The organism is Janibacter hoylei PVAS-1, from assembly GCF_000297495.1.
Taxonomy (GTDB): Bacteria; Actinomycetota; Actinomycetes; order Actinomycetales; family Dermatophilaceae; genus Janibacter; species Janibacter hoylei.
Genome location: NZ_ALWX01000022.1, coordinates 167,866 through 212,312 on the forward strand (window position 1 = coordinate 167,866; position 44,447 = coordinate 212,312).

Sequence of the window (44,447 nt, forward strand, 5' to 3'; positions counted from 1 at the left end):
GGAGGCCGGCTTCGTCTCCGGCCAGGTCATCTACGTCGCCGGCGGCCCGCGCGACTGACCCGCTACTCGGCCGTGACGAAGTCGATGAGCTCCTCGACGCGGCCGAGCAGCGCCGGCTCGAGGTCGGCGTAGGTGCGCACGGTGGCGAGGATCTGCTTCCAGGCACGGGCGATGTCGGCCTGGGTGTCGTGGGCCCAGCCGAGGTGCTGGCAGATGCCCTTCTTCCACTCGATCGAGCGGGGGATCGTCGGCCAGGTGTCCATGCCGAGACGCTGGGGCCGGACCGACTGCCAGACGTCGACGTAGGGGTGGCCGAGGACGAGCACGTGCTCAGGGGCGACCCGGTTGGCCTTCTCGACGATGCGCGACTCCTTGCTGCCCGGCACGAGGTGGTCGACGAGCACGCCCATCCGGCGGCCGGGGCCGGGAGCGAAGTCGCGGATCGCGGCAGCCAGGTCGTCGACGCCGTCGAGCGGCTCGACGACGACACCCTCGACGCGCAGGTCGTGGCCCCAGACCTTTTCGACGAGCTCGGCGTCGTGGCGCCCCTCGACGAAGATCCGCGAGCCTCGGGCGACGCGGGCCTTGCCGTCGTGGACGGCGACGGAGCCGCTCGCGGTGCGCGAGGCCTGCTGCTGGGCGGCGGCGAGGGCCGCGCGCTGCGCAGCCTTCGGCGGGGTGAGAGTCACGGGGGCGCCGTCGACGTGGAAGCCCGGCCCGAGCGGGAAGGCCTTGACCTTGCCACGGCGGTCCTCGAGGTGGACGACGTGGACGCCGCCGGCCTTCTCCACCGCGACCACGGCGCCGACCCAGCCGGTCTCGACGTCCTCGACGACGGTGCCGGTCACCGCCTCGAGGGCGCGGGAGGTGGGCCGCGCCAGCCTCCCCTTCGACTGCCAGCCGGCCGAGAGGACGTCCTTGCCGTATCGATCGCTCACGCAGGGACGGTAGGCCGAAGGGCGGTCGCCGGCGCAGGCGGCACGCCGGATTCCGGGGAATGCCCGCCCCGGTCGTAGACTTGGCACTCAGGTGGACCGAGTGCCAGCGGTCCGAGCATCGTGTCGAAGGGAGGTCCGCATGAGCCAGGAGCAGCGGCGCATGGCCGTGCTGAGCGCCATCATCGAGGACTACGTGCAGACCTCCGAGCCGGTGGGTTCCAAGGCCCTCCTGGACCGGCACCAGCTCAACGTCTCGGCCGCGACGGTGCGCAACGACATGGCCGCGCTCGAGGACGAGGGCCTCATCGCGGCGCCGCACACCTCCGCCGGGCGGATCCCCACCGATGCCGGCTACCGGCTCTTCGTCGACCGCCTGGCAGCCGTCCGCCCGATGTCGAAGGGCGAGCGGGCCGCCATCACGAGCTACCTCGAGGGCGCCGACGACCTCGACACCGTCCTCGACCGGACGGTGCGTCTGCTGTCGACGCTCACCCGTCAGGTCGCCGTCGTGCAGTACCCCTCGCTGACCCGCAGCACCGTCCGGCACGTCGAGCTCGTCCCGATGAGCCGGACGCGGCTCATGGTCGTCGTCATCATGGGCAGCGGCCGCGTCGAGCAGCGGATCATCCCGATCAACGTCGACTACACGACCGCGGTGGGGGCCGAGGCCCTCGCCAGCGCGCGTGCGCGGATCAACGCCGCGACCCACGACCGGCGCCTCGCCGAGGCGCTCACCTCGCTCGCGACCCTCCACGAGGACGACCGTGAGACCGAGGACGCCCTGACGGCGGGCGTGCTCGCCGCGCTCGACGCGGCGCTCGCGGAGGAGCGGGCGACCAAGGTGACGCTCGCCGGCACCGCCAACCTCGCCCGCAGCTCCGGCGACTTCCCGATGACGCTCGAGCCGGTGCTCGACGCCCTCGAGCAGCACGTGGTGCTGCTGCGCCTGCTGAGCGCCGAGGCCCACGACGCGTCGACGGGCGTCTCGGTGCGCATCGGCGCCGAAAACCCGGTCTCGAGCCTGCAGTCGACCTCCTTCATCACCTCGGGCTACGGCGCGGGCGACGAGCACGTCGGTGCCGTCGGCGTGCTCGGCCCGACCCGCATGGACTACCCGGCGACCATGGCGCAGGTGCGCGCTGTGGCCGCCTACCTCTCGCGGATCGTGGACGCCTGACCGGCGCCACCCCGCACCCGACCGACATCGACCACGACCCACGAGGACCTCACGCGTGAACGACTACTACGAGGATCTGGGCGTCAGCCGCGAGGCCACGCCCGAGGAGATCAAGCGGGCGTACCGCAAGCTCGCCCGCACCCTGCACCCTGACGTCAACCCCGGCCCCGAGGCGGAGGAGCAGTTCAAGCGGGTCTCGCAGGCCTACGACGTCCTCTCCGACGAGACGAAGCGCCGCCAGTACGACATGGGCGGTGACCCCTACGGCGGTGCGCACGAGGGCTTCGGTGCCGGCTTCAGCTTCAGCGACATCATGGAGCAGTTCTTCGGCCAGGCCGCGGGCGGCGGTCGTGGGCCGCGCTCGCGCTCCTCACGTGGGCAGGACGGCCTCGTGGGTCTCGAGATCGACCTCGCGACGGCGGTCTTCGGCGGCGAGCAGGACCTGACGATCGACACCGCGGCGGTGTGCGGCTCGTGCTCCGGCGACGGGGCCCAGCCCGGCACCGGTCGCCGCACGTGCGACACCTGTGGTGGACGCGGTGAGGTCCAGCAGGTGCAGCGCTCCTTCCTCGGCCAGGTGATGACGAGCCGTCCGTGCCCGACCTGCCAGGGCTTCGGCGAGGTCATCCCGAGCCCCTGCCACGAGTGCTCCGGCCAGGGCCGCGTGCGCAGCCGCCGCACGATGAAGGTGCGCATCCCCGCCGGTGTCGACACCGGCACCCGCATCCACCTCGCCGGCGAAGGGGAAGTCGGTCCCGGTGGTGGGCCGGCCGGCGACCTCTACGTCGAGCTGCGGGTCGCCGAGCACGAGACCTTCACCCGGCGCGGCGACGACCTGCACGCATCGGTCGCGGTACCGATGACGGCAGCCGCCCTCGGCGTGACGATGAGCTTTGCCACCCTCGACGGCGAGCAGGAGATCACCATCAAGCGGGGCACCCAGCCCGGCGACACGATCGTCCTGCCCGGGCTCGGCGTGACCCATCTGCGGCACGAAGGGCGTGGCGACCTCGTCATCCACGTCGACGTGCGCACCCCGACCAAGCTCGATGCCGAGCAGGAGCAGCTGCTGCGCGACCTCGCGCGGCTGCGTGACGAGGAGCAGCCCGACGGCGAGCTCCACGACGTCGACTCCGGCTTCGTCGGACGCCTGCGGCACGCCTTCAAGCGCTGACGGCCCGGACGCCGCGCGATGTTGCGCCGCTTCGTCGGCCTCGACGGCACACCGCAGGCGTCGGCGGCGCTCGAGACGTCGCTGCGCACCACCCCTGAGCAGCTCGGGCCGGTGCGCGCCCGGCACACCGTGCCCGCCGCCTCGCGTCCCGTGGCGGCCCTGCTCGCGGTCGTCGGGGTCGTGGTGGTCCTGGCCGTCGCGACCGCGACCGTGCTCGTGGTGCTCGGCGCGCTGCCGGCGGCCGCCGTCCTGTGCCCTCTGGCCATCGGGGTGGCCGTGGCCGTGCTCGTCGGGGTGGGTCTCGCGGCCACCCACGACAGCCGGGGCATCGAGGTGCGCGCCCACGGCCTGATCGTCGGCTCGCGCCCGGTCCCCTTCGCGACGATGGACCCCGGCCGCATGGTGTGGGCGACGTCCGCCCGGGCTGCCCGCTCCGTCGTCACGCTCGCCCGGCGCCGCCGGGTGGCCGGCGGGGAGTGCCTGCTGCTCAACGGCACCGACGGGCCCGACGCCGTCGACGACTGGCGAGGCCTCGGGGGCAGGTACGACCCGTTGCCGCGGGCCCCGCGGCTGGACACCCCCTTCGTCTGGTGGGCGCTCGGCCCGCGCGACGTCGGCGCCTTCGTCCGTGACCTCGAGGCGGCGATGGTCGCCGACGGCTACCCCGTGCACGGGCTCGCCGACCACCTGGCGCGGCACCGGACCGACGTGCCGGCCGGTCGCGAGGCCCTCCCGCGCCGGGCGCCGCACGACCCGCCGCTGTGGCGGGCCCGACCAGGGGCAGGATTGGGGCCATGACCGCACCACTCTTCGTCGTCGACCCCGGTGCCCTCGACCGTCTCGGGGTCGCCGACGTCGTCGACCTCACCGGGCCGGAGGCCCACCACGCCGCGGCCGTCGTGCGGCTCGCGGTGGGGGAGCACGTGCTCGTCGCCGACCGGCAGGGCGCCCGCGTGCTCACCGAGGTCACCGAGGTCGCCCGAGAGCTGGTGCGGCTGCGGGTGCTCCAGCGCGCCGACGAGCCGGAGCCTTCCCTCCGCCTGACGCTCGTGCAGGCCCTGGCCAAGGACGGGCGGGACGAGGACGCCGTCGAGGCCGCCACCGAGCTCGGCGTCGACACCGTCGTCCCGTGGCAGGCCGACCGGTCGATCGTGCGGTGGAAGGGCCCCAAGGTCGACAAGGGCCTGCGCAAGTGGGCCAATGTCGTCGAGCGGGCCGCGAAGCAGTCGCGGCGCGGCCGGTGGCCCCAGGTCGACGGGCTCGTCACGAGCTCCGCCCTCGCCCAGCGCTGCGCGGGCGCGACGACCTTCGTGCTGCACGAGGACGCGACGACCCCGCTGGCCACCGCGCCGCTCCCGGACTCCGGCGAGGTCTTGCTCGTCGTCGGGCCCGAAGGGGGGATCTCGCCCCAGGAGCTCGAGGCCTTCGTCGCCGCTGGCGCCACGCCCGTGCGGCTGGGGGCGCAGGTCCTGCGCGCCTCGACCGCCGGGCCGGCCGCCATCGCGGTCATCAGCGCACGAGGCCGCTGGACGTGACGCGCCAGTACTACGCCTGGGCCGGCGGGACCCCGGACGACCACGCCGCGCTGGCCCGCATGTCAGCTGCCGGCCCGGCCGACATGGGGCCGCTGCTCGCGTCCTTCCGGGGCGGGGTCGGCGCCCGGGCCCTGGGGCGCTCGCTCGCCCTCCTCGCGCTCGTCTGCGTCGGGCTCGGCGCGATGGTGGCCGGGCTCGCCCCCGGCGGGCCCTCGCTCGCGCTCGTCGTCGGGGCGTGGTGCGTCGCGGCCGCGGTGTACCTCCCGGCCATGCTCGTCGTCCACCTGGCCGCCCGCCGCACCCGGCAGGACGTCCACCGCCACGGGCTCGTCGTCCGCGGCCCGGGGAGTCGGGCCGAGGCGCTGCCCTGGGAGTCGATGGACCCCGGCCGCATCTTCATCGCGACGAGCGTCCGCGCGATGACGCGGATGCCGCTCGCCCTGCCCCGCCAGCAGGCGGTCCTGCCCCCGGGCGTCGTCGTCAACGCCTGGACCGACCGCCCACTCGGGTCGCTGCCGGTCGCCGAGGCGCTCTCCCAGGGGTACCGGTACCAACCGGCTCCCACCGACAGCCCCTTCGGCTGGTGGCAGCTCGGGCCGAGCGACCCGCGAGCCTTCCTCCAGGCGGTCGAGGCGGCGATGGTCGCCGACGGCTACCCCGCGGCGGGACTGACCCCCTTCGTCCTCGCCCGCAGGGTGCGTGCCGGTGACCTGCGCCGCGCCCCTGAGCTGCAGCGGGAGCGGGCCCTCGTCGACCCGGTCGTGGGGCTGCCGCAGGGCTGAGGCCGATCCGGTCGTCCCGGCGCGGCGCCGCCCGTAGAATCGGCGGCACGATGCCTCCATCAGACCAGCCCGACCTGCGCGCCCTCGACGCGATCTCCGACGACCCGCGCGCCACCGCGCACGAGCGCGGCACCCGCTCCCGGCAGACGATCGTCCTGCCGGACAACGTGCCGATGGTCAACATCCTCGGTCCGACGGACGAGCTCCTGCGGACCATGGAGCGCGCCTTCCCCAAGACCGAGATCCTCGTGCGCGGCAACGAGTTCCGCCTCGAGGGGCCGACCGAGGACCTCGCGATCATCGACCGTCTCCTCGACGAGGTCATGGAGATCGTCGAGGCCGGCCAGCCGCTCAACCGCGATGCCATCGAGCGCTCGATCACCATGCTGCGGGGGCAGACCCGGGAGCGGCCCGCTGACGTGCTGACGATGAACATCGTCTCCAACCGCGGCCGCACCATCCGGCCCAAGACCCTCGGGCAGAAGCACTACGTCGACGCCATCGGCGACAACACGGTGATCTTCGGCATCGGGCCGGCCGGCACCGGCAAGACCTACCTGGCGATGGCCAAGGCGGTCGCGGCACTGCAGGCCAAGGAGGTCAGCCGGATCATCCTCACCAGGCCCGCGGTCGAGGCCGGCGAAAAGCTCGGCTTCCTCCCGGGCACCCTCGGCGACAAGATCGACCCCTACCTGCGGCCGCTCTACGACGCCCTGCACGACATGATCGACCCCGACTCGATCCCGCGGCTCATGGCCGCCGGCACCATCGAGGTCGCCCCCCTGGCCTTCATGCGCGGCCGCACCCTCAACGACTCCTTCATCATCCTCGACGAGGCGCAGAACACCTCGCCCGAGCAGATGAAGATGTTCCTCACCCGCCTCGGCTTCGGCTCGAAGATGGTCGTCACCGGCGACACGAGCCAGGTCGACCTGCCCGGCGGGATGGAGTCCGGCCTCAAGGTCGTCCAGCGCATCCTCACCGACATCGAGGGCGTCCACTTCGCCCACCTCGACGCCTCCGACGTCGTCCGCCACCGGCTCGTCGGGGAGATCGTCGGGGCCTACGACCGATACGACGCGACGAAGGGGCAGCGCCGATGAGCATCGACGTGCTCAACGAGACCGACCACGACGTCGACGAGGTCGAGTTCGTCGACCTCAGCCGCTACGTGCTCGAGCAGATGCGCGTGCACCCGCAGGCCGAGCTGTGCATCCGCTTCGTCGACGAGGCGACGATGACCGTCCTGCACGAGCAGTGGATGGACCTCGCCGGCCCGACCGACGTCATGAGCTTCCCGATGGACGAGCTGCGGCCCGGTCGCGAGGGCGAGACCTCCGCCGAGGGGGTCCTCGGCGACATCGTCGTGTGCCCGTCGGTCGCGGAGCGGCAGGCCGCCGCAGCGGGCCACGCCGCCATCGAGGAGATGCTCCTGCTGACGACGCACGGGATCCTCCACCTGCTCGGCTACGACCACGCGGAGCCCGACGAGGAAAAGGAGATGTTCGAGCTGCAACGCCAGCTGCTGCTCACCTTCCTCGCCGGCCGCGGCCGGGAGGCCCAGGGGTGACCACCCTGATCATCGGCGCGGTCGTCGCGATCGTCGCCGCCTTCGTCCTCACCCTCGTCGACGCCGCCATCGGCTCGGCCTCCCGCGTCGCCGCGGAGGAGGCCGACAGCGCGGGACGAAGGGGGGCACCCGCCCTGCGCCAGATCCTCGCCGACAGCGCGGGACCGATCTCCGTCATCGCCTTCCTCCGGGCCATCGCCGAGGCGAGCGCGGCCGTGCTCATCACCCTCGTCGTCGTCGGGCAGGTCGAGCGGACCTGGGTCGCGCTGCTCGTCTCCGCCGGGATCATGGTCGTCGTCACCTTCGTCCTCGTCGGGGTCTCCCCACGGACCCTCGGGCAGCAGCACAGCACGCCGATCGCGCTCGCCGCGGCGCCCGCGGTCATCGGGCTGCGTCGCGTGCTGGGCCCCTTCGCCCGGCTGCTCGTCACCTTCGGCAACGCGGTGACGCCGGGGCGCGGCTACCGCGACGGGCCCTTCCGCTCCGAGGCCGAGCTGCGCGACCTGCTCGACCTCGCGGGGGAGTCCGCGCTCATCGAGGACGAGGAGCGCGACATGCTCCACTCGGTCTTCGAGCTCGGCGACACCATGGCCAGCGAGGTCATGGTCCCGCGCACCGACATGATCACTATCGAGTCGGACAAGCCGGCGCGCAAGGGGCTCAACCTCTTCATCCGCTCCGGCTTCTCCCGCGTCCCCGTCGTGGGGGAGTCGAGCGACGACATCGTCGGCCTGCTCTACCTCAAGGACGTCGTGCGCCGCCTGCTGGCCGACGAGACGAGCCGTGATCTGCCGGTCTCGCAGTTCATGCGGCCGGCTCCCTTCGTCCCCGAGAGCAAGCCCGTCGACCACCTGCTGCGCGAGATGCAGCGCGACCAGATCCACGCCGCGATCGTCGTCGACGAGTACGGCGGCACTGCCGGCCTGGTGACGATCGAGGACATCCTCGAGGAGATCGTCGGCGAGATCACCGATGAGTACGACCGCGAGGGGCCCGGTGTCGAGGAGCTCGACGACGGCCGATACCGGGTGCCGGCGGGGCTGCACGTCGACGACCTCGCCGAGCTGCTCGACGTCGACCTCGAGGACGAGGAGGTCGACACCGTCGGTGGCCTCATCGGCAAGATCACCGGCCGGGTGCCGATCGTCGGCACGACCTGCGAGGTCGCCGGCCTGCGGCTCACGGCTGAGAAGATGTCCGGACGACAGCACCGGATCGCGACCGTCATCGTCGAGAGGACGGCACCGGTGCGCGACGGGCACGAGCACGAGGAGGTCGACGCATGACCGACGAGACCCAGTGGCGGGCGGGCTTCGCCTGCCTGGTGGGCCGGCCCAATGCCGGCAAGTCGACGCTGACCAATGCGCTCGTCGGCGACAAGGTCGCCATCACCTCGAGCAAGCCTCAGACGACGCGGCACACGATCCGTGGCATCGTCACGCGCGAGCACCAGCAGCTCGTGCTCGTCGACACGCCGGGCCTGCACAAGCCCCGCACCCTGCTCGGCGAGCGGCTCAACGACCTCGTCCGCGAGACCTTGCTCGAGGTCGACGTCATCGGCTTCTGCATGCCCGCCGACCAGCGGATCGGCCCCGGCGACACCTACATCGCCAAGGACCTCGCCGAGCTGCAGCGGGCCAAGCGGGTGCCGGTCGTCGCCATCGCGACGAAGGCCGACGCGGTCGACCGCGAGCGCCTCGCCGAGCACCTCATCGCCATCGACCAGCTCGGCGACTGGGCCGCCATCGTCCCGTGCTCCGCGGTCCGTGGGGACCAGGTCGACGACGTGCTCGCCGTGCTGGGTGGCTACCTGCCGCCCTCGCCCGCGCCGCTCTACCCCGTCGACCAGGTGAGCGACGAGGACGACGAGAAGATGATCGCCGAGCTCGTGCGCGAGGCCGCCCTCGAAGGGGTCCGCGACGAGCTCCCGCACAGCCTGGCCGTCGTCGTCGAGGAGCTCGTCCCGCGCGAGGGTCGACCCGACGACGATCCGATGCTCGACGTGCGGGTCAACGTCTTCGTCGAGCGGGACAGCCAGAAGGCGATCATCATCGGTCGCGGTGGCTCACGACTGCGCGAGGTCGGGACGACCGCGCGGGTCGGGATCGAGGAGCTGCTCGGTCAGAAGGTCTTCCTCGACCTGCACGTCAAGGTGGCCAAGGACTGGCAGCGCGACCCCAAGCAGCTGCAGCGCCTCGGCTTCTGAGGTCACGACTCGGTCACAGGCATTTGGGCTCCGGGTGCGCTTTGGGTCAAAGTGAGTGGCTGGGCAGCATGCTGCCCGCTAACGCCACCGACTCTGACTTGGGAGGAGCGGCCCGGGCGGCTCCAGCGATGTCCGGGTCGGACGACACGTGACTGCACCTACGCAACCGCCACCCTCTGGCAAGAACGCCCCGCCGCGCGACACCCGTCGGGTGGACCACCCGGCCCTCGAGCCGCGCATCCTGCGCAAGCAGGACAAGCTGGGCATCGACTGGATCGTCTTCGGCATCACCGCCGTGCTGTCCGTCGCCTTCGTCCTGTGGGGTGTCATCAGCACCTCGTCGCTGTCCAGCGCCTCGGAGAGCGGACTCGACTGGGTCGTGACCAACACCGGCTGGCTCTTCGCTCTGGCCTCGACCGGCTTCGTCTTCTTCGTCATCTGGCTGGCCGCCAGCAAGTACGGCAACATCCCCCTGGGCGCCGACGGCGAGGAGCCGGAGTTCCGCACCATCTCGTGGATCGCGATGATGTTCTCGGCCGGCATGGGCATCGGCCTGATGTTCTGGGGTGCCGCCGAGCCGCTCGCGCACTACCTCACGCCGCCGCCCGGCACCGGTGAGGCGGGCAACGACAGCTCGACGCGTACCGCGATGGCGACGACCCTCTTCCACTGGACGCTCCACCCCTGGGCGATCTACACCGTCGCGGGTCTGGCCATCGGCTACGGCGTCTTCCGCAAGGGTCGCGGCCTGACGATCAGTGCGGTCTTCGAGCCGCTCATCGGCAAGCGCCAGGTCAACGGTCCGGTGGGCAAGGTCATCGACATCTTCGCCATCTTCGCCACGCTCTTCGGCTCCGCGACCTCGCTCGGCCTCGGTGCCCTGCAGATCGCCTCCGGCGCCAAGATCGTCGGCTGGGCCGACGACGTGACCAACACGGTCCTCGTCCTCATCATCGTCGTGCTGACGATCTGCTTCATCTTCTCGGCCGTCTCCGGTGTCGAAAAGGGCATCCAGTGGCTGTCCAACACCAACATGGTGCTGGCCTTCGTCTTGGCCGCCTTCGTCTTCGTCGTCGGCCCGACGATCTTCATCCTCAACCTCGTCCCGACCTCGCTCGGGACCTACATGCAGCACCTCATGGAGTACGCCGCGCGGACCAACGCGCAGGGCGAGTCCGGCATCAAGGGGTGGCTGTCCGGCTGGACGATCTTCTACTGGGCGTGGTGGGTCAGCTGGACCCCCTTCGTCGGCATGTTCATCGCCCGCATCTCGCGGGGGCGCACCATCCGTGAGTTCGTCACCGGCGTGCTCCTCGTCCCGAGCACCGTCAGCCTCGTGTGGTTCGCGATCTTCGGTGGTGCCGCGATCAAGGCGCAGGAGATGGGCGCGACGCTCGACAAGTTCGGCGACGGCGAGGAGAGCACGCTCTTCGCGCTGCTCGACTCGATGCCGTGGGCCGGGGTCACCTCGATCCTCGTCATGGTGCTCGTCGCGATCTTCTTCGTGTCCGGCGCCGATGCCGCCTCGATCGTCATGGGTTCGCTCAGCGAGCGCGGCACCCTCGAGCCCAACAGGTTCACCGTGATCTTCTGGGGTGTGGCCACCGGTGCCGTGGCCGCGATCATGCTGACGATCGGCGGCGAGGACTCGCTGACCGGTCTGCAGCAGATCACGATCATCGCGGCCCTGCCCTTCGTGCTCATCATGATCGGCATGGCGGTCGCGCTCGTGAAGGACCTGCAGTCCGACCCGATGGCGGTGCGGCGCGCCTACGCCGTCGAGGCCCTCAAGCAGGCCGTCGTCGCGGGTGTCAAGGAGCACGGGGACGACTTCGTCCTGTCGATCGACCACGCCGAGCCCGGCGAGGGCATCGACCGGGACAAGGTGCTGCACGCCAGCAACGGTGGCTCGGCGACGGCCACCGAGCAGGGAGAGGCAGCCACCGAGCAGGCAGAGACGGACCCGCGGCCGGGCGAGACGCCGACCGCCTGACCTGCTCCACCGCGTCCGGGGCCTGAACACGATGTGGGTGTTCAGGCCCCGACGCCTATCCTTGGGCCCATGCACATCGGAGTCTTTGGAGCCACCGGCCAGGTCGGACAGGTCATGCGCACGCTGCTCGAGGAGCGGGACTTCCCCGTCACCTCGATCCGCTACTTCGCCTCTGCCCGGTCCGCCGGCACGACCCTGCCGTGGAAGGGCGAGGAGGTGACGGTCGAGGACACCGCGACCGCCGACTTCTCCGGCCTGGACATCGCGCTGTTTTCCAACGGCGGGTCCACGAGCAAGGAGTGGGCGCCCAAGGTCGCCGCCGCCGGCGCGACCGTCGTCGACAACTCGAGCGCCTGGCGCAAGGACCCGGAGGTCCCGCTCGTGGTCTCCGAGGTCAACCCCACCGACCTCGACGACCTGCCCAAGGGCATCATCGCCAACCCCAACTGCACGACGATGGCCGCGATGCCGGTCCTCAAGCCGCTGCACGACGAGGCGGGGCTCGTCGCCCTTCGCGTCGCCACCTATCAGGCTGTCTCCGGCTCGGGCGGCGCCGGGCTGACCGAGCTCGACAGCCAGCTGCGCGGCGGTTACGCCTCCGGCGACCCCAAGGACCTCGCCCGCGACGGCAGCGCCCTGACGCTGCCGGCCCCGCAGGTCTACGAGGTGCCCGTCGGCTTCAACGTCGTCGCGATCGCCGGGTCCGTCCAGGACGACGGCACCCTCGAGACCGACGAGGAGCAAAAGCTGCGCAACGAGTCGCGCAAGATCCTGCACATCCCCGACCTGCGGGTCTCGGGCACGTGCGTGCGCGTCCCGGTCTTCTCCGGCCACGCGCTGGCGATCCACGCGGAGTTCGAGCGGGAGATCAGCCCCGAGCGGGCCACCGAGATCCTCGAGGCCGCCGACGGCGTCGTCGTCACGGCCGTGCCCAACCCGCTCGAGGCGACCGGCAAGGACGACGTCTACGTCGGGCGCATCCGCGCCGACCAGTCCGTCGCCGACGGCAAGGGCCTGACGCTCTTCGTCGTCGGGGACAACCTGCGCAAGGGCGCAGCGCTCAACGCCGTGCAGATCGCCGAGGCGATCGTCGCGCGCAAGGGCTGACGGCGCCTCGTCCCACCCGTCACCCGATTCTCGGGTCACCCGATGAACCCCGGCTTCGCAAGGGTTTGGTACTCCTGCGAAGCCGGGGTTTCTCTTGCTCAGCGCGAAGGGAGGACCGCTCGGGCCGTCGTCGCGTCGAGGTGGCGGACGTAGAAGTCCTCGTGCGCGGAGGCCGCCGCGGCCCAGGTGTAGCCGGCCGCCAGCTCCCGCCCGGGCTCGGCGTGGCACGGGGGGTCGGACAGCGCAGCGTCGAGCGCCGCCGCCAGACCGTCGACGTCGCTGCCGTAGCGCACGGTGTCCCCGAAGACCTCCCGCAGCACCGGGAGGTCACGGGCGACGACAGGTACCCCGGCGGCGAGTGCTTCCATCGCCGCGAGCCCGAACCCCTCCTTCGTCGAGGGGAAGCCGAGCACCTGTGCGCCGGCGACGAGTGCTGGCAGCTCGTCGTCGTCGACCGGCCCCAGCACGAGCGGGCTGACGCCGAGCTCGCGGGCGCGGGCTTCACATCGGGCGCGGTAGTCGCGGTAGTCGAAGAGCGTCTCCCCACCACCGATGACGAGCTGCAGATCGCGGCGGTCGAGCCGGGCGAAGGCCTCGAGCAGGTCGATCGTGCCCTTGCGCGGCTCGATGCCACCGAGCGCCAGGACGTAGCCGCCCAGCCGGGCGGTCCAGGCGTCGCGGGCGGGCGCACCCTCGGGGCCGGCAGCGCGGGCGAACCGGCCCGCGTCGACCCCGTTGGGAATCACCGCCGCGCGGTAGCCGTAGGCGGCCTCGACCTCGTCGGCAACCGCCCGCGAGACGCAGATGCGCGCGGCCGGGGCGTGGATGGCACGCTCGTGGCAGGAGACCAGACGAGGTGTCGTGAAGGCGTCCAGGTGGTGGATGGTGCGGATGGGCGCGACGCCGGCGTCGAGCACGGCATTGGCCGAGATGCAGTCCTGCGCGTGCACGACGTCCGCGCCGGTGTCGAAGGCCGCGGCCAGAGCCGCGATGGACCGCTCGATGCGGTCACCGACGCTCTCGTCCTCGCGAGAGACGAAGGGGACGACCCGCACCTGCACGCGCGGGTCGAGGTCCCGGAAGAAGGCGCGGTCACCGCCCCGTCCCAGGGTCCAGATCTCGACGTCGTGCCCGCGGGCCGCGAGTGCCTCCGACAGGGCGAGCGTGTGGACGACCCCGCCACGGGGCTTGGTGGAGTAGGTGAGCTGGGCGATACGCATGGGTCGTCCGATCGTGCGCCGCCGGTGACGGTCAGGCGCTGGTGGTGGTGAGTCGGTAGGCGTGCTCCACGCGCTGGTGGATGTGGTCGAGGGAGCGGCGGGCCCGCGCCACGGCAGTGCTGACGTCGGCCTCGGCGACGGCCAGTCCCCCCTTCGCCCAGGTCTTGGCGACGATCTCGCCGGCGGGGTCGACGACCTTGGCCTGACCGAGGAAGCGCAGGCCCCCGAGCACCCCGGTCTGGTTCGACGACACGAGGTACACCTGGTTCTCGGCGGCCCGGGCGCAGTCGTAGAGGTCGAAGAGGTGGGCCTGGCGGTCGTTGCGGATCCGGTCCGACCGGTCGGTGACGCTGGCGGGCCACGCGCTGAGGCAGGTCACCACCTCGGCGCCGTCGAGGGCCAGCGTGCGGGCGGCCTCGGGGAAGGTCTTGTCGAAGTCGATGAGCATGCCGATCCGTCCGACAGGGGTGTCGAAGGCCCGGAAGCTGTCGCCGGGGCGATAGGCCTCGGCCTCGCCGAGCGGTAGGTGCACCTTGCGGTGCACGCCGAGCAGGCCGTCGCCGCTCACGCAGGCCGCGGTGTTGAAGCGCACCTCCTCGCCGTCGACGACGGCGCGCTCCGTGAGGCCGAAGCAGACCGTCATCCCGCCCGCCAGCGACACGACGGTGGCGAGCTCGGGCCCGTCGAGCGCGATGGCCGGAGGGAGGTCGACCCCCGTGCTTCCCGGATGCCTCAGATCGCCGAGGTAACCGCCGATCGTGGCGTCCGGGAGGACGAGCAGGTCGACGCCGCGTTCGCGGGCCTGCTGGACGATGCTGGACAGCTTGGTGAGAGTGCGCTCGACGTCGCGTCCGAAGTGTGCGGCCACGGCCGCCATCGTCACGGTGCTCATCGGCCCAGACTAGGGACGCGTCAGGCCGCGCGGGCGGCCGCGCCCTCGGCGACGAGCGATGCCACGTGCTCCGCGTCGCGGGCGATCGCGTGGAACCGCCCGGAGCCCCATGTGTGGAGCCACGGCAGCCCGAGGAAGTGGAAGCCGGGCACGGACGTGGCACCGCGCTCGTGCCTCGGGTGGCCATCCTCGTCGAGGACGCCGAGCTCGCCGAGCCAGCCCCAGTCCGCCCGGAAGCCGACGGCCCAGACGATGCTGCCGCTGTCGCGGAGGTCCAGGCTGCTGCCCCCGGGCCGTGGTTGCCACACGGGGGTGTGGCGTGCCTCCACGGGGGCGTCGATGCCTTCGCGCTCGATGTACCGGTCGATGTCGTCCTTGATGGACTCGGCGACCGAGTCGGCGTGGTCGAGGTTGCTCGCCAGGGAGTCGTCGAAGTGGACTGCCCCGTCGACGACCGCGAGCGCCCGGCCGTGCAACGCCATGCCGCCGACGGCGAACTGCCGCAGATCGATGTCGCGGCCGCCGTCGCGCCCCGTGACGTAGTGGTTGGTGGACTCCCGCTTGGTGAGGCCGCGCGTCGTGACCGGCACGTCGTACAGGCCCATCTCGGCGAGCCAGGTCATACAGTCCCTGCCCCGGTAGAACCGGGCGACACGGGGTGCCCGGCCCACGGCGAGATGCACGTTGCGGCCCTCGATGTGCAGGTCCTCGGCGATCTGGGTGCCCGACTGCCCGGTGCCGACGACGAGCACCGGCCCCTCCGGCAACTGGCGCGCGTTGCGGTACTCGTGCGAGTGCACCTGCGTGACCGACACCGGGACGTCCTTCGCCCAGTCGGGCACCACGGGCTCGTGGTACCCACCGGTGGCGGAGGTGACGGTGTCGGCGGTGAGCACCCCGGCCGAGGTGACGACGGTGAAGCCGCCCTCCGGTCGCTGCTCGACCCGGACGACCTCGACGCCCTGCGCGACGGGGGCGTCGAAGGTGTCGGCATACGCCCGCACCCAGGCGTGGACCTCGTCGCGCGTCATGAACCCGTCGGGGTCCGGGCCGTCGTACGCGTATCCCGGGAGCCGGCAGTGCCAGTTCGGCGTGACGAGCGTGAAGGCGTCCCACCGTCCGTCGCGCCACTCGTGGCCGACCTCGTCACGCTCGATGACGATGTGCCGGATGCCCCTCTCGACGAGGTGGCGGCTGAGCGAGAGGCCGGCCTGCCCGCCTCCCACGATGACGGCGTCGTAGTGGTCACCTGCGATGACTGGGGTCGGGATCATGATCCGGTCCTCTCGAGCTGCGGTTCCATGGTGAGCACCTCGACCTCGGCCGTCGGGTGGACGTCGGCCGGGTAGTGGGCGGCCGTGGCCGCGATCGTCTGCTGCGACTGCATGGCCGAGGTGCAGGCCATGCCGTACTTCGCGCGCACGCGCTCGCTGGCCTCGCCCAGGGCCGCGCCCGTCCGGGCGACGAAGTCCGCAAGCGGGTACCGGGCACCCGCCTCGAGGTGGTCGTGCATCACCAGGCTGGGGGAGTAGTGCGAGGTCTCGGCGCCGTCCGGCCAGCGCACGGAGAAGGTCATCTCAGGCATGGGCGAGCTCCCGCCACCGGTCGACGTGCGGCGCCGAGACCTCGGCCACCGGGCCGTACACGTGCGGGCACCGGTCGCGCAGGTGGAACATCCCGGCACGCATGGTCCGGAAGGTCGCGTCGACGTCGATCTCCGCGATCGCCAGCCCGGTCCCGAGCAGGGTGGTGGCGAGGATGTTGCCGCCCGGGTCGACGACCTTGGCGTTGCCGACGTAGCGCAGCGAGCCGAAGGTGCCGGACTGGTTCGACGCCATCCAGAAGACCTGGTTGTCCAGGGCACGCGCGATGTCGAACTGGTTGAACCGGTAGGTCCAGCGGTCCTCCTGCAGGTTGTCCGCCGTCGCGGTCCGGGCGGCGGGCCATGCGGACATGCTCACGACGATCTCGGCACCGTCGAGGGCGAGCATGCGGGCGGCCTCGGGGAAGGCCTTGTCGTAGCAGATCTGCATGCCGACGCGGCCGACCGGGGTGTCGAAGGCGTGGTAGCTGTCACCCGCGGAGTACGACATGTTCTCGCCGAGCGGCTGGTGCACCTTGCGGTAGGAGCCGTAGATCGTGCTGCCGTCGAGACACACCGCGGCGTTGTAGCGGGTGCTCCCGTCGTCGGCGAGCTCGCAGAAGCCGATCGTCAGCACGATGTCACCCGCGAGCTCCTGCACGCGTCGGATCTCCGGTCCGTCCAGCCGGATCGCCGGCGGCAGGGACCTGCTGGTCGTCTGCAGGGTGTCCCCGTGGTTGCCGAGCGACGAGAGGTAGCCGCCGATCGCGGCCTCGGGGAAGGCGACGAAGGAGACCCCCTCGGCGCGGGCGTCGTCGAGCAGCTGGGCGATGAGGGCGTAGTTCTGCTCCAGGTCCCGGGTGAAGTTCGCGGACACGGACGCGATTTTGATGGTCATCGCAGGCCTCAGAGGTTGTAGGTGGAGTTGATGATGGCGCCCTTGCGGGCGTAGTGGATGAGGGCGTCCTGCACGTCCAGGGGGTGCGCGGGGATGACGCCCTCGATGAGGTCCTCCTCGCGGATGCCGTGGAGCGCGAGCCCGAAGCGACAGCAGTAGACCGTGCCGCCCTCCTTGATGAAGGTCTCGAGCGAGTCGTTCATGTTGAGCTCACCCGGGAAGCCCGAGTCACCCGAGGTCGGGAACCCGCGGTTCGCGGTGGCCGCCAGGGTGCCCGGTCCGTATAGGTAGATCGCGGACTCGAAGCCCTTGCGCAGGGCGCGGGTGGCCTGGAGGACGGCGACGAAGCTCACCGACGACTCGTGCGGGATCCCGTGGATGAGGGTGAAGTAGCTCTCCCCGTCCTCGGCCTGATAGTCGGGGAAGATCTTCGTCGAGCCGTACACGTTGCTGCCCTTGGGCAGGGCGGGGTGGGGGATCTCGCCGAGCGACTTGGCGATGTTGTCGGCGATCTGGGCGTCGATGTCGTTGGTCATGGTGGTGCCTTTCGTGGGGGGTGCGGTGGGTGATCAACCGGGCAGGAGCCCGGTGGCTGTGGGGCAGGCGGCGTCGGTCTCGACGCCGTCCGGCCAGAGGAGGCGCACGCCGGGCTCGGCGGTGGCGGTGCCGATGCGCGCGGTCCGCGCGATCGGGGAGGTCATCCGCTCCTGCCCGGGGCGGTCGGCGGTGAGCATGGCGAAGCCGGGGAAGCAGGTGAGCCAGTCGCCGAAGGGGACGCCGTCCGGTGCGGGGATCGAGTCCGGTTCGAGGGTTGCCCCGACGGCCGACGCCTCGGCGAGCATCGCGGCCGTGCCGACGATGCCGGCCATGCTGACGTCCTTGGCCGCTGCGGGACGAGCACCCGCGACGAGCGACCCCAGTGCGCGCAGGTCGGCGCCGGTGCGGGTGGAGGTGCTGTCCCACTGACGGCCCTCGAATCCGGGACGCCAGCGACCGTGCAGGTCGACGGTGAGCGAGATGTCGTCCCCACGGCGCGCGCCACCACCGGGGACCGGGGCGTCCGTCCGGCCGAGGGCGGTGACGGTGAGCGCGGAGGGCACACCGATCTGGGTGTGGCCGCCCAGGACGGGCACACCCCACGCCTGGGCGGCGCTGCGGATGCCACCGACGACCCGCCGGGCGATCTCGGGGGAGGGTGCGCCGATCGCGTCGAGGAGGCCGACCGGCAAGGCGCCCATCGCGGCGAGGTCGTTGACGTTGACGAGCACGGCGCACCAGCCAGCCCACTCGGGGTCCCGGTCGACGAGGGCCGGGAGGATCGCGTCGCAGGCGGCGACGACGTCGGTGCCGGGGACAGGGGCTCCGTCGTCGCCGAGGAACTCGGCCCCGCCGAGGGCGAACGGGCTGTCCTGCCGCAGGTCGCCGACGAGAGAGCCCAGCTCGCTCTTGGTGGCCGCCACGAGGTCGCGGATCCGGGTGATGGGCCAGCGCATCCGCACGTGCGGCGTGCCCTGGATGCGCGTCGCCCCCCAGGCCGTCCACCCGAGTCTGCGGAAGAGGACCTCGTTGGGCTCCTGGACGGTCGCCTCGAAGCGCAGTACGCCCATCCGCAGCGCGGTGGCGCAGGCCTCGCGGACGAGGGCGGGCCCGATGCCACCGGACTGGCGAGCGTCCCGACGGACCACGAGCCGGCTGCCCGTCCACCAGCCGATGTCGCGCCCCGGAGTGGCGGGGGCCAGCCTGACGCCGCCGAGCACTCGGCCGTCTGCGCTGCGGGCGACGAGGACGATCGTGCGCGGGTCGTCGTCGAGATCGTCGTGGTCGACGTCGAGGACGCGTTGCTCGGCGACGAAGACCTCGCGGCGCAGGGCCCGGTAGTCCGCCGTCTCACGGGGGTCGGCACGGCCGATGGTCCAGGCTCGCGTGTCGTGGGCCACCGTCGGGCCCATGAGCGAGGGGATCTCGAGCCGCATCAGGCACCTGCCGTCTGCAGTGCGCTGCAGGCGCCGCAGGCGGCGCACCCGGCTCGCTGGTCGGCGCCGCGCATCCCGGCGTCCCGCAGCAGTGTCGCCACGCGGGCCGTGACGTCGTTGACGACCTGTCGGTCGGGGGCCGGGACGTGGTCGACGTCGGTCGCGAGGGTCCCAGCGAGCGGGCGGAAGGGGACGACGAAGGGGTAGACGCCCATGTCGACGAGCTCCCGTGCTCCGTCGACGAGTTCGTCCGGGTCCTCCCCGAGCCCGACGAGCAGGTAGGTCGAGACCTGGTTCCGGCCGAAGACCCGGACCGCCTCCCGCCAGGCCGTGCGGTACTCGGCCATGGTCACGCGTGACTTGCCCGGCATCCAGCGGGACCGTACGGCGTCGTCCATCGACTCGACGTGGATGCCGATGGATCGGGCGCCGGCGTCGTAGAGGTCGGTGATCGCCTGCAGGTCCGCGGGTGGCTCGCACTGGACCTGGATCTCCAGCGAGGGCACCGCGTCCTTGACCGCCCGGACGCATCGGGCGAGGTGCTTGGCTCCGCGGTCCCACCCGTTCGACGTCCCGGTGGTCATCACCATGCTCGTCACGCCGTCGAGGCGGACCGCCGCCTCGGCGACCTCGGCGAGCATCGCCGGGGTCTTGACGGCGATCGTCGAGCCGGCGTCGAGGGAGGCCTCGATCGCGCAGAAGCGACAGCGCTCGCTCTCCGCGTACCGCACGCACGTCTGCACGACGGTGGTGGCGAGCACGTTGGTGCCGTGGAGCTTGCCGATCTTGTCGTAGGCGACGCCGTCCGCCGTCGACAGGTCGTAGAAGCGGGGGCGGGCGACGGGGGAGATGTCGAGGCCCAGGTCCGCGCCGTCAAGCGTCAGACGGCCGGCCGGATCGACGACGTAGGGGCTGCTGCTGTCGAGCCGGAGTGCGGCTCCGAGGCCATCGATGGCAAAATGGCCGTCATCGCTCGGGCCCGCACCGCCCGTACGGCGGACCGGTGCGTCGCTACGGACGCCGAGGATCGCGATGTCGACACGGGTGGAAACGCGGTCGGGGTTCGGTGTCGGGTTCGGGGCCATGCGGCAAGTACACGGTCGGCCCGTTTCGGACTGGTTTCACTCGGAATGCAGGACTGTTTCCGGGTGAAACGATCGTGTTTCGTCCGCATGGTGACCGGCGTCATGGTCTCGTGAGGTGAGGAGTATCGTGCTGGGCATGCGGGCGAACCTCCTCCTTCTCTGCCGCGGCGAGGCCTGACGCACGGCCACCTCGTCGCGGAGTTCGTGGTGCCGACCAGCACAGACCACACGTGACGAAGGACAGAGCATGATCCACCCCCAGCAGCCCACCTCGATGCCGGTGCGCAAGTACGTCCCCTTTCAGGACCAGATCTCCGTCGAGCTTCCCGACCGCACCTGGCCCGACCGGGTCATGACGCAGGCCCCGCGCTGGTGCGCGGTCGATCTGCGCGACGGCAACCAGGCTCTCATCGACCCGATGGACGCCGACCGCAAGCTGCAGATGTTCCAGCTGCTCGTCAAGATGGGCTACAAGGAGATCGAGGTCGGCTTCCCGAGCGCGAGCGAGACCGACTACAACTTCTGTCGTCAGCTCATCGACGGCGGGCACATCCCCGATGACGTGACGATCCAGGTGCTCACGCAGTGCCGCGACCACCTCATCGAAAAGACCTTCGACGCCATCGCCGGCAGCAAGACCGCGATCGTCCACTTCTACAACTCGACGTCCGTCCTGCAGCGGCGCGTGGTCTTCAACTCCGACCAGGACGGCATCGTCGACATCGCCCTGCAGGGTGCGCGGCTGTGCAAGAAGCTCGAGGAGACCATCCCCGACACCGACGTCTACTACCAGTACTCGCCGGAGTCCTACACGGGCACCGAGCTCGACTTCGCCGCGCGGATCTGCAACGAGGTCATCGACATCATCGACCCGACGCCGGACCACAAGATGATCATCAACCTGCCGGCGACGGTCGAGATGGCCACGCCCAACGTCTACGCCGACTCCATCGAGTGGATGAGCCGTCACCTCGAGCGTCGCGAGTCGGTCGTGCTGTCGCTCCACCCGCACAACGATCGCGGCGAAGGGGTGGCGGCCGCCGAGCTCGGCTATCTCGCCGGCGCCGACCGCATCGAGGGCTGCCTCTTCGGCAACGGCGAGCGCACCGGCAACGTCGACCTGGTGACGCTGGGCATGAACCTCTTCAGCCAGGGCATCGACCCGCAGGTCGACTTCTCGCAGATGGACGAGATCCGGCGCACCGTCGAGCACTGCACCCAGCTCCCGGTGCACCCGCGGCACCCGTGGGGTGGCGACCTCGTCTACACCGCCTTCTCCGGCTCGCACCAGGACGCGATCAAGAAGGGCTTCGAGGACATGGAGGTGCGGGCCAAGGAGGCCGGCACCGACGTCAACGGCATCGACTGGGGCGTGCCCTACCTGCCCATCGACCCGCACGACATCGGCAGGTCCTATGAGGCGGTCGTCCGCGTCAACTCCCAGTCGGGCAAGGGTGGCGTCGCCTACCTGCTGAAGTCCGAGCACGGCCTCGACCTGCCGCGTCGCCTGCAGATGGAGTTCTCGGCCGTCGTCCAGCGCAAGACCGACAGCGACGGCGGCGAGATGAGCGGTCTCGCGCTGTGGGAGGTCTTCAACGACGAGTACCTGCACAGCGAGGACAAGGACGGCTGGGGACGCTTCCAGCCCGTGCGCTCCACGCTCACCGGTGAGGACTCCGGTCTGGACCGCATCGAAGGGCACATCCTCGACGCCGGCCAGGAGGTCGAGATCTCCGGCAGCGGCAACGGCCCGATCGCCGCCTTCCTCGACGCCCTTTCTCCCCTCGGTGTGGACGTGCGGGTCCTCGACTACGCCGAGCATGCCCTCTCCGCCGGTGGCGACGCCCGCGCCGCCGCCTACGTGGAGTGCGCCGTCGGCGAACGGGTCCTGTGGGGCGTCGGCCTGCACGACTCGATCGTCAAGGCCTCGCTCCGCGCGATCCTGTCGGCGGTCAACCGCGCCGAGCGGGACGCGGCGAAGGTCTGACGCCCACCCGCCCCACGGTTTCCGGGTCACCCGAGGAACCCCGGCTTCGCAAGGGTCCCGAACCCTTGCGAAGCTGGGGTTTCTCTTGTCGAGAGTGACTCCTGAGGGCCCGGCGACGGTGACAGATCGTGTCCGCATGCCTGCCTGGCGTCGTGCGCACCAGCACCCCACGGGCGGACCCACCGATGGACCGCTTCACCCTCGAGATCGACGACGACGCCGTGCGCGACCTGCGTGAGCGGCTGGCCGCAGCAGCTGCCCGGCGACCACGGCCGGGCGAAGGGAGTGCCCGTCGCCGAGGAGAGGCGGTGGGCGACGACCTGGCGGCACTCGACCCGCACCGGGTCGCTGCGGACCTCAACCGCCTGCCGCAGTTGACGATCCGCATCGACGGCGCCCGCATCCACTTCGTCCACGTGCGCTCCGAGCGACGTGCTCGAGGACTCGCCGGCCGGGCAACTGGCCTGGATCGTCGACAAGGTCGTCGAGTGGACCCACGACGAGGCCCCGCTCGAGGAGCCGCACCTCCGCGCCCGGCACCTGGCCGGCGTGCTGCTCTTCTGGCTCACCCGCACGGCGGCGTCGGCGGCGGACGTCGTCTACGCGCAGTACGGGAGCCTCTTCGCCGACCCCACAGCCTTCGCCCCCTCGGGCGTGCCGACCGGGGTGCTCGTGGCGGCCGAGGACATCTCGATCCGGCGCTGCGCCGAGCAGAGCAACGCGATCGTGCGCTGGACCGACCTCGACCACGGGGGCCACGTCGCGGCGCTCGAGCAGCCCGACGACCTCGTCGCGGACCTGCGCGGACTCGTCGACTGGGTCCGGCTCAGCGCACCCCGGCGACGCGGAACTGGATCGACACCCTCGGCCCGACCCGAGCGCTCGTCTTGGGTACCGCGTGCTCCCAGGTGCGCTGGCAGGCGCCGCCCATGACGACGAGGTCGCCGTGGCCGAGCGCGACCCGCTGCGAGGGCCCGCCCTCGCGTGGGCGCAGGCAGAGGTGCCGCGCGGAGCCGAGGGAGACGATGGCGATCATCGTGTCCTGCTCGCGGCTGCGGCCGATGCGATCCCCGTGCCAGGCGACGGAGTCCTGCCCGTCGCGGTAGAGGCACAGCCCCGCTGTGACGAAGGGCTCACCCAGCTCGGTCGCGTAGTGCGCCGAGAGCTGCTCACGCATCTCGGTGAGCAGTGGGTGGGGGAGGCTCTCGCCTGCGGCGTAGAAGCAGGTCAGACGAGGGACGTCGACGACCGAGTCGTACATCCGACGGCGCTCGGCCCGCCACGGGACGTCGTGGAGCAGGGCGTCGAGGACCTCGTCGCTGCCGCACGCCCACCCGGGCAGCAGGTCGACCCACGCCGTGCCGTCGAGGTAGCGCCGATGGCGCCGCGCGAGGTCACCGAGCGTGGGGGAGTCGGCTGTGTCGAAGAGCGAGGACTGGAGCGCCTGCATGTTCAGACCATAGCAGTGGGTCGAACAAATGTTCGACTTGTTGTGCGGGCGCGGCGTGGGGTCGGCGCGCTGTCAGGGCGAAGGGAGACAATGGAGCCATGCCCCTCTACCGCGACTCCGGAGTCGTGCTGCGCACCCACAAGCTGGGTGAGGCCGACCGGATCATCACCGTGCTCACGCGGGGCCGTGGCAAGATCCGCACGGTGGCCAAGGGGGTGCGCCGGACGAAGTCGAAGTTCGGCGCCCGCCTCGAGCCGGGCATGCACGTCGACCTCCAGTGCTACGAGGGCCGCAACCTCGACACCGTGACCCAGACCGAGTCGCTCGACCCGTGGGGCGATGCCTTGGCCCGGGACTACTCGCGGTGGACGGCAGCGACCGCGATCCTCGAGACCGCCGACCGGCTCACCGAGGAGCGCGAGCCGTCCGTGCAGCAGTACCGCCTGCTCGCGGGAGCGCTGCGGACCCTCGCCCAGGGCGACCACGCGGCCGAGCTCGTCCTCGACGCCTACCTGCTGCGCGCTCTCGCGATCGCGGGCTGGGCGCCGAGCTTCCACGACTGCGCCCAGTGCGGCGACGAGGGCCCGCACCGCGCCTTCCACGTCGCGCACGGCGGCGTGCTCTGCCGCAGCTGTCGTGTGCCCGGGTCGTCCGCGCCCGCCCCCGAGACCCTCGAGCTCCTCGCCGCGCTGCTCGTCGGCGACTGGGTCGTCGCGGATGCCTCCGAGCAGCGGCACCGCCGCGAGGGCGCTGGCCTGACCGCCGCCTACCTCCAGTGGCACCTCGAGCGTGGGGTGCTCTCCCTTCGTCACGTCGACCGCACGCCCACCCACCCCACCCCAGCGCAGAGGACCGGATGAGCCGCTACGAGACCCCCTTCGCCCACCCGAGCGGAGCGACGCCCCCGCCCGTGCCTGCCGATCTCGTGCCCGGGCACGTCGCGATCGTCATGGACGGCAACGGCCGGTGGGCCAACCAGCGCGGCCTGCCGCGGACCAAGGGGCACGAGGCCGGTGAGGGGGCGCTGCTCGACGTCGTCGCCGGCGCGCTCGACATCGGGGTCAAGCACCTCTCGACCTACGCCTTCTCGACGGAAAACTGGCGTCGCTCGCCCGAGGAAGTGCGCTTCCTCATGGGCTTCAACCGGGACGTCATCCGCCGCCGGCGCGACCAGCTGCACGCCTGGGGGGTGCGCATGCGGTGGGTCGGCCGCCGCCCGCGGCTGTGGAGTTCGGTCATCAAGGAGCTCGAGATCGCCCAGGAGATGACCCGGGACAACGACGCGATGACGCTGTACTTCTGCGTCAACTACGGCGGTCGCGCCGAGATCGCCGACGGCGTGCGGCGGATCGCCGAGGACGTCAAGGCGGGCCGGCTCAAGGGCTCGGGCATCGACGAGCGCACCATCGCGCGCTACCTCACCGAGCCGACCATGCCCGACGTCGACCTCTTCCTGCGCAGCTCGGGGGAGCAGCGCACGAGCAACTTCCTGCTGTGGCAGTCGGCCTACGCCGAGATGGTCTTCCAGGACACCCTGTGGCCCGACTACGACCGGCGGCACCTGTGGGAGGCCATCGAGACGTATGCCCGGCGCGAACGCCGGTACGGCGGCGCGGTGGACGCGCCGACGGACGGCACCTGAGGGTCGCCTAGGGTGACGAGACCCGTGCACCGCTGCACGGTGATCCACCACCGAGAGGTCGCACATGTGCCGAGTCCTTGCCTACGTCGGGCCGGAGATCCCGCTCGAGAGCCTGCTGCTCACGCCGGACAACAGCCTGGTCAACCAGGCGCTCGACCCGGAGCGTCACCCCGAGCTCCAACTCGCGGGCTGGGGCTTCGGAGCGTGGGGAGACCACCTGCTCAAGCCGGACGAGCCCCTCATCTACCGCCGGCCGATGGCGGCCTTCTACGATGACAACGCGGCGAGCCTGATCCCGAGCCTCCTGGCCAACACCATGCTCGCGCACGTGCGGGCCGCGGCCTACGACTCCCAGGTCGTGCTGGCTGACGAAAACTGCCACCCTTTCTTCTTCGAGGGGGCGCCCTGGCTCGTCGCGCAGAACGGCTATCTGCCGGGCTGGCAGGTGCTGCAGCGCGAGCTGCTGGAGCACTGCCGCGACGAGTACCTCACGCAGATGCGCGGCACGACGGACACCGAGTTCCTCGCCGTGCTGCTGCTGTCCCTGCTCGAGGGCGAGAGCGACGAGCACGTCCAGCGGGCCGTCGAGCAGCTGGTCCGGCTCGTCGCCGACGCGATGTCGACGCTGCAGCTGCCGGGCCTGACCAAGCTCAAGATGGCCCTGGTCTCGCCGGGGCGCATCATCGGGATCAACTGGGGTCTCGGGCACCACGGCGAGGTGGACCCGGCGGGCGACTGGCGCGAGCTGCGCACGGCACCTGCGGGCACCGACGACTTCGACCTCGGCATGCTCTTGGAGCCGATGTACGTGCTGCTCGGCCGCAACTTCGAGCAGGCCGAGGGATCGTACGGCTTCGAGGAGTGCACGCAGGACGACGCCACCGCGGCGATCTTCGCCTCCGAGCCCCTCACCGAGGACGGCGAGGATTGGCTGCCGCTGGACTACGGCTCGATCATGTTCCTCACGAGGGAGGAGGGGCGCGTCACGCGCTCGGTGCGCGAGCTGAGCCTGCCGCCGGCGCCCTAGCCGCAGTCCCCGCAGCGGCCGAAGAGCTCGAGCGTGTGCGACACGTCGCTGAAGCCGTGCTCGGCGCTCACCTTGTCGGCCCAGCGCTCGACGGCCGGACCCTCGACCTCGACGGTCCGGGCGCAGTCGCGGCAGACGAGGTGGTGGTGGTGCCCGGTGCTGCACCGGCGGTAGACGATCTCGCCGTCGTCGGTGCGCAGGGAGTCCAGCGCCTCCTCGTCGACCATGGCCTGGAGGGTCCGGTAGACCGTCGCCAGACCGATCTTGTCGCCGCCGGCGACGAGGCTGGCATGGATCTCCTGGGCGGAGCGGAACTCGTCGGACCGGTCGACGTCGGCCTCGATCGCGGTGCGCTGCCGGGTGGGGCGGCGGGTGCGGGTGTCGGTCATCGGTGGCTCCCTTCGAGCTCGCTGTCGGTGTGGTCGGGGTCGTGCTCGTCCCAGTGGTCGCCGTGGCGGGCGTGCCGGTGGCCGTCGTGCAGGTAGTCGACGTGGTCTCCGTGGAGGACGACCTCGTGGCCGCACTCCTCCCAGTGCACGTGCTCGTGCGCCTCGGCGGTGTGGTGCCGGCGCCGGGCGAGCGCGCGAGCGGTCCCGCCGGCGGCGGCCGAGGTGACGAAGACGGCGATGGCGAGCAGCACGATCGTCGCGCCGGAGGGGGTGTCGGCGTAGAAGCTCGTGACGACGCCGCCGACGCTCGTGAGCATGCCGACGAGCACCGCCCACACCAGACCGCCGCGGAAGGATCGGCCGAGCTGCTGGCCGGTCGCATTGGGCAGGATCATCAGCGCGCTGATGAGCAGCAGGCCGATGACCCGCATCGAGATGACGACGGTGACACCGGTGAGCACGGCGAGCAGGATGTTGGTCGCGAGCACGGGCAGCCCGGAGGCGCGGGCGTACTCGTCGTCCTGGGCGACGGCGAAGAGCCGCTCGCGCAGCACGAGCACCGTGACGACGACGACGGCGGCGAGCACGGCGAACTGGACGAGGTCGCTCGGCGAGACGGTCGTCAGCGCGCCGAAGAGGTAGCCCTGCAGGTTGGACGCCGACCCTTCGGGTGCCTTGGCGATGATGACGACGCCGGCAGCCAGGCCGCCGTAGAACATCACCGCGAGCGCGAGGTCGCCCCCGGTGCGCCCGACGTGGCGCAGCACCTCGATGGCGACGGCGGCGACGACGACCACGACGAGGGCGGTGAGCACGGGGGAGGTACTCGTGAGCACCCCGATGCCGACGCCGGCGAGGGCGACGTGCCCCATGCCGTCACCGATGAGCGACATGCCGCGCTGGACGAGGAAGACCCCGACGAGCGGTGCCGATGCCCCGACGAGCAGGGCTGCGATGAGCGAGTTGCGCATGAACTCCAGGGCGAGCAGGTCGGTCACCGGGGTCCCCCCTTCGTCGTGATGATCGTCGTCGGCACGGTCGAAGGGGGTGCCGCCCCCTCGTCGGAGTGGTGCGTGTGCGCTTGCTCGCCGGCGGCGAGCTGCGCCGGCGCGCAGTCCTGCTGGATGCCGCCGCCGCGCACGACGACGGTGCGGGTGACGATGTCGGCGAGGGCGTCGAGCTCGTGGGTGACGATGACGAGGGTCGCGCCGCGCTCGACGAGGCGGCGCATCACGGCGACGAGCACGGCCTGGTGGCCGCGGTCGACGCCGGCGGTCGGCTCGTCCATGAGGAAGACGTCGGGCTGGCTCGCGATGGCGCGGGCGATGAGCACGCGGCGCTGCTGGCCACCGGAGAGCGTGGCGACGTCGTGGTCGGCGAGGTCGGCGAGGCCGACGACGGACAGGGCCCCGCGCACCGTCTCGCGGCTCGCCCCGTCGCGGATGCGCCACGGCGCCCACCACGGGGTGCGCACGGTGCGGCCCATGGTGACGATCTCGGCGGCCGTGGCCCGCACCGCCGAGGCGAGGGTGTGCCGCTGCGGCACGTAGCCGATGCCGGCGCGGGCGCCCGGGGTGCCGATGTCGTGCCCGAGCACCCGGGCCCGGCCACCGTGGAGGTCGGAGAGGCCGAGCAGCCCCTTGACGAGCGTCGACTTGCCGGCGCCGTTGGGGCCGAGCACGGCGACGACCTCACCGCGACGGACGGTGAGGTCGAGACCGCTGACGATGGTGCGGTCGTCGTAGCCGAAGGCGGCGCCCTCGAGCTCGATGACGGGTGCGGGGTCGGTCACGAGCACCCCTGGCCCTGCTGGACGGTCGCGAGGTTGCTGCGCATGACCGACAGGTAGTCGTCGCCGGCGGAGGCATCGGTCAGCCCCTCGAGCGGGTCGAGGACGGCGACCTCGGCGTCGGTGTCGCGGGCGATGGTGTCCGCGGTGTCCTGGGGCACGAGCGTCTCGGCGTACACAGTGGTGATCTTCTCGTCCTTGATGTGCTGGATGAGGTCGGCGAGCGCGGTCGGGCTGGGCTCGGCGCCGGGGGTCAGCCCGCTCACCGACTCCTGGTGGAAACCGTAGCGGTCGGCGAAGTAGGCGAAGGCCGAGTGCCCCGTCACCAGGTCGGTGCTCGTGCAGTCCTGGAGGCCCTCGGTCAGGTCCTCGTCGAGCTGCGTCAGCTGCTTCGAGAAGGCCTCGGCGTTGGCGCGGTAGTCCGCGGCGTGCTCCGGGTCGGCCTCGGCGAAGCGCTCGCCGATCGCGTCGACGACGTCGGCGTACCGCGTCGGGTCGAGCCAGAAGTGCGGGTCGGTGCCGCCATGATCATGTCCGGCGTGTCCCTCCTCGCCTTCCTCGTGGTCGTGCCCCTCGTGCTCGTCGCTCTCGATGTCGAGCCGGGCGAAGGGGGAGACGTCCATCGCGCTGTCGCCGGCCTCGGCGGCGGCGTCGTCGACCGACGGCTGGAAGTCCGCCAGGTAGACGAGGGCGTCGGCCTTGGTCGCCTCGAGGACCTGCTTGGGGGTCAGCTCGAGGTCGTGCGGCTCGGCGCCGGGCTTGGTGAGGTTGGTGACCTCGACGTGCTCGCCGCCGACCTGCTCGGCCGCGTGCTGGAGGGGGTAGAAGCTCGTCGCGACGGACAGGCGCCCGTCACTGCCGCTGCCCCCGTCATCGCCGGTAGCGCAGCCGGTGACGGCGAGGATCGCGGCGGAGACGAGGAGCGGGAGGCGGTGGCGCATCTTCATGAGAACGATTCTCAGTGAAGGTGAGAACCGTTGTCAAACCCGCTCAGCGGGGGAAGATCTTGATGACCGTCAGGCCGAGGACGAGCACGATGACGGCGACCCGCATGAGCACCTCGCTGCGGGTGAGGCGGGGCCAGCTCAGCGCGAGCATCCACACGAGGAAGAGCACGACGAGGCCGAGCGGGATCGCGCCCCAGGGGCCGAGGAAGGACCCGACGAGCACGAGGAGGAAGACCACGGCGATCGGGACCAGCGGGGGCAGCCGCGCGATGAGACGGGTCAGGGGCAGGCTCGCCCGCTCGACGGCGTTGGTCGCGACGGGCTCGGGGCGGGGCTGGGGACTGCTGGGCACCCCCACAGGGTAAGCGGGCCGATGCGGCCCCACGCCACCGCGGCGGATAACCTCTCCCACATGGCCAAGCAGACCTCCACCGTGGACACCGTCGTCAACCTGTGCAAGCGCAGGGGCTTCGTCTTCCCCTGCGGCGAGATCTACGGCGGGACGCGCTCCGCGTGGGACTACGGACCCCTCGGCGTCGAGCTGAAGGAAAACATCAAGCGCCAGTGGTGGAAGTCGATGGTCACCGGCCGCGACGACGTCGTCGGTCTCGACTCCTCGATCATCCTGCCGCGTGAGACCTGGGTCGCCTCGGGTCACGTCGGCACCTTCAGCGACCCGCTGACCGAGTGCCTCAACTGCCACAAGCGCCACCGCCAGGACCACCTCCAGGAGGCCGTGGCAGACAAGGCGGCGAAGAAGGGGGAGGAGGTCGACCCCGACAGCATCCCCATGAGCGAGATCGTCTGCCCCGACTGCGGCACCCGCGGTCAGTGGACCGAGGCCCGCGAGTTCAACATGATGCTCAAGACCTACCTCGGCGTCATCGAGGACGAGTCCGGGCTGCACTACCTGCGCCCGGAGACCGCGCAGGGCATCTTCATCAACTTCAACAACGTCCTGCAGACCTCGCGCAAGAAGCCGCCCTTCGGCATCGCGCAGACGGGCAAGTCCTTCCGCAACGAGATCACGCCGGGCAACTTCATCTTCCGCACCCGTGAGTTCGAGCAGATGGAGATGGAGTTCTTCGTCAAGCCGGGCGAGGACGAGGACTGGCACCAGTACTGGATCGACGAGCGCACCCGCTGGTACACCGACCTCGGCATCAACCCCGACAACCTGCGCCACTACGAGCACGCGCAAGAAAAGCTCAGCCACTACTCCAAGCGCACCGTCGACATCGAGTACCGCTTCAACTTCGCCGGCAGCGAGTGGGGTGAGCTCGAGGGCATCGCCAACCGCACCGACTTCGACCTGACGAGCCACAGCAAGCACTCGGGCACCGACCTCGTCTTCTACGACCAGGCCAACAACGAGCGCTACACCCCCTACGTCATCGAGCCGGCGGCCGGCCTCTCCCGCTCGATCATGACCTTCCTCGTCGACGCCTACGCCGAGGACGAGGCCCCCAACGCCAAGGGTGGGGTGGACAAGCGCACCGTCCTGCGGCTCGACCACCGGCTGGCGCCGGTCAAGGCGGCCGTGCTGCCCCTGTCGCGCAATGCCGACCTCTCGCCCAAGGCCCGCGACCTCGCCGCCCAGCTGCGCAAGAACTGGAATGTCGACTTCGACGACGCGCAGGCGATCGGCAAGCGCTACCGCCGTCAGGACGAGATCGGCACCCCGTACTGCATCACCGTCGACTTCGACACCCTCGAGGACAACGCGGTGACGATCCGCGAGCGGGACTCGATGGCCCAGGAGCGGGTCTCGATCGACCAGGTCGAGGCCTGGCTCGCGCCCAAGCTGCTCGGGTCCTGATCCCGTGAGCGGGTCGGCCCGGCCGATCCGGCTGCTCCTCGTCCACGGCAGCCGCCTCAACGCGGCGGCCTGGCTCCCGCTCGAGGAGGCCCTGCTCGGGCGGATCGTCTGCGACCACGTCGACCTGCCCGGTCACGGCACCCGCAGCGACGTCCCCTTCACGATGGAGGCGGCACTCGAGGTCGTCGGCGCCGGAGTCGCCGACCTCGACCCGTCGCAGCACCGTGTCGTCGTCGCCGGCCACAGCCTCGGCGGGTACGTCGCGATGGAGTGGGCCGCGCGGCACCACATGGTCATCGCCGGTCTCGTGCTCATGGGCTCGACGGCCCAGCCGAGCTCACGCCTGGCCGGGATCTACCGCGCCTTCGGCAGCGCGCTGCGCGCCGGGCTCGAGGACGAGCGTCGTGCCGACCGGCTGGGGGAGACCGATGCCGCCTCCCTGCGCCGCATCATCGGCGCGCGCACGGCGACCGGCGTGATCGATCGGGGCCCCGGGCTCAAGGCGATCCCCGATGCCTGGGACGCGGTCATCGACGGCGTCGACCTGCGGTCCCTGACGCACGTCGACGTGCCGATCCTCGCGATCAACGGTGAGTTCGACCAGTTCCGGGTCGGCGAAGGGAGGGCCCGTCGCCTCCGGCAGGACCTCGAGATCGTCCACGTGCCCGGCGCCACCCACTTCGCGCCGATGACCCACCCGCTGCCCGTGGCCCGGGCGATCGCGGAGTTCGTCTCCGGCCTGCCGGCCTGAGTCGCCACCCCAAAGGACCGCATTTCCCTAGGGAAATGCGGCCCTTTCGGTCGCCACTGCGCATTTCCCTAGGGAAATGCGGAGGGCGGGATCAGGCGCCCGTCGCCACCGGGCGGCTCGGGTCGGTGATCCACTCGCTCCAGCTGCCGACGTAGACGTCGGCGTCGACGCCCGCCTCGTGCAGGGCCAGGGCGGTGTGGGCGGCGGTGATGCCGGAGCCGCAGTACGTGCCGACGACGGTCACCTCGTCGATGCCCTCGCGGGCAAACCGCTCGCGCAGCTCGCGGGCCGGCCGCAGCCGCCCGTCGGGCTGGACGAGGTCGCTCATCGGGACGTTGACCGCGCCGGGGATGTGGCCGGCGACCGGGTCGATCGGCTCGGCCTCGCCGCGGTACCGCTCCGGCGAGCGCGCGTCGACGAGCACGCCGAGCTTGGCCGTGGCGACGGCGTCCTCGGCGTCGAGCTCGACGAGGTGGTCGGCCTCGAGGTGGATCTCGCCCTCCTCGGGAGCCGCCGGCTGGGTGACGACCGGGCCACCTGCTGCCCGCCACGCCGCGAGACCACCGTCGAGGACGCGCACGTCCTCGACGCCGGCCCAGCGCAGCACCCACCAGGCGCGAGCGGCGCCCAGGGAGGTGCCTTGGTCGTAGACGACGACGCGGGAGTCGTCGCCGAGGCCGGCCGTGCGCAGTCCGGCCTGCAGCGTCGCCACGTCGGGCAGGGGGTGTCGTCCCCCTTCGCCGGCGGGGCCGGCCAGGACCGTGTCGACGTCGACGAAGGGAGCGCCCGGCAGGTGGCCCTCGGTGTACAGACGGGGACCGTCGCCGGTCAGGGTGTACTGGACGTCGAGGACGACGAGGTCCTCGTCGTCGATCTCGTGCAGCAGGTCGGCGGCGTTGATCAGGGCGGTCATGCGGGCTCCTCGGGGTCATGGGGCAGGGTCTGGATCGGGACCTCGTAGTCACCGAAGTCGTCGTAGGCGCGCGGGTCCTCGCGCGGCTCGATGTGGATCGTCACCGTGAGGTCGTCGAACTCCTCCGCGAGTGCGTGCTCGATCTCCTCGACGGTGTCGTGGGCGCGGCGCACGGACCAGGCGCCGGGGACGAGGACGTGCATGTCGGCGAAGGAGAGGTGACCGGCTCCCCGGGTGCGCAGGCCGTGGATGTCGACCTCGTCGGTGCGGTGCCGGGCGAGTGCATCGGCGATGCGGGCGTTGACCTGCGGGTCGAGCGCCTCGTCCATGAGGCCGCGGCCGGACTCGGAGACGAGCCTCCACCCGGTCCAGATGATGTTGGCCCCGACGAGCAGCGCGACGACGGGGTCGAGCCAGTCGAGGCCGGTGAGCACGACGAGGAGCACGCCGACGACGACGCCCACGGAGGTCCACACGTCGGTGAGCAGGTGCTGGCCGTCGGCCCGCAGGGTGATCGAGCGGTGACGGCGGCCGGCACGTAGCAGGACCCACGCCACCGCGCCGTTGACGACGGAGGCGACGACCGAGATCGCCAGACCCACGCCAGCCCGCTCCACGGGTTGCGGGTCGAGCAGGCGCCCGATCGACTGCCAGATGATGAAGGAGGCGGCGACGAAGATCATCGCGCCCTCGATCGCCGCGGAGAAGTACTCCGCCTTGCTGTGACCGAAGTGGTGGTTGTCGTCCGCCGCCCGGGCGGCGACGCGCAGGGCGACGAGCGCCGCGACCGCCGCGACGAGGTTGACGATCGACTCGGCGGCGTCGGCGAGCAGGCCGACCGAGCCGGTGACCCACCAGGCGCCGGTCTTCATCGTGATCGTCGCGAGGGCAGCGGCGATCGACAGCCAGGCGTACCTCTCCAGGTGGGTGCGCGGGGTGGGGCTCACGTCAGGGTCCCGACGAGCACGACGAGGAGGACTGCGGGTGCGAGCACCAGGGCCAGGACGATCCACCCCATCGGTCGGCCGAGGTTGAGCGTCGTGCCGAGGCCGACGGCCTTGCTGACGAAGACGTCGGGGTCCTCGGCGTTCACGTACACGAGACCGCCGAGTCGCCAGTGGTCCCGGTCGGGGGAGTCGGCGAGCTCCGTGCGCGCGACCCGCAGGCTGACGACGACGAGCCACACCGTGGTGGCCAGGACGAGGACGAGGAAGGCCCAGAAGCCCCACGCCGCGGGCGTGCCATCGGCAGCGAGGTACTGCTGGATCGACATCAGGGCGATGCCACCACCGATCGCGCACCCGAGGGCGGCCAGCGGGGTGCGCAGGCGGGCCGCCCGGTCGGGGAGGGCGAGCGTCATGGCGGTGACGACCAGTCCGCTCAGCTGCCCCACGACGACGGGGCCGAGCACCGCACCCCGCGACCTGGGGGAGAACCGGTCCGCCCGGCCACCGAGCCCGAAGTGGGTCGGGTACGGGTCCGGCAGGTCCGCGAACCGGGCAACCGCGACGACGACGGCGACCACTCCGAGGGCCAGGCACAGCAGCGCCCAGCCGATGACGGGGCGGTACCCGGGGGTGATCGGAGCCATGACCACGATTGTCCCTGCCGGCCCCGCCGGTGCGACACTGGGAGGTGCGATGACGACCTCCGCCCTTGCCCAGACCACCCCGGCGACCCCGGGGGAGCGCGTGCTGCCTCCCCTTCGCATCGGCCGGCACGTCATCGACTCGCCGGTCGTCCTCGCGCCGATGGCCGGCATCACCAACCGCGCCTTCCGCCGGCTGTGCCGCGAAGCCGGTGACGCGGGACTCGCCGCGAGCGGCCTCACCGGCGCGAGCAGCCTCTACGTCAACGAGATGGTCACCTCGCGCGCGCTCGTCGAGCGCACCCCCGAGTCGATGCGTCTCATCGAGCACGACGGGGACGAGCGCCCGCGGAGCGTGCAGCTCTACAGCGTCGACCCGGCGACGACCGCCGCCGCCGTGCGGATGCTCGTCACCGAGGACCGCGCGGACCACATCGACCTCAACTTCGGCTGCCCGGTGCCCAAGGTGACCCGCAAGGGCGGCGGCGCCGCCCTGCCGTGGAAGCGCGACCTCTTCCGGGCCATCGTCTCCGCCGCGGTCACCGAGGGGGCGAAGGGGGAGGTCCCCGTCACCGTCAAGATGCGCAAGGGCATCGACGACGAGCACCTCACCTACCTCGAGGCCGCGACGGCCGCCGTGGAGGAGGGCGTCGCCGCCGTCGCGCTGCACGGCCGTACCGCCTCGCAGGCCTACTCCGGGCAGGCCGACTGGTCGGCGATCAAGCTGCTCAAGGAGACGGTCACGTCGGTGCCCGTCCTCGGCAACGGCGACATCTGGTCGGCCGAGGACGCCCTGCGCATGGTCGAGGAGACCGGCTGCGACGGCGTCGTCGTCGGTCGCGGCTGCCTCGGCCGTCCCTGGCTCTTCGCCGACCTGTCCGCGGCCTTCGCCGGTGCGCAGGTGCGGGTGCGCCCGACCCTGGGCGAGGTGACCGCCACCCTGCGACGCCACGCGGAGCTGCTCACCGACTTCTACGGGGGCGACGAGCTGCGCGCCTGCCGCGACATCCGCAAGCACATCGCGTGGTACCTCAAGGGCTTCCCGGCCGGCTCGACCGTGCGCAACCAGCTTGCGCTCGTCGACTCGCTCGCCGCCCTCGACCGGCTCATCGAGACGATGGACGCGTCCAGCCCGTGGCCCGGTGACGCCGCGGAGGGTCAGCGTGGTCGCGCCGGGTCCTCCCGGGTCGTCGCGCTCCCGGAGAACTGGCTGGCCTCGCAGGACCTCGACGAGGCCCAGCGCGCCCAGGTCGCTGCCGCCGAGCAGTCGGTCGCCGACGGCGGCTGAGCCCCAGGTGCGCATAGGCTCACAGTCGTGAGCAACCTCAGCGATCGCGAGCGTTGGGTCTCCGAGGACCCGGTGCACAAGCGCGCCGACCGGGACGACTTCGCCCGGGACCGCGGCCGCCTCATCCACTCTGCTGCGCTGCGGCGCCTGTCGGCGAAGACCCAGGTCCTGGGGCCGGGCAGCGACGACTTCGTGCGCAACCGACTCACACACAGCCTCGAGGTGGCCCAGATCGGCCGGGAGTTCGGTGGCGCACTGGGGTGCCGCGCCGACGTCGTCGAGGTGGCCTGCCTCGCGCACGACCTGGGGCATCCTCCCTTCGGCCACAACGGCGAGACGGCCCTCGACGAGGTCGCGGCCGACATCGGCGGCTTCGAGGGCAATGCGCAGACCCTGCGCATCCTCACCCGCCTCGAGCCCAAGCGGGTCCACCCAGACGGCCGCCCGGCCGGGCTCAACCTCACCCGTGCCAGCCTCGACGCGGCGACCAAGTACCCGTGGCGCCGCGGTCGTGGCCCCGTGCCCACCCCCAAGTTCGGGGTGTACGAGGACGATCTGCCGGTCTTCGACTGGATGCGTGCTGGGAGCCCCGGCGGCTTCGTGCGCTGCCTCGAGGCCGATGTCATGGACTGGTCCGACGACGTCGCCTACTCGGTGCACGACGTGGAGGACGCAGTCGCCTCGAGGCGGCTCGACCTGCGGCGGCTGCGCGACGCGGCCGACACCGACGACGTCCTCGACACCGCGGTGCGGCACTTCGCCGCCGACCTCGGCCGTGACGCCGTCGGTGAGGGTCTCGAGCGGATCCTCGCGACCGGCGCGGTCCCCGAGCGGCACGACGGGTCGCGGGTCGACCTCGCAGCGCTCAAGGACATGACCTCGCGGCTCATCGGTCGTTTCGTCCACGCCGCCGAGCAGGCGACGCGGGCCGTCCACGGCCCGGGGGACCTCGGGCGCTACGACGCCCGACTCGTCGTGCCGGACGACTCGCGGGCCGAGGTGGCGGTGCTCAAGGCGGTGGCCGCCCACTTCGTCATGTTCTCCGGCGAGCGCGACGGCGAGTACGCCCACCAGCGGGCCGTCGTCGCTGACCTGGTCTCGTGGTTCGCGGCCGACCCCGAGGGCCGGCTCGACGCCGACCTCAGCGCGGACCTGGCCCTCGCCGCGGACGACACGGCTCGGCTGCGGGTCGTCGTCGACCAGGTCGCCGGCCTGACCGACGTGCGCGCGCTCGCCCTGCACGCGGCCCACTGCTGACGAGCGGCCGCCCTCGGCCTGGGGCGGCTGCTGTCGGACGGGCCACCTAGACTCGACGGCACCCGGGTCGAGCGTGTGAGGTGAGCAGTGGCGGGACGGATCCGCGCGGAGGACGTGCAGGCGGTCAAGGAGCGCTCCTCGATCACCGATGTCGTCCGTGAGCACGTCTCGCTGCGCCCCGCCGGCATCGGGTCGATGAAGGGCCTGTGCCCCTTCCACGACGAAAAGACGCCGAGCTTCACCGTGCGCGAGACCGTCGGTGCCTACCACTGCTTCGGCTGTGGCGAGGGCGGCGACGTCATCTCCTTCGTGCAAAAGCTCGACCACCTGACCTTCGCCGAGGCCGTCGAGCGGCTCGCCGGCAAGCTCGGCATGGAGCTGCGCTACGACGAAGGGGGCGGCCCCCGTGACGGCGTCGGGCTCGGCAAGCGGTCGCGGCTGCTCGAGGCCCACCGCGTGGCCGCGGAGTACTACCACTCCCGTCTCCTCGAGACGCCCGAGGCGCGCATCGGGCGCGACTTCCTGCGCGAGCGGGGCTTCGCCTCGCCGGAGGCCAAGCTCTTCGGCATCGGCTACGCACCGCGCGGTGGCGAGGAGCTCGCCCGGCACCTGCGGGCCAAGGGGTTCACCGACGAGGAGCTGACCGTCGGCGGTCTGTGCGGTCGTGGCTCGCGCGGGCTCTACGACCGCTTCCGCGGACGGCTCATCTGGCCGATACGCGACATCACCGGCGACACGATCGGCTTCGGCGCGCGCCGGCTGTGGGACAACGACCGCATCGCGGCGAAGTACCTCAACACGACCGAGACGCCGATCTACAAGAAGTCCACCGTCCTCTACGGGCTCGACCTGGCCAAAAAGGCGATCCGTGACGAGCGCCAGGTCGTCGTCGTCGAGGGCTACACCGACGTCATGGCGGCGCACCTGTCGGGGGTCGAGGGGGCGGTCGCGACGTGCGGCACGGCCTTCGGCGAGGACCACATCAAGGTCATCCGGCGGATCGTCCGTGACGAGGCCGACCTCGCCCCGGCCAAGGTGGTCTTCACCTTCGACGGTGATGCCGCGGGGCAGAAGGCGGCGATGAAGGCCTACGCCCAGGACGACAAGTGGGCCAGCCAGAGCTTCGTGGCCGTGGCCCGGGAGGGCATGGACCCCTGCGATCTGCGGCTGCGCGAGGGGGGACCTCGCGGTGCGTGAGCTGGTCGCCGACGCCGTCCCGATGTTCGAGTTCGCGGTCCGCACGACCTTGGCGCGCTTCGACCTCGACACCGCCGAGGGGCGGGTGCGGGGCATGGGTGCCGTCGCCCCGATCATCAACAGCATCCGTGACTCCTCCCTGCGGCCGGAGTACGTCCGGACCGTCGCCGGCTGGGTCGGCGTCGAGGTCGAGCAGATGCGCGACGCGGTGAGCCGCGCCGGTCGCATCCAGGCGCGTGAGGAGGCGAAGGGGGAGGCCCGCCACGGCGAGGTCGAGTCACCCGAGCCGACGGCCGGGGAGGCCGCCTCCGGGGTACCGAGCCCGGACCTGCGCGACCCGATCGTCCTGGCCGAGCGCCAGCTGCTCCAGTCGATGCTCCAGCACCCCTCGCTCTTCACCCCGGCGGACCTCGACGCCGTCGAGCCCGAGGGTTTCGTCGCGCCGGCGCACCGCGCGGTCTTCGACGCGGTGCGCGAGGTGGGGCCGCTGCGCGAGTCCGAGAGCCTGTCGGCGTGGCACGCGCGGATCGACGAGGCGACGCCCTTGGCCGTCTCCTCGCTCGTCGCCGAGCTGTCGGTCGCGCCGCTGCCGGTGGTCCACGACCCGTCGACCGAGGATGCCGCCGCCGCACTACACCCGCTCGCTCCTCGTGCGCGTGCGGGAGGTCGCCGTCGGCCGGCGCATCTCCGACGGCATGGCGCAGATGCGCCGCCTGGCCGCCGACCCGACGGCCGACCAGGCGTTGCTGCGCGAGCTGTCGCTGAGCCTGCAGTCCCTCGAGCGCGAGCGGGCCGCCCTGCGCGAAGGAGTCCAGTGATGGCCCTGTGGAGCCGCCTACCGCGAGCCCGGGCCGTGCCCGTGCCCGAGGGGCTGACGACGCTCGCGGGGGAGAGGGTCCTCGCGACGGCCGCGACTGCCGACGAGGAGGTCGTGGTCATCACGACCCAGCGGTTGGTCGTCCCCGGCGGAGACCTCGACGAAGGGCGTCCCTGGCACCTCGTCGACCGCGGCCGCTGGGACCCCGACACCGACGTCCTGTCCGTCACCTGGGTCGACGGATCGCCTGCCGGGCGGTGGCGGCTCACCCGGCCCGGGGGAGTGCCGGACCTCTTCCGAGAGCGCGTGCAGGCGAGCATCGTCCTCGTCGAGGAGGTCGCTCTCGACCGCACCCGCCGCGCGCGGGTCGTGCTGCGTCGTGACCTCGCCTCCGACGTGGTGCTGGCCCAGACGATCGTCGGACGCGGGTGCGACCCCGACGACCCGGAGCTCGTCGCGGCGACGGAGGCGGTCGCCGACCGGCTCGCGGAGCAGGTGGGCCGGCAGGCCTGACCGGTGCGCCCGGCCGTCCGAGGGCTGACCGGGTCTCGATCGCCGGGGGTGCCCTTCCTATGGTGGGGACATGACGCGTGATGCCCTGCCCGTCCTCGACCTGGCCGACCTCGACGCAGGTCCCGAGGCGCAGGAGCGATTCCGGGAGCAGCTGCGGGTCGCGACGCACGAGGTCGGCTTCTTCCACCTGCGCCACGGCATCGACCGCGCGGTCGTCGACGAGCTCTTCGACACCGGTCGGGCCTTCTTCGCCCTCCCGGAGGAGGACAAGCGGGCGATCGAGATGACCCACAGCCCCCACTTCCGTGGATGGACGCGGCTGGGCGGCGAGCTCACCCAGGGGCAGGTCGACTACCGCGAGCAGATCGACATCGGCCCCGAGATGCCCGAGCGGACCGTCGTCGACCCGCCCTACCTGCGGCTCGACGGGCCCAACCAGTGGCCCGCCGCGCTGCCGCAGCTGCGCACCGTCATCGAGGCGTGGACCGAGCGGCTCGGCATCATCGGCCGCCGGCTGATGTCGCAGTGGGCGCTTGCGCTCGGCGCGCCCGCCGACCACTTCGACGCGACCTTCGACGACGCGTCGACGCTGCTGAAGATCGTGCGCTATCCCGGCACCGTCGAGACCTCCCAGGGCGTCGGCGACCACAAGGACCCCGGCTTCCTCACCCTGCTCCTCATCGAGCCCGGCCAGGGCGGCCTGCAGGTGCAGACCGACGACGGGTGGATCGACGTGCCGCCCACCGACGACTGCTTCGTCGTCAACATCGGCGAGCTCATGGAGGCGGTGACCGACGGCTACCTGCAGGCGACCTCCCACCGGGTCACCGCGCCCGCGCTCGGGACCGAGCGGCTGTCGATCCCCTTCTTCTTCAACCCCGGTCTCGCGGCCGAGGTGCCGGTCGTCCCCCTTCGTCCCGAGTACGCGGAGCGCGCTCGCGGGGTCACCCAGGACGCCTCCAACGTCATCTCCGCGCGCTACGGGGACAACCTGCTCAAGGCGCGGCTGCGGGCCCACCCCGACGTCGCGGCCCGGCACCACGCCGACCTGCTGGCGGGCGAGGGCTGATCGACCCCCTCGTTTTCGTATCCGCGCCACCTTCTTGCTATGGTGGCGCAGCGCTTCGGCGCGATCCCCTATAGCTCAATTGGCAGAGCATTCGACTGTTAATCGGAGGGTTCTTGGTTCGAGTCCAAGTGGGGGAGCCCCAGACGAAGGCCCGCGGTCCGATCGGACCGCGGGCCTTCGGCGTGCCGGGGCGGGCTCAGCTCGACGTCGGGGTCGACCCGTCGCTCGAGGTGGTCGACGGACGAGGCTCCGGGCAGGCCTGCAGCTTCGGCGGGGTGAGGGTCCGGCGGGGGAGCGTAGAGCTCGTGCCGAGGTTGCTGCGGACCGCGCGCTTCCACGCCCCGGTCTCGACCATGTCGGCCAACGCATCGTTGACGTCCTCGCACAGGTCCGTGTCGTCGCGGCGCATCGCCACACCCCAGCGCTCCGTGGTGAAGGTCGTGCTGCTCGTGCGGAGCACGTCGGGCGCGGACGACTCCCGGGCGTAGCCGGAGAGCACGGCGGCGTCCGCCGTCACGGCGTTGACCTTGCTCTCCTTGAGCAGGTCCACGCAGTCCGACAGACGAGGCTGAACCGTCAGGTGCAGGCCGGGGTGGTTGTCGACGAGCTCCTCGGTCGAGGTCGAGCCCTGCACGCTGCACACGGTGAAACCGGGGAGCTGCTCGGGCGTGCGGATCCGACTGCGGGAGCGCACGAGCAGCCCCTGACCGGTGGACAGGTAGGGCCCGGCAAAGGTCACGTCGTCGGACCGGTCCGGGGTGATCGAGTAGGCCGCGAGCACGAGGTCGGCCTGCCCGGTCGCGAGCAGGGTCTCGCGCTGTTCGGTGACCGCCTCGACGAAGCTGATCCGGGTCACGCCGATGTAGCGCGCGACGTAGCGGGCCACGTCGACGTCGAGCCCGCTGTAGGTGTCGCCCTCGCGCAGCCCGACCCCCGGCTGGTCGAAGGTGATGGCCACCCGCAGCGAGCTCGGCGCGTCGGTCTGGTGGAGCGCGGACGTCTGGCTCGTCGTGGGGGCCGGGGTGGAGGTCGACCCCGGGCTCGCGCTGGTGGTGCCGGTCGGCTCGACGTCGACGGGGCGGACGCAGCCCGTCACCAGGGCAGCGGTGATCGCGGCCGAGGCCAGCACGGCGGTGCGGCGCACATCTACCCCCTTCGTCGGACGGCTCCATCCTCGCAGGCCCGCGCACTGGATCGGGTGGGAGCCCGCCGCAGGGACATCATCGGGGAAGTGGCACCTCCACGAACTGGGGACGGTACCGCAGCGGGTCGGCGGCGACCCGCTCGCTGTTGGTGTCGTTGGTGCTGTACGAGGCGACGACGCTGCCCTCCTTCGGGAAGAGGGTCGGGTGGGCCAGAGGCATGTAGCGCACCTGGCCGGTCCCGCCCTTCGGGATCCTCTTGACCGCGGTGCCCGAGGACCAGAGGCCGGTCGGGGAGTCAGCGCTCCACACGGTGATGTCGCTGCCGAGCAGGTCGTTGCGCTTGCTGAGCGCGTACCACCGGTCGCCCTGGGTGAAGACGCTCAACGTCTGCGAGACCCCGTCCTTGGCGGGGATCATCTCGGTGGCGTCGTCCTCCTCGCGGGACCATTCCGAGCCGTCCCAGTAGCGCCAGCGGTCCTGGTCCAGGAAGTCGTCAGGTCGTACCCTCGCCACGCGAAGGGAGTAGCCCCACGCCTTGTCGGTGCCGGGGTTCGCGGTGCCGAAGACGTACAGCCACCGGTCGTCGCCACGCCCGGTGAGCGTGGTCGCCGCACCCCACGTCGGGTGGTCTCGGTCGTCTCTGTCCGGGCCGATGTCACGGCGCTCGAGGAGCTGTGGGGTCCCACCGATGGGCACGACGAAGACGGCGACGGACAGCCCGAGGTTCTCGAAGCCGAAGGCGTCCGAGCCGGTGGTGCGCACGCGTTGGGTCGTCACGTAGAGCAGGTCGTAGCCGGCGCGCTCGTCGACGACCGTCGACATGGGCCAGTACCCGACCGGGTTCTCGCCCGCGCCTGTCCGGTCAGGGATGAGGGCCCCGCCGCTCTCCGGAACGACGGCCCGGATGCACTTCTCGTCCGTGACGAGCATCGAGTTGCGGACGTAACCGGACCCCGTCACCCCGTCCTGCAGGGTGTCGCCGAAGAGCCAGGCACGCCGGCCGTCCTGAAGCAGGGCGTCGGCGCCGACGTCACCCCCGCGGAAGTCATCGGTGCCGCGCATCGCGGCGATCCGGTTGAGATCGGCGACCGACGTCACGCTGTCTGACCTCACACAGTCCGCGCTGGCGGCGAGCGAGGCGAGCCGCGGTGCAGCGGAGACCTCGGCGCGTGGCACGACGAAGGAGAGCACGAGCATCGCCGCCGTGAGCGGAGCGACGACCCCGAGTACCCGGATGCGCCAGCCATTCATCCCACCGATGTGGCGCATCCCGTCGTCGTCGACCGGGGAGGGCACCTCCTGGCGCCGGCGCACGACCCGGGCGAGGAGGATGACGAGCGGTGCGGTGACGAGCCACACGAGGACCACGGCGGACGGCTCCGGCGCGAGCCGCCCGTGGAGGCTCAGCTCGGTCGCGGTCTCGAGCCCGGCTCCGGGCAGCCCGAGGGTCGCGATGCTGGACCAGGGTTCGCCGACGAGGTAGCGGTCCACGCGGGTGAGCACGGGTGCGCCCGTGGCGAAGAAGGCGACGACGGCCAGCCCGAGGCCAGCCCACCCGAAGAGCGCCTCGAGCGCGAGCGCGGTCGCCGCGCTCGCCCCGGCCACCGTGGCCGGTACGAGCACCACGGCCCACGTGTCGCCGCGCAGCGCGAGCACCCCGATGACGGCGCCGCCGAGGGCCGACAGGACGCCGACGACCAGGAGGCGTCGTAGCCCCTGCCGCAGGCCGCTGGCCACCGGCCCCGCACGCAGGCTCGTGCCCACGGCGACGAGGAAGCCGAGGAGCAGGGCGAGAGCGACGGCGAGGCGGGCCGCCTCTCGTCGCTCGTCCGCGTCGGCCGACCCGACGGTCTCGACGGAGACCTCCCGGTTGATGCGCTGCTCGCTTCGCTCGACGCGGTCACGGATGGCGTCGTCGAGGACGTCGTCGTTGGCCGAGGCCAGGAGCAGTCGGTCCGTCGACCCGTCGAGATCGACCACGAGGGCCGCCCGTGAGGACCCGTCGGCCAAGGCTGCCCGTGCCGCGTCCTCGTCGGCCACGGCACGCAGGTCGACGGGTCGGCCCGGCAGCGCGTCGTAGTGCCGGGCCACGCTCTCCGCCACGACAGGATCAGCGGCGACGACCGCGGGCACGGCGTGCGGCTCCAGATCGTCGGAGCCGGTGATGATGTAGGCGGCCCACGCGATCTCGCCGATCACGACGACGGCCAGGAGCACGGCGACAGCTGGAGGCAGCACCTGCCGCCAGCCCGGACGGACGGGATCGGTGGAACTCATCGCTTCTCCTGAGAAGTCCTGCGCCGCGGGTGATGGGGAGCCGGACGACGTCGGTCGTATGGATCGCCCCGGGCAGCGTAGTGCGCAGCGCCGACTTCTGGTCCGTCGTGCACCACTGTGCTGGAATCCACTCGGTGGGGCGACTGGGGCTTGAACCCAGGACCGACGGATTATGAGATGTGCCGGACCCCCTAGGGCGTGTTGATCAAGAAGGTGCGGGGTGGCCAGCCGCCGTGAGTTGCGCGGGAGAATGGGCGTGTGAAGATCCAGGTGCTGCATATCGAGGATTGCCCGAATTGGCAGGAGGCGGGCGATCGAGTACGGCTGGTGCTCGACTCGATCGGACGGGGCGATGTTCCGGTGGAGTTCGTGTTGATCCGCACCGAGGCTGAGGCGGTGAGCTCTGGTTTCGCGGGCTCGCCCATTCTCCCGCGCAACTCACGGCGGCTG

The 44,447-nt window shown here is 71.6% G+C and carries 44 protein-coding genes, 1 tRNA gene and 2 pseudogenes (1 of these 47 running past the window's edge); 27 read left to right on the top strand and 20 right to left on the bottom strand.

Features of this window, described 5'->3' with window-relative positions:
* A protein-coding gene (gene fabG / locus B277_RS06105; RefSeq protein ID WP_007926283.1) for a 3-oxoacyl-ACP reductase FabG crosses the window boundary here: on the top strand, positions 1-58 show its end. The gene continues 698 nt to the left of window position 1, outside the view; only the last 58 of its 756 coding nucleotides appear in the window; its start codon lies beyond the left edge, outside the window; it ends in the stop codon at positions 56-58.
* A gap of 4 nt (positions 59-62) precedes the next feature.
* Here the strand turns inward: fabG and B277_RS06110 are convergent, their stop codons facing one another.
* Positions 63-938: a DUF3097 domain-containing protein gene (locus B277_RS06110; RefSeq protein ID WP_007926284.1), complete on the bottom strand. Its 876-nt coding sequence runs from the start codon at positions 936-938 to the stop codon at positions 63-65.
* Between the two features lie 139 nt (positions 939-1,077).
* On the opposite strand from B277_RS06110, the gene hrcA reads away from it, so the two are divergent.
* From hrcA to B277_RS06165, 11 genes are all read left to right on the top strand, one after another.
* Entirely contained in the window at positions 1,078-2,115 is a 1,038-nt protein-coding gene (gene hrcA / locus B277_RS06115; protein WP_007926286.1) for a heat-inducible transcriptional repressor HrcA, read from the top strand.
* Positions 2,116-2,170: 55 nt separating this feature from the next.
* Positions 2,171-3,289, top strand: coding sequence for a molecular chaperone DnaJ (gene dnaJ / locus B277_RS06120; protein WP_007926288.1), 1,119 nt, complete (start codon positions 2,171-2,173; stop codon positions 3,287-3,289).
* Between the two features lie 18 nt (positions 3,290-3,307).
* On the top strand, positions 3,308-4,087 hold the full coding sequence (locus B277_RS06125) for a hypothetical protein (RefSeq protein ID WP_007926289.1): 780 nt from the start codon (positions 3,308-3,310) through the stop codon (positions 4,085-4,087).
* On the top strand, positions 4,084-4,824 hold the full coding sequence (locus B277_RS06130) for a 16S rRNA (uracil(1498)-N(3))-methyltransferase (protein WP_007926290.1): 741 nt from the start codon (positions 4,084-4,086) through the stop codon (positions 4,822-4,824). Before B277_RS06125 ends, B277_RS06130 begins: the two co-directional genes overlap by 4 nt.
* The gene (locus B277_RS06135; RefSeq protein ID WP_007926291.1) at positions 4,821-5,606 is read left to right on the top strand and encodes a hypothetical protein; all 786 of its coding nucleotides are present in this window, start codon (positions 4,821-4,823) and stop codon (positions 5,604-5,606) included. Before B277_RS06130 ends, B277_RS06135 begins: the two co-directional genes overlap by 4 nt.
* 50 nt (positions 5,607-5,656) lie before the next feature.
* Positions 5,657-6,709 (top strand): PhoH family protein, encoded by a 1,053-nt coding sequence (locus tag B277_RS06140; RefSeq protein WP_007926292.1) that lies wholly within the window; start codon positions 5,657-5,659, stop codon positions 6,707-6,709.
* Entirely contained in the window at positions 6,706-7,176 is a 471-nt protein-coding gene (gene ybeY, locus B277_RS06145; RefSeq protein ID WP_007926293.1) for an rRNA maturation RNase YbeY, read from the top strand. Before B277_RS06140 ends, ybeY begins: the two co-directional genes overlap by 4 nt.
* The gene (locus tag B277_RS06150) at positions 7,173-8,462 is read left to right on the top strand and encodes a hemolysin family protein (RefSeq protein ID WP_007926294.1); all 1,290 of its coding nucleotides are present in this window, start codon (positions 7,173-7,175) and stop codon (positions 8,460-8,462) included. The genes ybeY and B277_RS06150 overlap by 4 nt, the downstream gene beginning before the upstream one ends.
* The gene (gene era, locus B277_RS06155) at positions 8,459-9,382 is read left to right on the top strand and encodes a GTPase Era (RefSeq protein WP_007926295.1); all 924 of its coding nucleotides are present in this window, start codon (positions 8,459-8,461) and stop codon (positions 9,380-9,382) included. The genes B277_RS06150 and era overlap by 4 nt, the downstream gene beginning before the upstream one ends.
* 211 nt (positions 9,383-9,593) lie before the next feature.
* Positions 9,594-11,375 (top strand): BCCT family transporter, encoded by a 1,782-nt coding sequence (locus tag B277_RS06160; RefSeq protein WP_007926297.1) that lies wholly within the window; start codon positions 9,594-9,596, stop codon positions 11,373-11,375.
* A 69-nt stretch (positions 11,376-11,444) separates the two neighbouring features.
* A complete protein-coding gene (locus B277_RS06165) occupies positions 11,445-12,482 on the top strand; it encodes an aspartate-semialdehyde dehydrogenase (protein WP_007926299.1) in 1,038 nt (345 codons plus the stop codon).
* Between the two features lie 98 nt (positions 12,483-12,580).
* Here the strand turns inward: B277_RS06165 and B277_RS06170 are convergent, their stop codons facing one another.
* Genes B277_RS06170 through B277_RS06205 form a run of 8 tightly spaced genes read right to left on the bottom strand, consistent with a single transcriptional unit; the run spans position 12,581 to position 20,132 of the window.
* The gene (locus B277_RS06170) at positions 12,581-13,702 is read right to left on the bottom strand and encodes an MSMEG_0565 family glycosyltransferase (protein ID WP_007926300.1); all 1,122 of its coding nucleotides are present in this window, start codon (positions 13,700-13,702) and stop codon (positions 12,581-12,583) included.
* Between the two features lie 31 nt (positions 13,703-13,733).
* A complete protein-coding gene (locus B277_RS06175) occupies positions 13,734-14,594 on the bottom strand; it encodes a carbon-nitrogen hydrolase family protein (RefSeq protein WP_040880914.1) in 861 nt (286 codons plus the stop codon).
* A 20-nt stretch (positions 14,595-14,614) separates the two neighbouring features.
* The gene (locus tag B277_RS06180; protein ID WP_007926302.1) at positions 14,615-15,868 is read right to left on the bottom strand and encodes an MSMEG_0569 family flavin-dependent oxidoreductase; all 1,254 of its coding nucleotides are present in this window, start codon (positions 15,866-15,868) and stop codon (positions 14,615-14,617) included.
* On the bottom strand, positions 15,865-16,179 hold the full coding sequence (locus tag B277_RS06185; RefSeq protein WP_007926305.1) for an MSMEG_0570 family nitrogen starvation response protein: 315 nt from the start codon (positions 16,177-16,179) through the stop codon (positions 15,865-15,867). The genes B277_RS06180 and B277_RS06185 overlap by 4 nt, the downstream gene beginning before the upstream one ends.
* Positions 16,172-17,053: a carbon-nitrogen hydrolase family protein gene (locus tag B277_RS06190; protein WP_007926307.1), complete on the bottom strand. Its 882-nt coding sequence runs from the start codon at positions 17,051-17,053 to the stop codon at positions 16,172-16,174. The genes B277_RS06185 and B277_RS06190 overlap by 8 nt, the downstream gene beginning before the upstream one ends.
* A gap of 29 nt (positions 17,054-17,082) precedes the next feature.
* A complete protein-coding gene (locus tag B277_RS06195; protein WP_007926309.1) occupies positions 17,083-17,610 on the bottom strand; it encodes an MSMEG_0572/Sll0783 family nitrogen starvation response protein in 528 nt (175 codons plus the stop codon).
* Between the two features lie 33 nt (positions 17,611-17,643).
* Positions 17,644-19,047: an MSMEG_0567/sll0787 family protein gene (locus B277_RS06200; RefSeq protein WP_040880986.1), complete on the bottom strand. Its 1,404-nt coding sequence runs from the start codon at positions 19,045-19,047 to the stop codon at positions 17,644-17,646.
* Positions 19,047-20,132, bottom strand: coding sequence for an MSMEG_0568 family radical SAM protein (locus B277_RS06205; protein ID WP_007926312.1), 1,086 nt, complete (start codon positions 20,130-20,132; stop codon positions 19,047-19,049). Before B277_RS06205 ends, B277_RS06200 begins: the two co-directional genes overlap by 1 nt.
* A 247-nt stretch (positions 20,133-20,379) precedes the next feature.
* On the opposite strand from B277_RS06205, the gene leuA reads away from it, so the two are divergent.
* From leuA to B277_RS06215, 3 genes and pseudogenes are all read left to right on the top strand, one after another.
* On the top strand, positions 20,380-22,119 hold the full coding sequence (gene leuA / locus B277_RS06210) for a 2-isopropylmalate synthase (RefSeq protein WP_007926314.1): 1,740 nt from the start codon (positions 20,380-20,382) through the stop codon (positions 22,117-22,119).
* A 185-nt stretch (positions 22,120-22,304) separates the two neighbouring features.
* Positions 22,305-22,493, top strand: a pseudogene (locus B277_RS18960) (hypothetical protein); the annotation flags it as partial.
* 58 nt (positions 22,494-22,551) lie between these two features.
* Entirely contained in the window at positions 22,552-23,052 is a 501-nt protein-coding gene (locus B277_RS06215) for a hypothetical protein (protein ID WP_040880918.1), read from the top strand.
* Here the strand turns inward: B277_RS06215 and B277_RS06220 are convergent.
* Positions 22,946-23,569, bottom strand: a complete 624-nt coding sequence (locus B277_RS06220; protein WP_007926316.1) for an alpha-ketoglutarate-dependent dioxygenase AlkB — start codon at positions 23,567-23,569, stop codon at positions 22,946-22,948. The genes B277_RS06215 and B277_RS06220 overlap by 107 nt on opposite strands.
* Positions 23,570-23,667: 98 nt before the next feature.
* On the opposite strand from B277_RS06220, the gene recO reads away from it, so the two are divergent.
* From recO to B277_RS06235, 3 genes are all read left to right on the top strand, one after another.
* A complete protein-coding gene (recO, locus tag B277_RS06225) occupies positions 23,668-24,429 on the top strand; it encodes a DNA repair protein RecO (protein WP_007926318.1) in 762 nt (253 codons plus the stop codon).
* Positions 24,426-25,211, top strand: a complete 786-nt coding sequence (locus B277_RS06230; protein WP_007926320.1) for an isoprenyl transferase — start codon at positions 24,426-24,428, stop codon at positions 25,209-25,211. Before recO ends, B277_RS06230 begins: the two co-directional genes overlap by 4 nt.
* Positions 25,212-25,275: 64 nt before the next feature.
* Positions 25,276-26,238 carry a class II glutamine amidotransferase gene (locus tag B277_RS06235; protein WP_007926322.1) on the top strand — a complete coding sequence of 321 codons (963 nt, stop codon included), beginning with the start codon at positions 25,276-25,278 and terminating at the stop codon, positions 26,236-26,238.
* Here B277_RS06235 and B277_RS06240 read toward each other — a convergent pair.
* The 5 genes from B277_RS06240 to B277_RS06260 are packed head-to-tail and all read right to left on the bottom strand — an operon-like array spanning position 26,235 to position 29,715.
* Positions 26,235-26,627 carry a Fur family transcriptional regulator gene (locus B277_RS06240; RefSeq protein WP_007926324.1) on the bottom strand — a complete coding sequence of 131 codons (393 nt, stop codon included), beginning with the start codon at positions 26,625-26,627 and terminating at the stop codon, positions 26,235-26,237. The two genes, B277_RS06235 and B277_RS06240, sit on opposite strands and share 4 nt — an antisense overlap.
* Positions 26,624-27,625, bottom strand: coding sequence for a metal ABC transporter permease (locus B277_RS06245; protein ID WP_007926325.1), 1,002 nt, complete (start codon positions 27,623-27,625; stop codon positions 26,624-26,626). The genes B277_RS06240 and B277_RS06245 overlap by 4 nt, the downstream gene beginning before the upstream one ends.
* Positions 27,622-28,419 carry a metal ABC transporter ATP-binding protein gene (locus B277_RS06250; protein ID WP_238148003.1) on the bottom strand — a complete coding sequence of 266 codons (798 nt, stop codon included), beginning with the start codon at positions 28,417-28,419 and terminating at the stop codon, positions 27,622-27,624. The genes B277_RS06245 and B277_RS06250 overlap by 4 nt, the downstream gene beginning before the upstream one ends.
* Positions 28,416-29,363, bottom strand: coding sequence for a metal ABC transporter substrate-binding protein (locus B277_RS06255; RefSeq protein ID WP_007926327.1), 948 nt, complete (start codon positions 29,361-29,363; stop codon positions 28,416-28,418). Before B277_RS06255 ends, B277_RS06250 begins: the two co-directional genes overlap by 4 nt.
* A 43-nt stretch (positions 29,364-29,406) precedes the next feature.
* A complete protein-coding gene (locus B277_RS06260; protein ID WP_040880987.1) occupies positions 29,407-29,715 on the bottom strand; it encodes a DUF6703 family protein in 309 nt (102 codons plus the stop codon).
* Between the two features lie 60 nt (positions 29,716-29,775).
* Here B277_RS06260 and B277_RS06265 point away from each other — a divergent pair, with 60 nt between their 5' ends.
* Positions 29,776-31,182 carry a glycine--tRNA ligase gene (locus B277_RS06265; RefSeq protein ID WP_007926329.1) on the top strand — a complete coding sequence of 469 codons (1,407 nt, stop codon included), beginning with the start codon at positions 29,776-29,778 and terminating at the stop codon, positions 31,180-31,182.
* A 4-nt stretch (positions 31,183-31,186) separates the two neighbouring features.
* Positions 31,187-31,933, top strand: coding sequence for an alpha/beta fold hydrolase (locus B277_RS06270; RefSeq protein WP_007926332.1), 747 nt, complete (start codon positions 31,187-31,189; stop codon positions 31,931-31,933).
* 91 nt (positions 31,934-32,024) lie between these two features.
* Here the strand turns inward: B277_RS06270 and B277_RS06275 are convergent, their stop codons facing one another.
* The 3 genes from B277_RS06275 to B277_RS06285 are packed head-to-tail and all read right to left on the bottom strand — an operon-like array spanning position 32,025 to position 34,437.
* On the bottom strand, positions 32,025-32,846 hold the full coding sequence (locus B277_RS06275) for a sulfurtransferase (protein ID WP_007926333.1): 822 nt from the start codon (positions 32,844-32,846) through the stop codon (positions 32,025-32,027).
* Positions 32,843-33,793, bottom strand: a complete 951-nt coding sequence (locus B277_RS06280) for a cation diffusion facilitator family transporter (protein ID WP_007926335.1) — start codon at positions 33,791-33,793, stop codon at positions 32,843-32,845. Before B277_RS06280 ends, B277_RS06275 begins: the two co-directional genes overlap by 4 nt.
* Positions 33,790-34,437 (bottom strand): DUF1648 domain-containing protein, encoded by a 648-nt coding sequence (locus B277_RS06285; protein ID WP_040880919.1) that lies wholly within the window; start codon positions 34,435-34,437, stop codon positions 33,790-33,792. Before B277_RS06285 ends, B277_RS06280 begins: the two co-directional genes overlap by 4 nt.
* Positions 34,438-34,486: 49 nt before the next feature.
* Here B277_RS06285 and dusB point away from each other — a divergent pair, with 49 nt between their 5' ends.
* The 6 genes from dusB (at position 34,487) to B277_RS06315 (ending at position 40,712) form a co-directional block, all read left to right on the top strand.
* Positions 34,487-35,722: a tRNA dihydrouridine synthase DusB gene (dusB, locus tag B277_RS06290; RefSeq protein WP_007926338.1), complete on the top strand. Its 1,236-nt coding sequence runs from the start codon at positions 34,487-34,489 to the stop codon at positions 35,720-35,722.
* A gap of 27 nt (positions 35,723-35,749) precedes the next feature.
* Positions 35,750-36,979: a deoxyguanosinetriphosphate triphosphohydrolase gene (locus tag B277_RS06295; protein WP_007926339.1), complete on the top strand. Its 1,230-nt coding sequence runs from the start codon at positions 35,750-35,752 to the stop codon at positions 36,977-36,979.
* 87 nt (positions 36,980-37,066) lie between these two features.
* Positions 37,067-38,176, top strand: coding sequence for a DNA primase (gene dnaG, locus B277_RS19800; RefSeq protein WP_338009736.1), 1,110 nt, complete (start codon positions 37,067-37,069; stop codon positions 38,174-38,176).
* The gene (locus B277_RS19805; RefSeq protein ID WP_338009737.1) at positions 38,169-39,506 is read left to right on the top strand and encodes a hypothetical protein; all 1,338 of its coding nucleotides are present in this window, start codon (positions 38,169-38,171) and stop codon (positions 39,504-39,506) included. The genes dnaG and B277_RS19805 overlap by 8 nt, the downstream gene beginning before the upstream one ends.
* A 70-nt stretch (positions 39,507-39,576) precedes the next feature.
* Positions 39,577-40,575 carry an isopenicillin N synthase family dioxygenase gene (locus B277_RS06310; RefSeq protein WP_007926340.1) on the top strand — a complete coding sequence of 333 codons (999 nt, stop codon included), beginning with the start codon at positions 39,577-39,579 and terminating at the stop codon, positions 40,573-40,575.
* Between the two features lie 64 nt (positions 40,576-40,639).
* Positions 40,640-40,712, top strand: a tRNA-Asn gene (locus B277_RS06315).
* Between the two features lie 59 nt (positions 40,713-40,771).
* Here the strand turns inward: B277_RS06315 and B277_RS06320 are convergent.
* Positions 40,772-41,719 carry a transporter substrate-binding domain-containing protein gene (locus B277_RS06320; protein WP_007926341.1) on the bottom strand — a complete coding sequence of 316 codons (948 nt, stop codon included), beginning with the start codon at positions 41,717-41,719 and terminating at the stop codon, positions 40,772-40,774.
* Positions 41,720-41,795: 76 nt separating this feature from the next.
* The gene (locus tag B277_RS06325) at positions 41,796-43,997 is read right to left on the bottom strand and encodes a DUF4185 domain-containing protein (protein ID WP_128276717.1); all 2,202 of its coding nucleotides are present in this window, start codon (positions 43,995-43,997) and stop codon (positions 41,796-41,798) included.
* 258 nt (positions 43,998-44,255) lie between these two features.
* Here B277_RS06325 and B277_RS17395 point away from each other — a divergent pair.
* A pseudogene (locus B277_RS17395) lies at positions 44,256-44,447 on the top strand (hypothetical protein); the annotation flags it as partial.

What these genes read in the sequence shown, in the direction of transcription:
- B277_RS06200 (WP_040880986.1), bottom strand. Translation starts at nt 19,047, where the DNA reads ATGCGGCTCGAGATCCCCTCGCTCATGGGCCCGACGGTGGCCCACGAC.
- recO (WP_007926318.1), top strand. Translation starts at nt 23,668, where the DNA reads ATGCCCCTCTACCGCGACTCCGGAGTCGTGCTGCGCACCCACAAGCTG.
- B277_RS06230 (WP_007926320.1), top strand. Translation starts at nt 24,426, where the DNA reads ATGAGCCGCTACGAGACCCCCTTCGCCCACCCGAGCGGAGCGACGCCC.
- B277_RS06310 (WP_007926340.1), top strand. Translation starts at nt 39,577, where the DNA reads ATGACGCGTGATGCCCTGCCCGTCCTCGACCTGGCCGACCTCGACGCA.
- B277_RS06130 (WP_007926290.1), top strand. Translation starts at nt 4,084, where the DNA reads ATGACCGCACCACTCTTCGTCGTCGACCCCGGTGCCCTCGACCGTCTC.
- B277_RS06275 (WP_007926333.1), bottom strand. Translation starts at nt 32,846, where the DNA reads ATGACCGCCCTGATCAACGCCGCCGACCTGCTGCACGAGATCGACGAC.
- era (WP_007926295.1), top strand. Translation starts at nt 8,459, where the DNA reads ATGACCGACGAGACCCAGTGGCGGGCGGGCTTCGCCTGCCTGGTGGGC.
- B277_RS06285 (WP_040880919.1), bottom strand. Translation starts at nt 34,437, where the DNA reads ATGGCTCCGATCACCCCCGGGTACCGCCCCGTCATCGGCTGGGCGCTG.
- leuA (WP_007926314.1), top strand. Translation starts at nt 20,380, where the DNA reads ATGATCCACCCCCAGCAGCCCACCTCGATGCCGGTGCGCAAGTACGTC.
- hrcA (WP_007926286.1), top strand. Translation starts at nt 1,078, where the DNA reads ATGAGCCAGGAGCAGCGGCGCATGGCCGTGCTGAGCGCCATCATCGAG.
- B277_RS06235 (WP_007926322.1), top strand. Translation starts at nt 25,276, where the DNA reads ATGTGCCGAGTCCTTGCCTACGTCGGGCCGGAGATCCCGCTCGAGAGC.
- dusB (WP_007926338.1), top strand. Translation starts at nt 34,487, where the DNA reads ATGACGACCTCCGCCCTTGCCCAGACCACCCCGGCGACCCCGGGGGAG.
- B277_RS06220 (WP_007926316.1), bottom strand. Translation starts at nt 23,569, where the DNA reads ATGCAGGCGCTCCAGTCCTCGCTCTTCGACACAGCCGACTCCCCCACG.
- B277_RS06195 (WP_007926309.1), bottom strand. Translation starts at nt 17,610, where the DNA reads ATGACCAACGACATCGACGCCCAGATCGCCGACAACATCGCCAAGTCG.
- B277_RS06125 (WP_007926289.1), top strand. Translation starts at nt 3,308, where the DNA reads ATGTTGCGCCGCTTCGTCGGCCTCGACGGCACACCGCAGGCGTCGGCG.
- B277_RS06240 (WP_007926324.1), bottom strand. Translation starts at nt 26,627, where the DNA reads ATGACCGACACCCGCACCCGCCGCCCCACCCGGCAGCGCACCGCGATC.
- B277_RS06185 (WP_007926305.1), bottom strand. Translation starts at nt 16,179, where the DNA reads ATGCCTGAGATGACCTTCTCCGTGCGCTGGCCGGACGGCGCCGAGACC.
- B277_RS06165 (WP_007926299.1), top strand. Translation starts at nt 11,445, where the DNA reads ATGCACATCGGAGTCTTTGGAGCCACCGGCCAGGTCGGACAGGTCATG.
- B277_RS06180 (WP_007926302.1), bottom strand. Translation starts at nt 15,868, where the DNA reads ATGATCCCGACCCCAGTCATCGCAGGTGACCACTACGACGCCGTCATC.
- B277_RS06325 (WP_128276717.1), bottom strand. Translation starts at nt 43,997, where the DNA reads ATGAGTTCCACCGATCCCGTCCGTCCGGGCTGGCGGCAGGTGCTGCCT.
- B277_RS06205 (WP_007926312.1), bottom strand. Translation starts at nt 20,132, where the DNA reads ATGGCCCCGAACCCGACACCGAACCCCGACCGCGTTTCCACCCGTGTC.
- B277_RS06170 (WP_007926300.1), bottom strand. Translation starts at nt 13,702, where the DNA reads ATGCGTATCGCCCAGCTCACCTACTCCACCAAGCCCCGTGGCGGGGTC.
- B277_RS06255 (WP_007926327.1), bottom strand. Translation starts at nt 29,363, where the DNA reads ATGAAGATGCGCCACCGCCTCCCGCTCCTCGTCTCCGCCGCGATCCTC.
- ybeY (WP_007926293.1), top strand. Translation starts at nt 6,706, where the DNA reads ATGAGCATCGACGTGCTCAACGAGACCGACCACGACGTCGACGAGGTC.
- B277_RS06265 (WP_007926329.1), top strand. Translation starts at nt 29,776, where the DNA reads ATGGCCAAGCAGACCTCCACCGTGGACACCGTCGTCAACCTGTGCAAG.
- B277_RS06175 (WP_040880914.1), bottom strand. Translation starts at nt 14,594, where the DNA reads ATGAGCACCGTGACGATGGCGGCCGTGGCCGCACACTTCGGACGCGAC.
- B277_RS06140 (WP_007926292.1), top strand. Translation starts at nt 5,657, where the DNA reads ATGCCTCCATCAGACCAGCCCGACCTGCGCGCCCTCGACGCGATCTCC.